The sequence below is a fragment of the Pantoea sp. AG1095 genome (genome assembly GCF_003208415.1).
GTDB classification, from domain to species: domain Bacteria; phylum Pseudomonadota; class Gammaproteobacteria; order Enterobacterales; family Enterobacteriaceae; genus Pantoea; species Pantoea leporis.
In genome coordinates this window covers 229,890-287,099 of the sequence record NZ_QKMJ01000003.1, presented here as the reverse complement: position 1 = coordinate 287,099, position 57,210 = coordinate 229,890, and the positions used below count along the sequence as shown (strand labels likewise).

The 57,210-nt window shown below is 52.9% G+C and carries 59 protein-coding genes (1 of these 59 cut by a window edge); 21 read left to right on the top strand and 38 right to left on the bottom strand.

The features are described from left to right. On the bottom strand, positions 1-1,080 hold the 5' portion of the coding sequence (locus DEU53_RS09980; RefSeq protein ID WP_110866912.1) for an ABC transporter ATP-binding protein. The gene continues 474 nt to the left of window position 1, outside the view; only the first 1,080 of its 1,554 coding nucleotides appear in the window; the start codon lies at positions 1,078-1,080; its stop codon lies off the left edge, out of view. Positions 1,081-1,085: 5 nt separating this feature from the next. Then, entirely contained in the window at positions 1,086-2,096 is a 1,011-nt protein-coding gene (locus tag DEU53_RS09975; RefSeq protein WP_110866911.1) for a BMP family protein, read from the bottom strand. A 105-nt stretch (positions 2,097-2,201) separates the two neighbouring features. Here DEU53_RS09975 and DEU53_RS09970 point away from each other — a divergent pair, with 105 nt between their 5' ends. After that, complete coding sequence (locus DEU53_RS09970) at positions 2,202-3,101, top strand: LysR family transcriptional regulator (RefSeq protein WP_101761485.1); 900 nt, start codon at positions 2,202-2,204, stop codon at positions 3,099-3,101. 47 nt (positions 3,102-3,148) lie between these two features. Here the strand turns inward: DEU53_RS09970 and DEU53_RS09965 are convergent, their stop codons facing one another. Both DEU53_RS09965 and DEU53_RS09960 read right to left on the bottom strand, forming a co-directional pair. Then, the gene (locus DEU53_RS09965; RefSeq protein WP_110866910.1) at positions 3,149-3,964 is read right to left on the bottom strand and encodes a creatininase family protein; all 816 of its coding nucleotides are present in this window, start codon (positions 3,962-3,964) and stop codon (positions 3,149-3,151) included. A 137-nt stretch (positions 3,965-4,101) separates the two neighbouring features. Continuing rightward, a complete protein-coding gene (locus tag DEU53_RS09960; RefSeq protein ID WP_110866909.1) occupies positions 4,102-5,025 on the bottom strand; it encodes a substrate-binding domain-containing protein in 924 nt (307 codons plus the stop codon). Between the two features lie 310 nt (positions 5,026-5,335). On the opposite strand from DEU53_RS09960, the gene DEU53_RS09955 reads away from it, so the two are divergent. After that, positions 5,336-6,340: a LacI family DNA-binding transcriptional regulator gene (locus DEU53_RS09955; protein ID WP_110866908.1), complete on the top strand. Its 1,005-nt coding sequence runs from the start codon at positions 5,336-5,338 to the stop codon at positions 6,338-6,340. 21 nt (positions 6,341-6,361) lie between these two features. On the opposite strand, the gene DEU53_RS09950 is transcribed toward DEU53_RS09955, so the two are convergent. Continuing rightward, complete coding sequence (locus DEU53_RS09950) at positions 6,362-7,354, bottom strand: sugar phosphate isomerase/epimerase (protein WP_110866907.1); 993 nt, start codon at positions 7,352-7,354, stop codon at positions 6,362-6,364. Positions 7,355-7,504: 150 nt separating this feature from the next. After that, positions 7,505-8,110, bottom strand: a complete 606-nt coding sequence (locus tag DEU53_RS09945) for a response regulator transcription factor (RefSeq protein ID WP_158527633.1) — start codon at positions 8,108-8,110, stop codon at positions 7,505-7,507. Positions 8,111-8,506: 396 nt separating this feature from the next. Here DEU53_RS09945 and DEU53_RS09935 point away from each other — a divergent pair, with 396 nt between their 5' ends. Continuing rightward, positions 8,507-9,010 carry a GNAT family N-acetyltransferase gene (locus tag DEU53_RS09935; RefSeq protein WP_110866905.1) on the top strand — a complete coding sequence of 168 codons (504 nt, stop codon included), beginning with the start codon at positions 8,507-8,509 and terminating at the stop codon, positions 9,008-9,010. 70 nt (positions 9,011-9,080) lie between these two features. After that, positions 9,081-9,524, top strand: coding sequence for a VOC family protein (locus DEU53_RS09930; protein ID WP_101761492.1), 444 nt, complete (start codon positions 9,081-9,083; stop codon positions 9,522-9,524). Positions 9,525-9,795: 271 nt separating this feature from the next. Here the strand turns inward: DEU53_RS09930 and DEU53_RS09925 are convergent, their stop codons facing one another. Genes DEU53_RS09925 through DEU53_RS09915 form a run of 3 tightly spaced genes read right to left on the bottom strand, consistent with a single transcriptional unit; the run spans position 9,796 to position 11,931 of the window. Next, positions 9,796-10,110, bottom strand: a complete 315-nt coding sequence (locus tag DEU53_RS09925; RefSeq protein ID WP_233501709.1) for a VOC family protein — start codon at positions 10,108-10,110, stop codon at positions 9,796-9,798. A 55-nt stretch (positions 10,111-10,165) separates the two neighbouring features. Next, on the bottom strand, positions 10,166-10,555 hold the full coding sequence (locus DEU53_RS09920; protein WP_110866903.1) for a DUF4440 domain-containing protein: 390 nt from the start codon (positions 10,553-10,555) through the stop codon (positions 10,166-10,168). Next, positions 10,552-11,931, bottom strand: coding sequence for an MFS transporter (locus DEU53_RS09915; RefSeq protein WP_110866902.1), 1,380 nt, complete (start codon positions 11,929-11,931; stop codon positions 10,552-10,554). The genes DEU53_RS09920 and DEU53_RS09915 overlap by 4 nt, the downstream gene beginning before the upstream one ends. Before the next feature lie 125 nt (positions 11,932-12,056). On the opposite strand from DEU53_RS09915, the gene DEU53_RS09910 reads away from it, so the two are divergent. After that, positions 12,057-12,962: a LysR family transcriptional regulator gene (locus tag DEU53_RS09910; RefSeq protein ID WP_110866901.1), complete on the top strand. Its 906-nt coding sequence runs from the start codon at positions 12,057-12,059 to the stop codon at positions 12,960-12,962. Between the two features lie 27 nt (positions 12,963-12,989). Here DEU53_RS09910 and DEU53_RS09905 read toward each other — a convergent pair whose 3' ends face one another. After that, entirely contained in the window at positions 12,990-13,253 is a 264-nt protein-coding gene (locus tag DEU53_RS09905) for a DUF2798 domain-containing protein (RefSeq protein WP_110866900.1), read from the bottom strand. Positions 13,254-13,381: 128 nt separating this feature from the next. Here DEU53_RS09905 and DEU53_RS09900 point away from each other — a divergent pair, with 128 nt between their 5' ends. The 6 genes from DEU53_RS09900 to DEU53_RS09875 all read left to right on the top strand — a co-directional run bounded on the left by DEU53_RS09900 (position 13,382) and on the right by DEU53_RS09875 (position 19,457). Continuing rightward, complete coding sequence (locus DEU53_RS09900) at positions 13,382-14,299, top strand: LysR family transcriptional regulator (RefSeq protein ID WP_110866899.1); 918 nt, start codon at positions 13,382-13,384, stop codon at positions 14,297-14,299. A 101-nt stretch (positions 14,300-14,400) separates the two neighbouring features. Continuing rightward, complete coding sequence (locus DEU53_RS09895; protein WP_199559693.1) at positions 14,401-14,622, top strand: hypothetical protein; 222 nt, start codon at positions 14,401-14,403, stop codon at positions 14,620-14,622. Between the two features lie 196 nt (positions 14,623-14,818). After that, positions 14,819-15,367, top strand: a complete 549-nt coding sequence (paoA, locus tag DEU53_RS09890; RefSeq protein WP_110866898.1) for an aldehyde dehydrogenase iron-sulfur subunit PaoA — start codon at positions 14,819-14,821, stop codon at positions 15,365-15,367. Next, the gene (locus DEU53_RS09885) at positions 15,364-16,314 is read left to right on the top strand and encodes a xanthine dehydrogenase family protein subunit M (RefSeq protein WP_110866897.1); all 951 of its coding nucleotides are present in this window, start codon (positions 15,364-15,366) and stop codon (positions 16,312-16,314) included. The genes paoA and DEU53_RS09885 overlap by 4 nt, the downstream gene beginning before the upstream one ends. 3 nt (positions 16,315-16,317) lie before the next feature. Beyond that, positions 16,318-18,516, top strand: coding sequence for an aldehyde oxidoreductase molybdenum-binding subunit PaoC (paoC, locus tag DEU53_RS09880; RefSeq protein ID WP_110866896.1), 2,199 nt, complete (start codon positions 16,318-16,320; stop codon positions 18,514-18,516). Positions 18,517-18,533: 17 nt separating this feature from the next. After that, the gene (locus tag DEU53_RS09875) at positions 18,534-19,457 is read left to right on the top strand and encodes an XdhC family protein (protein ID WP_110866895.1); all 924 of its coding nucleotides are present in this window, start codon (positions 18,534-18,536) and stop codon (positions 19,455-19,457) included. Here the strand turns inward: DEU53_RS09875 and DEU53_RS09870 are convergent. Beyond that, positions 19,444-20,019 (bottom strand): NTP transferase domain-containing protein, encoded by a 576-nt coding sequence (locus tag DEU53_RS09870; RefSeq protein ID WP_110866894.1) that lies wholly within the window; start codon positions 20,017-20,019, stop codon positions 19,444-19,446. The genes DEU53_RS09875 and DEU53_RS09870 overlap by 14 nt on opposite strands. A 183-nt stretch (positions 20,020-20,202) precedes the next feature. Here DEU53_RS09870 and DEU53_RS09865 point away from each other — a divergent pair, with 183 nt between their 5' ends. Next, the gene (locus DEU53_RS09865; RefSeq protein WP_101761502.1) at positions 20,203-20,685 is read left to right on the top strand and encodes a MarR family winged helix-turn-helix transcriptional regulator; all 483 of its coding nucleotides are present in this window, start codon (positions 20,203-20,205) and stop codon (positions 20,683-20,685) included. Between the two features lie 81 nt (positions 20,686-20,766). Beyond that, on the top strand, positions 20,767-20,973 hold the full coding sequence (locus DEU53_RS09860) for a hypothetical protein (RefSeq protein WP_101761503.1): 207 nt from the start codon (positions 20,767-20,769) through the stop codon (positions 20,971-20,973). Here the strand turns inward: DEU53_RS09860 and DEU53_RS09855 are convergent, their stop codons facing one another. Continuing rightward, positions 20,974-21,246 carry a hypothetical protein gene (locus DEU53_RS09855; protein ID WP_110866893.1) on the bottom strand — a complete coding sequence of 91 codons (273 nt, stop codon included), beginning with the start codon at positions 21,244-21,246 and terminating at the stop codon, positions 20,974-20,976. Positions 21,247-21,608: 362 nt separating this feature from the next. Between DEU53_RS09855 and DEU53_RS22995 the strand changes: the two genes are divergently transcribed. Together DEU53_RS22995 and DEU53_RS09845 are read left to right on the top strand one after the other, a co-directional pair. Continuing rightward, positions 21,609-21,821: a hypothetical protein gene (locus DEU53_RS22995; protein ID WP_101761505.1), complete on the top strand. Its 213-nt coding sequence runs from the start codon at positions 21,609-21,611 to the stop codon at positions 21,819-21,821. Between the two features lie 255 nt (positions 21,822-22,076). Next, positions 22,077-22,298 carry a hypothetical protein gene (locus DEU53_RS09845; RefSeq protein WP_110866892.1) on the top strand — a complete coding sequence of 74 codons (222 nt, stop codon included), beginning with the start codon at positions 22,077-22,079 and terminating at the stop codon, positions 22,296-22,298. A gap of 41 nt (positions 22,299-22,339) precedes the next feature. Here DEU53_RS09845 and DEU53_RS09840 read toward each other — a convergent pair whose 3' ends face one another. From DEU53_RS09840 to DEU53_RS09780, 13 genes are all read right to left on the bottom strand, one after another. Further along, the gene (locus tag DEU53_RS09840; RefSeq protein WP_110866891.1) at positions 22,340-23,407 is read right to left on the bottom strand and encodes an ABC transporter ATP-binding protein; all 1,068 of its coding nucleotides are present in this window, start codon (positions 23,405-23,407) and stop codon (positions 22,340-22,342) included. A 3-nt stretch (positions 23,408-23,410) separates the two neighbouring features. After that, entirely contained in the window at positions 23,411-24,235 is an 825-nt protein-coding gene (locus tag DEU53_RS09835) for a carbohydrate ABC transporter permease (RefSeq protein ID WP_110866890.1), read from the bottom strand. A 9-nt stretch (positions 24,236-24,244) separates the two neighbouring features. Beyond that, a complete protein-coding gene (locus DEU53_RS09830; RefSeq protein WP_110866889.1) occupies positions 24,245-25,165 on the bottom strand; it encodes a carbohydrate ABC transporter permease in 921 nt (306 codons plus the stop codon). Positions 25,166-25,189: 24 nt separating this feature from the next. After that, positions 25,190-26,461 (bottom strand): sugar ABC transporter substrate-binding protein, encoded by a 1,272-nt coding sequence (locus DEU53_RS09825; RefSeq protein ID WP_101761510.1) that lies wholly within the window; start codon positions 26,459-26,461, stop codon positions 25,190-25,192. A 20-nt stretch (positions 26,462-26,481) separates the two neighbouring features. After that, entirely contained in the window at positions 26,482-27,648 is a 1,167-nt protein-coding gene (locus tag DEU53_RS09820; RefSeq protein WP_110866888.1) for a PLP-dependent transferase, read from the bottom strand. After that, positions 27,635-28,345, bottom strand: coding sequence for a FadR/GntR family transcriptional regulator (locus DEU53_RS09815; protein ID WP_110866887.1), 711 nt, complete (start codon positions 28,343-28,345; stop codon positions 27,635-27,637). Before DEU53_RS09815 ends, DEU53_RS09820 begins: the two co-directional genes overlap by 14 nt. A gap of 214 nt (positions 28,346-28,559) precedes the next feature. Next, positions 28,560-29,024, bottom strand: coding sequence for a nucleoside deaminase (locus DEU53_RS09810; protein WP_110866886.1), 465 nt, complete (start codon positions 29,022-29,024; stop codon positions 28,560-28,562). Between the two features lie 209 nt (positions 29,025-29,233). Next, complete coding sequence (locus DEU53_RS09805) at positions 29,234-29,575, bottom strand: hypothetical protein (protein ID WP_101761514.1); 342 nt, start codon at positions 29,573-29,575, stop codon at positions 29,234-29,236. A gap of 158 nt (positions 29,576-29,733) precedes the next feature. Continuing rightward, positions 29,734-29,994, bottom strand: a complete 261-nt coding sequence (locus tag DEU53_RS09800) for a biofilm/acid-resistance regulator YmgB/AriR (RefSeq protein WP_101761515.1) — start codon at positions 29,992-29,994, stop codon at positions 29,734-29,736. A 442-nt stretch (positions 29,995-30,436) separates the two neighbouring features. Then, entirely contained in the window at positions 30,437-31,789 is a 1,353-nt protein-coding gene (gene celB / locus DEU53_RS09795; protein ID WP_110866885.1) for a PTS cellobiose transporter subunit IIC, read from the bottom strand. Positions 31,790-31,820: 31 nt separating this feature from the next. Continuing rightward, complete coding sequence (locus tag DEU53_RS09790) at positions 31,821-33,134, bottom strand: 6-phospho-beta-glucosidase (RefSeq protein WP_110866884.1); 1,314 nt, start codon at positions 33,132-33,134, stop codon at positions 31,821-31,823. Beyond that, the gene (locus tag DEU53_RS09785) at positions 33,127-33,468 is read right to left on the bottom strand and encodes a PTS lactose/cellobiose transporter subunit IIA (RefSeq protein WP_110866883.1); all 342 of its coding nucleotides are present in this window, start codon (positions 33,466-33,468) and stop codon (positions 33,127-33,129) included. Before DEU53_RS09785 ends, DEU53_RS09790 begins: the two co-directional genes overlap by 8 nt. Positions 33,469-33,527: 59 nt before the next feature. Beyond that, complete coding sequence (locus tag DEU53_RS09780) at positions 33,528-33,836, bottom strand: PTS sugar transporter subunit IIB (RefSeq protein WP_110866882.1); 309 nt, start codon at positions 33,834-33,836, stop codon at positions 33,528-33,530. A gap of 288 nt (positions 33,837-34,124) precedes the next feature. Between DEU53_RS09780 and DEU53_RS09775 the strand changes: the two genes are divergently transcribed. Next, the gene (locus DEU53_RS09775) at positions 34,125-35,063 is read left to right on the top strand and encodes a MurR/RpiR family transcriptional regulator (protein ID WP_110866881.1); all 939 of its coding nucleotides are present in this window, start codon (positions 34,125-34,127) and stop codon (positions 35,061-35,063) included. A gap of 9 nt (positions 35,064-35,072) precedes the next feature. Here DEU53_RS09775 and DEU53_RS09770 read toward each other — a convergent pair whose 3' ends face one another. Beyond that, positions 35,073-35,768 carry a response regulator transcription factor gene (locus tag DEU53_RS09770; RefSeq protein WP_110866880.1) on the bottom strand — a complete coding sequence of 232 codons (696 nt, stop codon included), beginning with the start codon at positions 35,766-35,768 and terminating at the stop codon, positions 35,073-35,075. Between the two features lie 268 nt (positions 35,769-36,036). On the opposite strand from DEU53_RS09770, the gene DEU53_RS09765 reads away from it, so the two are divergent. After that, a complete protein-coding gene (locus DEU53_RS09765) occupies positions 36,037-38,856 on the top strand; it encodes a transporter substrate-binding domain-containing protein (RefSeq protein WP_158527632.1) in 2,820 nt (939 codons plus the stop codon). A gap of 116 nt (positions 38,857-38,972) precedes the next feature. Here the strand turns inward: DEU53_RS09765 and DEU53_RS09760 are convergent, their stop codons facing one another. After that, a complete protein-coding gene (locus tag DEU53_RS09760) occupies positions 38,973-42,476 on the bottom strand; it encodes a transporter substrate-binding domain-containing protein (RefSeq protein ID WP_233501708.1) in 3,504 nt (1,167 codons plus the stop codon). Between the two features lie 122 nt (positions 42,477-42,598). Beyond that, the gene (locus tag DEU53_RS09755; protein ID WP_110866877.1) at positions 42,599-43,228 is read right to left on the bottom strand and encodes a response regulator transcription factor; all 630 of its coding nucleotides are present in this window, start codon (positions 43,226-43,228) and stop codon (positions 42,599-42,601) included. 499 nt (positions 43,229-43,727) lie between these two features. Here DEU53_RS09755 and DEU53_RS09750 point away from each other — a divergent pair, with 499 nt between their 5' ends. After that, a complete protein-coding gene (locus tag DEU53_RS09750; RefSeq protein WP_110866876.1) occupies positions 43,728-44,861 on the top strand; it encodes a fimbrial protein in 1,134 nt (377 codons plus the stop codon). Positions 44,862-45,004: 143 nt separating this feature from the next. On the opposite strand, the gene DEU53_RS22950 is transcribed toward DEU53_RS09750, so the two are convergent. From DEU53_RS22950 to DEU53_RS09725, 6 genes are all read right to left on the bottom strand, one after another. Continuing rightward, positions 45,005-45,298, bottom strand: coding sequence for a hypothetical protein (locus tag DEU53_RS22950; protein WP_146222852.1), 294 nt, complete (start codon positions 45,296-45,298; stop codon positions 45,005-45,007). A gap of 113 nt (positions 45,299-45,411) precedes the next feature. Beyond that, on the bottom strand, positions 45,412-47,955 hold the full coding sequence (locus tag DEU53_RS09745) for a fimbria/pilus outer membrane usher protein (RefSeq protein ID WP_110866875.1): 2,544 nt from the start codon (positions 47,953-47,955) through the stop codon (positions 45,412-45,414). A 62-nt stretch (positions 47,956-48,017) separates the two neighbouring features. Next, a complete protein-coding gene (locus DEU53_RS09740) occupies positions 48,018-48,722 on the bottom strand; it encodes a molecular chaperone (protein WP_110866874.1) in 705 nt (234 codons plus the stop codon). A gap of 48 nt (positions 48,723-48,770) precedes the next feature. Beyond that, positions 48,771-49,328 carry a fimbrial protein gene (locus tag DEU53_RS09735; protein WP_370445559.1) on the bottom strand — a complete coding sequence of 186 codons (558 nt, stop codon included), beginning with the start codon at positions 49,326-49,328 and terminating at the stop codon, positions 48,771-48,773. Between the two features lie 247 nt (positions 49,329-49,575). Beyond that, the gene (locus DEU53_RS09730) at positions 49,576-49,956 is read right to left on the bottom strand and encodes an Hpt domain-containing protein (protein ID WP_146222851.1); all 381 of its coding nucleotides are present in this window, start codon (positions 49,954-49,956) and stop codon (positions 49,576-49,578) included. 29 nt (positions 49,957-49,985) lie between these two features. Continuing rightward, positions 49,986-50,612: a response regulator gene (locus tag DEU53_RS09725; protein ID WP_110866872.1), complete on the bottom strand. Its 627-nt coding sequence runs from the start codon at positions 50,610-50,612 to the stop codon at positions 49,986-49,988. A 175-nt stretch (positions 50,613-50,787) separates the two neighbouring features. On the opposite strand from DEU53_RS09725, the gene DEU53_RS09720 reads away from it, so the two are divergent. Both DEU53_RS09720 and DEU53_RS09715 read left to right on the top strand, forming a co-directional pair. Further along, complete coding sequence (locus DEU53_RS09720; RefSeq protein ID WP_110866871.1) at positions 50,788-51,330, top strand: TetR/AcrR family transcriptional regulator; 543 nt, start codon at positions 50,788-50,790, stop codon at positions 51,328-51,330. Further along, positions 51,327-52,439, top strand: a complete 1,113-nt coding sequence (locus DEU53_RS09715) for an MFS transporter (RefSeq protein ID WP_110866870.1) — start codon at positions 51,327-51,329, stop codon at positions 52,437-52,439. Before DEU53_RS09720 ends, DEU53_RS09715 begins: the two co-directional genes overlap by 4 nt. Here DEU53_RS09715 and DEU53_RS23055 read toward each other — a convergent pair. Together DEU53_RS23055 and blaPSZ are read right to left on the bottom strand one after the other, a co-directional pair. Continuing rightward, entirely contained in the window at positions 52,426-52,566 is a 141-nt protein-coding gene (locus DEU53_RS23055) for a hypothetical protein (RefSeq protein WP_167391175.1), read from the bottom strand. The genes DEU53_RS09715 and DEU53_RS23055 overlap by 14 nt on opposite strands. Positions 52,567-52,631: 65 nt before the next feature. Next, positions 52,632-53,765, bottom strand: coding sequence for a PSZ family class C beta-lactamase (gene blaPSZ / locus DEU53_RS09710; RefSeq protein WP_110866985.1), 1,134 nt, complete (start codon positions 53,763-53,765; stop codon positions 52,632-52,634). 116 nt (positions 53,766-53,881) lie between these two features. Between blaPSZ and ampR the strand changes: the two genes are divergently transcribed. Further along, positions 53,882-54,766: a LysR family transcriptional regulator AmpR gene (ampR, locus tag DEU53_RS09705; RefSeq protein ID WP_110866869.1), complete on the top strand. Its 885-nt coding sequence runs from the start codon at positions 53,882-53,884 to the stop codon at positions 54,764-54,766. Between the two features lie 309 nt (positions 54,767-55,075). Here ampR and clcA read toward each other — a convergent pair whose 3' ends face one another. Continuing rightward, positions 55,076-56,458 (bottom strand): H(+)/Cl(-) exchange transporter ClcA, encoded by a 1,383-nt coding sequence (gene clcA / locus DEU53_RS09700; protein ID WP_110866868.1) that lies wholly within the window; start codon positions 56,456-56,458, stop codon positions 55,076-55,078. 166 nt (positions 56,459-56,624) lie between these two features. Next, a complete protein-coding gene (locus DEU53_RS09695; RefSeq protein WP_101761525.1) occupies positions 56,625-57,101 on the bottom strand; it encodes a ferritin-like domain-containing protein in 477 nt (158 codons plus the stop codon). Between the last annotated feature and the right edge of the window lie 109 nt (positions 57,102-57,210).

The window sequence follows — 57,210 nt, the reverse complement described above, 5'->3', positions numbered from 1 at the left end:
GGCGTTATCAGTAATCGATAAATCGGTCACCGAACCGACGCCACGCCGATCTGCCGGAATAAAACTGATGCCTTTATGGCGGCGCGTAGCGGGGGAATCGTCGCTGATGTCTTCGCCATTCAGCAGAATGCGACCGGCTTCCAGTTCACGCAGGTTAAGGAGCGCTTCCGCCAGCTCCGATTGACCGTTGCCTTCCACACCGGCAATGCCGAGGATTTCGCCAGCGGCGACGTTGAGCGACACGCGCCAGATTTTCTGCTGGCCGCTGGCATCACGCACCGCAATGCTATCCACCTGCAACACGGTTTTGCCCGGCTGGCACGGCGTTTTTTCGACGCGCAGCACCACATCGCGCCCAACCATGCGGCGTGCCAGATCGCGCTCCGAAGTGTCTTTAATATCCACTGAATCCATCATTTTGCCGCCGCGCATCACCGAAACGTGATGGGCAATCGCCATGATTTCATACAGTTTGTGAGTGACAATCACTACCGAACGGCCTTCTGCGCACAGTGATTTCAGGGTAGCGAACAGGCCGGCTTTCTCCTGCGGCGTCAGCACCGCCGTCGGTTCGTCGAGAATCAGCACCTGCGCATCACGGTACAACAGCTTGAGGATCTCCACACGTTGCTGCACGCCAATCGGCAAATGCTGCACTTTCGCCCAGGGATCGATCGCCAGCCCGTGTTTATCCGACAGCGCCTGCAAACGCGCCGCCGCCGCGCGCAGATCAAGTACGTCGCTAGCGCCTTCTTTCAATCCCAGCACCACGTTTTCCACCACGCTCATCGGCTGCACCAGCATGAATTCCTGATGCACCATGCCAATGCCGCAGGCGATAGCATCGCTGGGATCGCGAAAACGCTGCGCCTGGCCATCCACCTCAATGCTGCCTTCATCGGCCTGATACAGGCCGTAAAGGATTTGCATCAGCGTGCTTTTTCCCGCGCCGTTTTCCCCTAGCAGCGCGTGGATTTCGCCGGCTTTAATGCTGAGCGACACGTCATCATTGGCCACCACGCGCGCAAAGCGTTTGGTGATGTTTTTCAGCGCGACGCGGATATTTGCTGTTGCTGTCATGATGGTTAAACCACTGGCTTCAGCGCGCCGCTATCAAGCTGCTGCCAGATCTGCTGGAAGCTAGCCCATGCGCTGGCACTCACCAGTTTGGCGTTGTAGTGTTCGCTGCCATTGACCACCGACCAGGCTTTGCCAACGGTGGGGTGCCATTCGTCGCCGCCTTTAAAGGTTTTATTCGCCACCGACTCGCCAACCTGTTCCACCATCCAGTCGAGGTTCTGGCGGAAGCTGCAGGCAACATAATCTGGCGCGACATCACGCTGATCGACATAGCAGCCGATAGCTTTGACTTTCGCCGCTGCCGCGCCTTGCATCGCGCCGAGGCCGGTGACGTCTGCGGCATGCCAAATCACATCCGCGCCGTTGCCAATCATGGTGGTGGCAGCTTCACGGCCTTTGGCGGCGTTGTCGTAATCGCCGGTCACCACGCCCATGCCTTTGATGCCCGGACGGGTTTTCTCAGCGGCCTGAATAAAGGCGCGCATCATTGCCTGCTGCGTGGGATTATCGCCGCCGCCGACAAAGCCAACCGCTTTGCCTTTTTCGGAGATCAGCGCCGCCAGCGCACCGGCGGCATAGGCGCCTTGCAGATAGGCGAGGTTAACGTATTCCACGTTGTCCGGTGATTTTTCGACTGGCTTGAAGGTGGACGCGAAGAAGTAGGTGTCAGGATATTCCGGCGCGATTTCGGCAAACGCCGAGCCGTATTCAAAGCTGTGGCCAATGATCAGCGTGTAACCCTCATCGGCGTAGCCACGAATGGTTTGATCCATCTGCGCCTGCGACACGCTTTCGCTGTGCGCCACGCTGAAACCGGCTTTTTGCAGGCTCTGCAATCCGGCATACGCCAGCGAACTCCAGCCGCCATCGGCAACCGAGCCGGGCAACAGCAGGGCGATTTTTATGGTGTTATTCGCCGCCATCGCTTTGCGCGACAACATCGGTGCCAGCGCGGGTAATAACAGCGCGCCAGCCACTAACTGCGCAAACTTTCTGCGGGATACGTCTGCCATCATGTGTTCTCCTGGTGTGGTTTTGATGTATTAATCACCGGAAGAGCATTATCTTAAAAGCATCATTTTTAGTACTTACCGATGCCTAAAAGGCAACGCAGGGGGAATATGCTGCAACATCGTTTGTTTGTGTATATCGATCAGGTGGCGCGCAGCGGTTCGATTCGCAAAGCGGCTGAACGGCTACACATTTCGGCGTCGGCGATTAACCGCCAGCTGATTGCGCTGGAAGAGGAGCTGGGCACGCCGCTGTTTCAGCGGTTGCCGCGTAAAATGATTCTTACCGCCGCCGGTGAAGCGCTGATTCATCATGTGCGGCAGAGCTTTAAAGAGATTGAAATCGCGCAGATGAAAATCGAAGAGCTGAAAGGACTGCGGCGCGGCGAAGTGACGGTGGCGATGATGAGTGGATTAGCGGCGAACCTGATTCCGCGCGTGGCAGCGGAGTTTCGCCGCGCCAATCCGCGGGTGAAATTGCTGCTGCAACAACTCACCACCGGCGAGAACATCACTAACGCGGTGGCAAGTGGCGAGGCCGATTTGGGGATTGGATTTGATTTCGACCTGCAGCCGGTACATCGCAACATTGCCAGCGTGCCGGTGCGATTGGGCGCGGTGGTGGGCGCGGGGCACCCGCTGGCGGAGAAATCCAGTTTACGTTTGAGTGATTGCTTGCCGTATCCGGTGGTGATTGCCGACAAATCGATGGTGATTCGGCCTTACCTAAATGAAGTGTTCGCGCGTGCCTCGATCAATATGCAGCCAGTTATTGAAACCAATTCGATCGAGGTGATGCGCCAGTCGGCGATGATGGATCAAACCCTCACGTTTCTCACACCGATTGATATTGAATCTGACCAGCGCAGCGGCCGGTTGATCTATATTCCGGTGCGCGAACTGGCCCAGCACACGCAAACGCTGATGTTGATCGGCCACGATCGTGGTACCAGCGCGATTGGTAGCGTGTTCGCCGAAACCATTAAAGGAATGATGTCGGAATTGCGTTAATCGTAGGGTGCGCATTAATGCGCACTTGGTCACCTTACATGGCGACCCTACGAGAATGCGGTGCGATCGGTCAGGAAATGAATATCGAAATCGTTCACTTCGCGTGCCAGCTTCAGCAGCGCATGTGCAGCACGATCGGTGGCAATCGCACCGCGCTCAGCATCCGCCGCTGCGGCGTTGCCGGTAGCACCAGACAGATGCAGATCCTGCGCCATCCAGCCAAAACCAATGCCGCCTTCCGGCGTTAAAATACCGCCGGTCGCTTCAAGCGCCACCGAAGTGGAAACGAAATGAGCGGCGTGCTGCATCTGCACCAGTTCAGGGTGCAAATGCAGCATCATGCTGGTTTCTGATTCACCGCCGTGAATGCCGTGATTAAGTTCATGCGCGCTGTAGAGATCCGATGCATCAATGGTACGGAACCAGCTGGCGCTGACGGCAAACATGCCCAGTTCGATGCGCAGCTGGCGACAGACGATCTCCATCAGCTGCGGCTGTCCGCCGTGCGAGTTCCAGAAAATCAGCTTGCGAATTCCGGCGCGCCAGGCGCTTTTCGCGACTTCGAACCACACTTTGCCTAACACGTCATACGGCAGTGAAAGGGTGCCGGGATAGGCAAGATGTTCATCCGATTTACCCATCGGCAGCGCGGGCAGCACCAGCAAAGGAAGATCGTCGGGCAATAATTCCACCGCGCGTTGAATAATGCCGGCGTTGATCGCCGCATCCACACGCACCGGCAGATGCGGGCCATGTTGTTCAACTGCGCCAATCGGCAGCACGGCGACGATATTCGCCATATCAAGTTCACTGAATTCCCGGGTTGAGAGATCCCACCACCAGGGCGAAGACGGTTTGAACATGTTGACCTCCATTTTTAACCCCAACATAGCGAGTTAATAGTGCAATGGAAGCAACAAAATTCGCACTTTGCGTTGCTTTAAAGGCATTGGTCATAAGCAGGTCGCCATGAATGATCGGCGACCCAACAAGAGCGGCGTTACTTCTGATTTTTACTGGTGAATTCCTGATAATTTTCTTTGGTCACCGTCTGGTATGGCACCCAGTTGTAGGCTTCGGTCTTTTTACCGCTCAGCATGTCGTAAGCCACATCGACTGCACCGGTCGCCTGGCCTTTCGCATCCTGGAAGATCGTCACCGCCATTTTGCCGTTCTTAATAAACTGCAAACCATCCGGCGTGCCGTCGATGCCGGCGACTAACACATTGTTTTTCTTCAACTGATCGAGCGCCATAATCGCCCCGATCGCCATTTCATCGTTGTTAGCGATGATGGCGTTGATATCATTCCCATCCTGCAACCATGACAGGGTTTTATCGACCGCTTCGTTGCGCTGCCAGTTGGCGCTCTGTTTCTGGATCACTTTCAGGCCGGGATGATCCTTCACATAATCTTCAACCGCTTTGGTGCGCTGACGTGCTTCTTCGGTGGAGAGGGCGCCCATCAGAATGGCGATATTTCCTTTGTTATCCAGACGTTTGGCTAAGGCTTCGATCTCCATCTTGCCGCTTAACGCCGAATCTGAACCGACGTAAGCCATTTTGCCGGTCAGTTTCACTTCGGGTTTACGGTTCACGAAGATCAGCGGGATATTGGCTTTTTGCGCGGCGGCGATCACCGGCATTACGCCTTGCGTATCCACCGGGTTGATGATGATCGCGTCTGCGCCCTGATTGATGAAATCATCCACCTGCTGGATTTGCAGAGATACATCGCCTTTAGCATCGGCAAACTGGCTGTTAAGCCCTTTGTCTTTAAGCTGCTTTTCCATCTGGCTTCGTAAGATGGAAACAAAATTGAGATCGAGATTAGCCAGAGCGACGCCAACCATGTAGGTTTTCGCCTGGGCAGTGAACATACTGAGCAAACCGCAGATAAGCATTACTACTTTGAATAATTTCATTTTTTTATCTCTGTAGGGGAGGTTTCTATTATTTTGCATCCGGGTGCAAAATCAACGGGATGAGTTCCGCTGATTGACATCATGTTCAGACGGACAACGCGATGTGCTGCATTCACTCTCTGGCACGGTTGAAAAATAGTCAACGCAGCAAAAAGCGATTTCATCACCACGATCACAAAATCATCACGATTTGCACCCGAGTGCATTACAAAAATGCAATCGGGTGCAAAGTTTGCAAAAATCGCCTCTTGCTTACATGAGGAATCGCTCTATGCTCGCTTTTTGTCAGGTAATTTGCGGAAGGGAGCCGATGACCAGAACAGTAAAAAAAGCCACGGCCAGCGATGTAGCACTTCTTGCCGGCGTATCGAAATGGACGGTATCGCGCGCGTTTATGCCTGGCGCTTCAATCTCTGAGAAGGCGCGCGAGAAGGTGATGCGCATCGCTAAAGAGCTGGGATATCGGCCCAATTTGCTGGCGCGCAGTCTGGTAAAAAAGAAGACGCATATTATTGGCGTGGTGATCGACGAGCTGAAAAATCCGCATACGCTGATGATTCTCAATGAAGCTACGCAGCAGCTACAACGTCGCGGCTATATGGCGTTGATCCTCAACATCACCGACGGCGAGCCGTATCGATCGGTAATGACGCAGGCGGATCAATTGCAGATCGACGGCATTTTGTTTCTCGGTACGGTGTTATCGGCGCAGCTGATTACGCTGGTGGAGGATATGTACAACATTCCGCTGGTGCAGCTGTGCCGCAATACGCATGCGCAGGGCATCGATGTGGTGGCGATTGATGGTTATGCCGCCGGCAAGCAAATCGCCGAGCTGTTGCTGGCGCAGGGCGCGCAACGGTTTGGTTTTATGCAAGGTCCGGATACACCAACGTCACATCTGCTGCGCAAAGAGGGATTTGAAGCGACGCTGCAACAAGCGGGCTGTCAAATTGATGTGCTGCTTAAAGCCGGCAGCTACGATCGTGCACGCAGCTGGCAAGCGATGAGCGATTATCTGCATCAACCGGATGCGCCCGCAATTGATGCGCTGTTCTGTGAAAACGATGTGCTGGCGCTCGGCGCGATGGAAGCGATGCGCGCCGCCCCGACCAGGCCAAGGATTGCGGTGGTGGGATTCGATGATATTGAAGAAGCCAGCGCGCCAGGCTGCCAACTCACCACCTTTAGCCAACGTATTGATCTGCTGATCGCCGAAGCGTTAAACCGATTGATTGATGGTCGCGAGAGTGCGGATGAGCATTGGCGGCGGGGTGAAATGCGAGTACGGCGTTCGCATTTGAGGTCGCCATAAATGACGACCCACGACGTAAAATCACTGTTCTATGCTGGTCAGCAACGCATTTTGAATAATTCTTTGCGCTTTCAGCGGGTTTTGCTCACGCTGCGCTTCCTGCAACGCGGCGATATCCAGCTTATCCAGCGCGCGATAGATATGTTTGAGGAAGCGAATCGACAGATTGGCGGCTTCAACATGATCTTCACGGAACGGGAATTGATCAAGCTGCCACACGCCGTCCCAGTTATTGATCTTCAGAACATAGAAGAACTCAAAAATCTCGGTCATGTGCACGGTACCGACCACCAAATCGTCATCCCAGCCGCGCAGGTTGTCGTTGACGTCCATACCAAACAGACGACCACGATCGATAATCAGCTGGGCGGAATCCGCTGGGGATTCACCGGCAAACAGTGCATGACCAAAATCGAGCAGCACGCCTACGTTATCCAGTCCAATATCCTCAATGCCGAGCAGCGTACGCGCAGCTGAATCCCAGGTCATTTTCACGCGTGGTTCACGCGGTTTGTACTCGATAGCAAATTTGACGTCTGGATTGGCGCTCGCCAGTTCGCGCATACCCTCCACGGCCATCTTCCACAGATTTTTATGATCGACCTGGAACGGATAATCCCAGCCATCCTGACCCGGCCAGACTTTCACGTAGTTAGCCTCCAGCTCACGCACTACGGTGGCGGCTTCATGCATTAAATCAAACGCCTGTTGGCGAATGCCGGCATCGGGATTGGTGAAAGCACCGCGTGAAAAGCGGCGCAGATAAATTTCTGGCGTCACGCCAATGGCTTTCAATCCGGCATCGGCGAGCGCTTGTTTAACCTGCGCTACGGTTACGCCTTCGGTGAAGGGATAGGGCACATCAACATAGGAAAGGTCCTCGACGCTGCCAGCGAGTTTAATCTGATCGAGGGTGCTAAGCGCTGGCCCGTAACCATCTACGGCGTAGCGATCAATATAGTTGGCGAAGTGCCATAAGCCGGCACCGAATTTCGGATACGTGTAGGAACTCATTTGACCTTCTCCTCAGATGATTGCGTCATTGAATATATATTCATATATGGTTATATATTCCATTCTGCGCCTCGGCGTGCGCAGTTAACCAGCAATCATTGACGGAAATGCAACCGCAATCACACAATATTCGATGCCATGCCCCTTTGTTCAAACCGGTTTGCTGTGATATCCCATCCGGCTTAACCGGCAGAATAACTCTTTATTATTGGCGCAGTTGAGCTTGCGAATAATACTCTGCCGATGATGGCTGATGGTTTTACAACTGAGATGCAGTTTGTATCCAATATCGGTGAGATTGCTGGTTTGCCCCAGCATGCGCAATAAGCCGAACTCCCGCGCTGAAAGGGTTTGCTTGGTGCGGTGAACACCCACCTCAAATTCTGTAGCCAACGGTAAACCTAATACAGCATCAGAAAGCGCTTTCAGACTGCACTTTTTCGAAAGAAAAGTAACACCTGGCAGCAAACTGACCACATAGCTTATGACCGCTTTCTCATGCAAATCGGTTAGCACGATAATCCGCGTGTCTGGCGAAGTCCGTTGGACTTTTAGCAACAATTCGGTAAAGAATTGCACATCGCGGCCATAAGCGGTTAATTCACTGATGAGCAAATCCGTTCCTGCGATCTTACTCAGCGCTGAGTCAATATCGTCACTATCTATATTTTTTACATGAATAAATTTCCCGGAAAAATAACGCGAAATCCCTTCAGTAATCCATTTGTTATTGTCTATCAGCGTTAATGACAACATAGTTATCCCCATCTTTATTATGCTGGCATTAAAGCGCGATCCCGGTGCTATGAATATCGGACTGGGGAAGGGAGGTTTGTACGAAATTTCCCAAATTCGCGATTACAGATTTAAAGGCATGTCAGTGTTGTTGAGATATAACCGCTGGGTGAACGTATGGCCGCGCTGGGCGTTAGCCTTGCATCGGGCTTGCCACTGAAAAAAATGTGAACCAAAAATAAGAACATGCAGCGATGCACAGCCAGGAACGGCAGCGGGTGGTGTATCAGCCTGGCGCGTTTCATTTGCTGTTGGGTAAAATAGCCGACATAGTTAACTGGCTCAGCAGCTGGATATTTCTGAAGCGTCACCGTATGCGATGACGCTGGTGTAGGCTCTTCATAAAGTGGAGGAATGATGGAATTAGAAACAACCCGACTGCGGCTGGAACCCTTTGAGCTGGCGCATTTTGACGGACTGCGAGCAATGGAAAGCGATCCGGAAATTATGCGTTACATCAGCAATGGCGTAGTCAAAACGCCAGAAGAGACCCTGACGAGTATTGAACGCGTTCAATCGCGCTGGCAGCAATATGGTTTTTCCTGGTGGGCGATGCGGGAAAAAGAGTCTGGCGAAATCGTCGGTGCTTGCTGTCTGCAGCATTTAGCCAATCAGGATGGTGCGCCATTGGAAATTGGCTGGCGTCTCAATGCCAATTATCACGGCAAAGGTTTTGCCACCGAAGCCGCGCAGGCGATAGTTAAGTTTGCGGTAGAACAGGTTGGCGTTAAATATTTGGTTGCGGTGGCCGATCCTGAGAATGCCGCTTCGCAAAAGGTGATGCAGCGGCTTGGCATGACCTACAAAGCGATTGAGCAACACTACGATGTGCCTTGCGTGGTGTATGAGCTTCATCTTTAGGCATTCGTGAACAAGTGCCATCAACATTTTATGTCATATTCCAATTCTTCTTATTTTACAGGATTGGAATATGAAAGAGCACGATATTGGTTTTAGCCACATAGCGCTGCAAGTGAGAGATATAGAACGCAGCATCGATTTCTATCAACGTTACGCAGGGATGCAGGTGATCCATGAGCGGGCACCAGGCATTGCAGAAGCGCAAAAAGTCGCATGGCTTTCTGATTTAACGCGTCCATTTGCGTTGGTGTTGGTGCAATCTCAAACCACAGTGGATACGCCTCTGGGTCCGTTTGGTCATATAGGCGTTGCGTGTGACAGTAAAGAAGAGATTGATGCCAGGGTTGCTCAGGCTGAATGCGAAGGTGTGTTACGCCGCCCAGCGCAACAATCAGCCGCTCCCGTCGGTTATTGGGCATTCTTCGCCGATCCCGATGGCAACACGCTTGAACTTTCATATGGCCAACAGATTGGCCTTGAGATTATTACCAGCCGCCTTAACGCGGGTGTTTAACGTTAAACGTCACTTGAAAGGGTGACGGTTGATATCGGGTTTAGACGTGGCTAGAGTGCGCGATGAGACACCTCATTTAACATAATCATGATTATGCGCACTTGGATTGTGAGTGCTATTTAATAATGTCACTCAGATACGGCGCATTTGCCATCTTTTCTGGGAGATCTCCGCTGATGCTGGTGACCATGTCGAACAAAAAACTTCACCGCCTTCCCGTCATTCGGGCTGTTATTGAAAACGTATGCGTCGGCGTGATACGGCTTCACAATTACAACTTACCTGACATCAAATAGGACTGTATATTTTTACTGGCCTCAAGATATTCATAGGAAGTCATTTCTATTAGCGAAAGTGCTGCTTCGTTATTTTTTATTACTAATGGTCCGCCCTGAGTAAACCAGAAAAGCAATGACTCATCGCGTATGAACCCTAGTACATCTTTATACCAGCCTTCTGCTTCAGCGATATTATTTACATAGATATGTACATGAACGATTCTTAATACAGACATAGCAACCTTATTAGCATCATTACTAGCAAGAAGAATCGGATATGCCCTTATATATTGCAAATAACTAAACACTGCCAGGCACAATATTTAACATAAACTCAGAACGGAGTTGATGCCAGGATTCGCCTTAAGGCATTGATGTTTCATGCAAGTGTCGCCAGATCACCCTACCACCTTGATTTGCTTCAAACACGACTGTCGAAAAACGAAGTGTGGCAGCCTGAGCGCCAATTTTCTGGCGTTCTATATAGGTTACTGTTGCTCCACCTTCACTCTCAGCAACAATCTGCAAATCAGTAATTTCAATATCAAGGTTCGGTCGTGCACCACGCTGAGTGCGAAAGAAATTATTTAATTGGGTGAAGTTGAGTAATATACCTCCCGTAGTCATCATTGAATATGCCGGACTAAAACGAGCGAGTAGATTGTCACAAACTTCGTCATGCGCTTCTGCATTTCCCAACCAATTCTGTATCAACTCGTGCGCATCCATTACTTCCTTAAAATAACGATTCATTTTTGCTCCTGTTTTAAAGTGAAAATAACGTCGTGGTTAGCTATGCGAAAACAACATGCTATGGGTATAACAGCGCTGCATGCGACTAAGATAAAGCACAAGTGATAGGCTTGACCTAATGGCAGCGTGAAGTCGGTAATAATATTAAATAAAAGACTGACCAAGGTAATGCCGAGACAGAAACTGAGTTGACGATTGATATTCCAAAGTGCGCTGGCATCAGCAAGATCAGCATCTGCTATTTGAATGAAAGCTGTACTTTGTGCCGTGCTGCTGCATAAACTCCCCCCGAATCCCATCAGTGCGAAAGCCAATACACAAATCACCACATCAGCACCATGTCCTGTCAATGCCATCAGGCCCATGCCCGTTGCCTGAACGAGGCAGCCCGTGATAAATAGCGGACGTGGCCCAAGTATATTAAAGCTTTTGCCGGTCAACGTGATCGCCGCGAACGATGCCATTGACCATGGCAACATCATAGCTCCCACCAATGAGGCATTCATCCCAAGCTGGTTTTGCAGATAGAGCATGACGATCATACTCACTCCCATAAATAAACCCGGTATGAATTGGTAGATCAGCATTGCGGTAAGTAAGAGAGGATCCTTCATCAGACGCAGGTTAAGAAGTGGATTGGTTTTCTTCATGGCATTCCATACATAACCGCCCATGATAATTAAGCCTATTAACAGCATCAGCCCACCCTGGTGGAAGTGCTGAGATTCACCAAGATATGACAATCCAAGAAGTATCAAGGTCAATCCTGTGCAACCGCCTATCAAACCCACTGCGTCCAGACTCTCGTGATTTTCGCTCTGTTGGTCAGGTTTGAGCCAGCATGCTGCCAATATCAGGGTGATTACTGACAGCGGTACACTGGCCAAAAATACCCAACGCCAGCTGATGCTTTCAACCAGTATCCCGCCGATAGCCGGTGACAGCGCAGGTGCCAGTAACGCTACCAGCATCACAGCAGAAGATAATCTTGCGCGTTCATGACTTTTATACAACGCATAGGTCATGGTCTGGCCCAGTGGAATCAACAATCCGCCGCCGATCCCCTGCAGCCCTCGCCAGGTAATCAACTGCGATAGCGATGAAGACAATCCCACACCACAACTCCCAATAATGAAAATCATCAGGGAAGCCATAAACAGACGCTTGATGCCGATACGTTTAGACAGCCAACTGCTGAGCGGTATGACAAGCGTAAGAGCCAGAATGTAGCTGTTACTTATCCACGCCAGTTGATTCACCGGTGAGTCAAACTCACGACTAATTTCAGGGTAAGCAACATTGGCGATAAACATATTCACCAGGTCGATAAAAAATCCGAGCAAATACACACAACCCACACGCACACGATAAGTCATCTTTTTCTCATCAAAACAGCATAATGCGCGAATTATAGGAACATTATTTATCAGGATAAATGCGCATTCCGTTGTTATACTGTCAAAGATATTTTGACAGTCACATTCTCTAATCGGAGTAATTGATGATTAATCTGCAGCGTCTTGAGATGTTTGTTGCGGTAGTAGAAGCCGGTAGTTTTACCGGAGCAGCACAGACGCTGGGGCTGACTAAAGCGGTGATGAGCTTTAATATTAAACAACTTGAAGCGGAACTGGGTGTCTCTTTACTGACTCGTAGTACCCGGCGAGTGTCTGTCACGGATAGCGGAGAACGATTTTATCATCGTTGCCGGCAACTCCTGCAGGATGCTGAGCACCTCCTCGATGAAGTACGCGGCGATCATTCTGGGTTGGTAGGTTTATTGCGCATTACCACGACACCCGAGTATGGAGCGCGTGTGATAGTGCCAGCACTGGCGGAATTTTCATCCAGACATCCACAACTGCGCATCCAGCATGTTTCATCATCGAAGAATGACGACCTTATTTCCGGGCGTTTCGATGTGGCAATCCGGCTTGGTCAACTTGCCGATTCCAGTCACCATGCAAGGATTATCGATCGCTTCGATATCTTCCCCGTCGCTTCACCTGCCTATCTGCACACCATGGGAGAATGTCCCATCACCACTCTGGCTCAACTCGCTGATGCGAAATGGATTGCACATAGTCGCCTGTCAACGCCATTAAGTTGGCAAGTTTCAACACCCGAAGGTGAGAGCGTAGTTTTCAACGTACATAGTCCTGCCATGATCATGGCTGACAACGCTGCTTCGCTCTTGGCTTTTGCTCTTGGAGGGGCTGGCGTTGCCCTCTTACCTGCCTGGCTTGTGCAGGAAGAGTTGCGCCTGGGGAATTTGATCCAACTACTGCCAGATCATCATTTTCCCCGTCAAGGAATTTATGCGCTTTACCCCAACACGCGCCATGTACCTGAAAAAGTACGAGCGTTCATCGATTTTTTACAGAGCAGAGTTGGAAGCCCCCAATAAAACTGATGTGAGGGAGCATCAAACGACTCAATGACCATGCACCGTTAATCCCACCAACCGAACCACAATCGGGCGCACTACCAGTATGCAAACAAAAGCCGCGGGCATCGCAACTTGATATGCATTCATCACATTTTCCATATAATGCGGCCCGATGCCAAATTCGGCGAAGGTAATGACCAGGCTCATCAGAAACGCCATGATAGTCGCCATATACAGCGCGAAGATGTAAGGTGAAACGTGCTTTGGCAGGCGTAGACGAGTACTACTTTTCTCGGTTGCTGTTGTCATAGCGTGATCCTTTTCAGTAAGTTTAAGCAAAACAGCCGCTAACCTATCAAGTGAATCAGGATGCGAGTAGAACGCTTCTGCTTTAATCATTATTAAGTAAAAGTAACGAATCACGCATTGAGGGATCTATGGATTTACTGGGGTTGATCAACACTTTTATTCGCGTAGTTGAGAACGGCAGCATTGCCGCCGCCGCGCGGGCGAAAGGAATGAGTCCAGCGGCGGTAAGCCAAAGTGTTGCGCGTCTGGAGACGCATTTGGGTGTGCGGCTGCTTTCCCGCACTACCCGCAGCATGACGTTAACCGAAAGCGGTAAACGCTATTTCGAAAAAGTCCGACACATTCCTCATGATATTGACCTTGCCTCGCAGGCCGCAGCGATTGAAACCAAACCGCAGGGTTCGCTTTGCATCGCCACCACGGCGGCATTTGGCAGACACGTTCTCGCCCCACTGATGCCTGCCTTTAAACAAACTTACCCCGATATTGATATCGAACTGATCAGTACCGATCGCAATGTTGACCACCGCCTGGAAGGCGTTGACGTCAGTATTCGTATTGAGGCGCAACTGAACGATCAATTGATCGCCCGCAAAATTGCCTCATTACCCTTTATCTTCTGCGCGGCACCCGCTTATCTGGCGCGTGCGGGCATCCCTAAAACGCCTGAAGATCTGAGCCAGCACGCCTGTTTGGTTTTCCGCTATCCAACCGACGGACGCTTTCTTCCGTGGACGTTTATGGTCAATGGCCAGCCGGTGAATGCAAAGCTCAACCCAGAATTCATCAGCGATGATATTGATATCATCGCGAAAATTGCCGAAAACGGCGGTGGAATTGCCAGGCTGGCGAGTTTTATTGCTCAGCCGTTGCTCGAGAGTGGTCAATTAATACCTTTATTCCACTCAGATCAAGGTGAGAAAAGCGACGTAGTGGCTTCACCGATGAATATTTATGCCTGCGTCAACGAGCGTTCGGCGCTGAATGCAAAGGTAAGAGCGTTTATTGCCTTTCTGGAACAACAACTCGCCGAAAGCGTTGATTAACTCCATAATATTGGGTGTTAAAGTCATTTTTGGACGTTAGGCCACAATATGCTGGATTTAACTCTTGGCAAACCCGAAGAAATCGTCAAGCTGTTGAGCGGATGAAGCAGGCGGATGTCGCGGCCAGAGCGGGATTAGCGCTCGGGCAACAGGAAACTGAACTCACGCCAGCGCACGCAGGCGATATCATCGATAATTACTGCTCGGTTGCATCTGGCTTTGCCTGCAAAGCGGCCGATTTGTTCCCAGAGCAAATCACTGCGGAAACGCTGCGCTTTCTCCAGGCGCGCATTGACGAAAATATCAAAAACCTGGCGAAATAGTTAGCCGCTGCGGCCCTAGAGAAGCGCTTTTTTCTCGGGCTATTCACCGCCCTAACCTGCTTTTATTACTCCCGCTCATAAATCCATTTAGTGATTACGGATAATGCTTTCGCAGATGCCGACTATGCTTACCCTTCTAAAACCATACAAAAATAAGTTGTACCCCAACATTTAACCCTTTTACTGGAGGTTTGGCATGAGCAGCCAACACTTAACAACACCTGTGCCGTCAATGGTGCCGATCAGCTTCAAAGTCAACGGTATACAGCAGCAATTAAACGTTGATACCCGCACCACGCTGCTGGATGCATTGCGTGAGCACCTGCATTTGACCGGCACCAAAAAAGGCTGCGATCACGGCCAATGTGGTGCCTGTACGGTGATGGTCAACGGACGTCGCATTAACGCGTGCCTGACTTTAGCGGTAATGCAACAGGATGCGGAAATCACCACCATTGAAGGTTTGGGAAATCCGGATGAGCTGCATCCCTTGCAGGCGGCGTTCATCAAACATGATGGTTACCAGTGCGGCTACTGCACGCCTGGGCAAATATGTTCATCGATGGCGGTGCTGGAAGAGATCAAAGCGGGCATTCCCAGCCACGTCACCCACGATCTGGTTTCCGCGCCCAACGTGACTGCGGATGAAATTCGTGAGCGCATGAGTGGCAATATCTGCCGCTGCGGTGCCTATTCCAACATTCTTGCGGCGATTGAAGAGTACGCGGAGGGCCTGGAATCATGAAAGCCTTCACTTACCAGCGGGTCAAAACCCCGGCTGAAGCCGCTACCAGCGCCCAGCAACATACCAATGCCAAATTCATCGCCGGCGGCACCAATCTGCTCGATCTGATGAAGCTGGAGATTGAGACGCCCGCGCATCTTATTGATGTGAATGGGCTTGAGCTGGACAAAATCGAGGCCACAGCCGATGGCGGATTACGCATCGGCGCATTGGTGCGTAACACCGATCTGGCGGCCGATGCGCGTATTCGCCGCGATTATGGCGTGCTGTCGCGCGCGTTAGTGGCTGGCGCTTCCGGCCAGTTACGTAATCAGGCGACCACCGCAGGGAATCTGCTGCAGCGCACGCGTTGCCCCTATTTCTATGACACCAACCAACCGTGCAACAAACGTTTACCCGGCAGCGGCTGTGCGGCGCTGGATGGCTTCAGTCGCCAGCATGCGGTGGTCGGAACCAGCCAGGCTTGTATCGCCACCCATCCGAGCGATATGGCGGTGGCGATGCGTTTGCTGGATGCGGTTATCGAAACGGTCAGCCCGGATGGGCGAGAGCGCAAAATCCCGATTGCTGAATTCTATCGTGCGCCTGGCAATACGCCGCATCTGGAAACCGTGCTCACTCCTGGCGAGCTGATTGTGGCCGTTTCACTGCCGGCTCCGCTGGGCGGCACGCACATTTACCGCAAGGTGCGCGACCGCGCGTCTTACGCTTTTGCGCTGGTCTCTGTTGCCGCCATCATTCAGCCGGATAAATCCGGTCGCGTGGCGCTCGGTGGCGTGGCACATCAGCCGTGGCGGTTGGCAGAGGCGGATAATGCGGTGATTCAGGGCGCGCAGGCGGTGAGCGATCGACTGTTCGCCACGGCGCAACCTACCGCTGAAAACGAGTTCAAGATCATTCTGGCGCAGCGAACGCTCGCTTCCGTATTGGCAGAAGCGAGGGGATAACTGATGAAATTCGAAAAATCCGCAGGCAATAACCCAATTGATCAGCTGAAGGTAGTTGGTCAGCCACTCAATCGTATCGACGGACCGCTGAAAACCTCCGGCCTGGCGCATTACTCCTACGAATGGCATCACGAAGCGCCCGATGCGGCGTACGGCTATGTGGTCGGCGCGCCGATCGCCAAAGGAAAAATCACTGCCATTGATGTGCAGGCAGCGCAAAATGCGCCGGGCGTGTTAGCGGTGGTAACGGCTAACAACGCGGGAAAACTGGGCAAAGGCGATAAAAATACCGCTCGCCTGTTGGCCGGCGACACCATCGAACACTATCACCAGGCCGTCGCACTGGTCGTGGCGGAGACGTTTGAGCAGGCGTGTGCTGCGGCCAGTTTAGTGAAGGTGGATTATCAGCGTGAGCGCGGCGCTTATGATCTCGCGCAGCAAAAGCCGGGCGTTACCTCCGCGCCCGAAGATACGCCAGATAAGTCCGTGGGTGATTTCGCCGGTGCGTTTGCTGCCGCTGACGTCAAGCTGGATGCGCACTACACTACGCCTGACCAAAGCCACACCGCGATGGAACCGCACGCCTCGATGGCGACATGGCAAGGCGATAAACTCACCGTCTGGACCTCGAATCAGATGATCGACTGGTGCCGCACCGATCTGGCCGCCACGCTCAACATGCCGATGGAGAAGATCCGCATCGTGTCGCCTTATATTGGCGGCGGCTTTGGCGGCAAGCTGTTCCTGCGCAGCGATGCGGTATTAGCGGCGTTGGGTGCGCGCGCGGTAAAGCGTCCGGTCAAAGTGATGCTGCCGCGGCCATTAATCGCCAATAACACCACACATCGACCGGCCACCATTCAGCACATCCGCATCGGCACCGATAAAGCCGGCAAGATTCAGGCCATCGCGCATGAAAGCTGGTCGGGGAACCTGCCGGGAGGCACACCTGAAACCGCCGTGCAGCAAACGGAACTGCTGTACGCCGGTGCTAACCGCTTTACCGGATTACGACTGGCGACGCTGGATCTGCCCGAAGGTAACGCCATGCGCGCACCGGGTGAAGCGCCTGGACTCATGGCGCTTGAAATTGCCATTGATGAAATAGCGGAAAAAGTGGGCATTGATCCGATCGCCTTCCGCATCCTCAATGACACGCAGGTCGATCCGGCCAAACCCGAGCGCCCTTTTTCACGCCGCCAGCTGGTTGAGTGCCTGAATACCGGCGCCGAGCGCTTTGGCTGGTCACGACGCAACGCCAAACCGGCAATGGTCAAAGAGGGACGTTGGCTGGTCGGCATGGGTGTTGCGGCCGGTTTTCGTAACAACATGGTGGCGCCTTCCGGTGCGCGTGTGCATCTCGACAATAAAGGCATCATCACCGTTGAAACCGACATGACCGACATCGGCACCGGCAGCTACACCATCCTCGCGCAAACGGCGGCGGAGATGATGGGCGTGCCGATCGAGCGTGTGGCGGTTCATTTAGGCGATTCAGACTTCCCGGTTTCTGCCGGTTCCGGCGGCCAATGGGGCGCGAACACCTCAACATCCGGCGTTTACGCCGCCTGCGTGAAATTGCGTGAAGCGGTCGCCAGCAAACTGGGCTTTGATGCGCAACGCGCTACTTTCAGCGACGGTCAGGTGCATGACGGAAACCAGAGCGCGCCGCTCGCCCAGGCCGCCGCTGAAGCCACCATCACCGTGGAAGACACCATCGAGTTTGGCGATCTTGACGAGCAATATCAGCAATCCACTTTCGCCGGACACTTCGTTGAAGTCGGCGTGGACGTCGCTACCGGTGAAGTGCGCGTGCGGCGCATGCTGGCGGTTTGTGCCGCCGGGCGCATCCTCAATCCCAAAACGGCGCGCAGTCAGGTGATTGGTGCCATGACGATGGGACTTGGCGGCGCGTTGATGGAGGAGCTGTTCGTCGATGAACGCCTCGGTTATTTCGTCAACCACGATATGGCGGGCTATGAAGTGCCGGTTCACGCCGATATCCCGCAGCAGGAGGTGATTTTCCTTGATGACACCGATCCCATCTCCTCACCGATGAAAGCAAAGGGCGTGGGTGAACTGGGCTTGTGCGGCGTCAGCGCAGCAATCGTCAATGCCATTTACAACGCCACCGGCGTACGCGTGCGCGACTATCCGGTGACGCTGGATAAGTTACTTAAAGGCTTGCCTGCCCTTGTCTAAAGCTGAGGAGAAGCGCATTGCAGCAGCTACTGATTGATGACGATCTGCAACCGCAGATCAAGCCGCAGCAGGCTTTGCAGACCGATGACAGTGAAAGCATCCTGCGCTTCGCGCTTGAAGCAATGGAGGCAGATTCCGCTGCCGTGCTGGTCACGCTGGTTGAGATTCGCGGTGGCGCGGCGCGGGCATTGGGTGCGCAGATGGTGGTGCGGGAAGATGGCCGCTATTGCGGCTATGTTTCCGGCGGCTGCGTGGAAGCGGCGGCGGCTTATGAAGCGTTGCAAGTTATCGCCACTAGCAAAGATCGCTTTGTGAGATATGGCGAAGGATCGCCTTATCTGGATATTGTGCTGCCCTGTGGCGGCGGCATCACGCTGGCTTTCCATCAGCTACGTGACGCGCAACCGCTTAGAAACGTGCTGGATTTGCTGGCAAAGCGTCAACCCGCAGCGCTGCGCTATCTGCCGACGTTTCAGCGGCTGGCGAGCGCTGCTTGCACTGAGATGACCGGCTGGCAGGAGGATGCCTTTATCACCGGCTATCTGCCAAAAACACGCGTGGCGGTATATGGACGTTCAGTCGAAGCGTTGGCGACGGCGTCGATTGCGCAGGCCGCTGGTTACGAGGTGCTTTCTGGCGAGGATGTGCAGGCGCAGGCCGTTGATCCCTTCACGGCGGTGATTTTGCTGTATCACGATCTCGATCGCGAACTCCCGGTGCTTCTGGCAGCGCTGCGTTCTGCGCCCTTCTATATCGGAGCATTGGGAAGTCGGCGCACGCATGCAACGCGTATTAAGAAATTGCTGTCGCTAGGGTTTAGTGAGGAAGAGATTGCGCGTATCAAAGCGCCGATAGGCATCTTTGCCCAGGCGCGCGATGCGCGCACACTAGCGCTATCAATTGTCGCGGATGTCGCGGCGGCTCGGCTCAACGTGGTTTAGCCACCACATCGAGATCGCGCTGTACAGCAGCGTCCGCTTCAAGGGTGACCAGTAAGCGCGGGTCCAGCAGCGCTCTGGCACCTTCATCGCCCTGCAAATTGCGTAACGCCTCAGCGTAGCATCCAGCAAACCCGACCGGATGGCCGGGTTTGCCTTTATAGGTAAGACGCACCTGCGCCGCGCCCTTTTCTAACGCCTCTTTTACTTGCCGATAATGATCCACCGTTAGCCACGGCATATCTCCCAGCGTAATGATCCATCCGTTCCAGTGAGCGGTCATCGCCACGCCCGCCGCAATGGATTCGCCGCTGCCGCCACTTTCACACAGCACAAGCTGCACGCCTGCCTTTACTGCATGCTGACGAACCGCCAGATAGTCGGGACGCGTCACCAGCGCCACCGGCAAGCCACTCAGCTTTGCCTGTTCAATCACCGTTTCAATTACCGTCGGCGCATCGTCGTTTATGCTGGCCAGCAACTTATTGCCGCTGCCGCCGCTGGCGATATAACGCGAACCTTTACCTGCCGCGAGGATGAGAATGCCGGGCGTTGCTGAATCCATAGAAGTTTTAAACCTTGCGTTACCATCGATTGTTAATGAAATTATAGCTAATCATATGATTTATAATAGATATTAACAAAAAATAGCCAATCCAAATTAGATTGACTTCAATCTAATTTATGTCAATATATTCACGTTTTTCAGTCTCAATGACTGCAACTCTGCCTTAAAAATAGTGGTGATATGAAAGAGTTAAACGATGAAGTTTGCTGTGTAGGTCCTGAGAGTGAAGCGCCGGTGACTGTCGACCAGTTTCTCTGCTTCGCGCTCTATTCCGCGTCCCTTGCGATGACCAAACTTTATCAGTCGCGACTGAAACCACTGGGTTTGACCTATCCGCAGTATCTGGTGCTGCTGGCGCTATGGGAAAAAGACCATGTCACCGTTTCAGAATTGGGCGCGCGCGTGCAGCTGGATTCAGGCACGCTCAGCCAGCTTTTAAAGCGACTGGAGCAGGCTGGCATTATCAGTAGAAAACGCGATGTTGGTGGCGATGAGCGCAGAGTGTTGATCTCCGTCACTGAGCAGGGACAAGAATTAAAGATCGCGGCGGCCGGCGTTCCGGCTGACATGGTGTCAGTGATGGATACGCCTTATGAAGAACTGGCCGATCTCACTGCACGTGTTACCACGCTGCGCCAGAAACTGATCAATGCCCTGCCCTGAGGGCGCGAAACAATACATTCCTATGAATGCTTTGGAGCAAGCTGAAAAATGTTAATTAGCAAAGGAATTAAGGAGAAGGTGATGTCAGACGAGAAAGCGGAAAATATGGATGACATTCATGCTGTCATTGGTCACGCCGTGTCATGCCTGCTTAAATCCGATCAACCTTTGCAACTTGATCACATTACTGCGCTATTGAAGCAGCAAGAAGAAGCCGCGCCCGTTCAGCTCAAGCAGGATTATGTCAACGCGATGAGTAAGATTGCGGAAAAGTGTTTAGCATCGTAATCAGTGCTTTTTCTGATTCGGGATATTAGCATGCTTCTCACTACTGAAATCTTGTCCGTCGCGTTGCGTGCTGGTCCTGACGCTATGATTTCTGACATCCGCCAGTGCGCGTTGGCAGGCAACTCGCCTGTAGCTTTCCTCTTCTGTTTCCGCCATCTCTTCAAGTTTGGCTATCAGCGCCGCAGAGGATACTGCAACCTGGTCTTCTAAAAGAGCAAGCAGCGCCTCACCAATCATTCGGTCCTTCATCTGTTCATCGTAACTGCTGGTCATTTAATTCTCTGTGTAGTCATATTTACTCAAGCTTAAGAGTTATTAACCAATGGCGTTGTTATCTTGAGAAAATCAACGTGCGTCAGTCAGGTTAAGAGAAAACAATTGTTTTGTAAAATCCAATCTAATTCAGCAGCGCTATCAGCAAGTCCTGCCGCATAAAAAATGATCGCCTCGGCGCGATGACATTCCCCGATAAAAACAAGCTCATCCAACTTGATTAAAGATAAGAAAAGTCTTAGTGGCCTCGCGTACGTTTTCATGGCGAAAAATCACCACGGGAAATAATTAGTATGAAAGCCGCAAACCCTGCTTTTCTCACCTCACTTTGCTTTACTGTTATCGGTTAGGATGCAGCGAAATTGAAAATCTATCAGTTCAGAAAATTCACTTTTAATGTGAAGAATCATGAAGTCACCTGCGACGGCAAGATGATGGCGGAGATAGCCACCACCGACTCTGCGCGTGTTATGCAAGGCGATGGATTAACCGTTATTTTCTATCACTATTTTCCGGAAAAAGCTGCGGTGATGAAGGATGGCCAGTTTGTCGATTGGGCCAGACTGAAACGTTAACGATAATGCGGGCAGCAAGGAGGCTGCACTCTCTTCTACAGGCGTGATAAACACTCGCCAGCGCATTCCATTCGTCTGTGAATTTTATCAATGATTAATAACGTTAAATAAGCCGATTAAAAAGCGTTCACTAAACCGCATTAGGGTATTTCGCTAAAATATCTTTGTTTACAGTTTATAACGGTAGGATTTATTCCACTTACTACACTGGAAGCGTGTATTTGCACGCTATTAACTTTATAAGGAATAAATCCAGTGCGTAAATTTTCTCTGATTGTATTAACTGCAGGCGTGCTGCTGTCGGTCACTTCTCAGGTTGAAGCGAAAGGCTGCATTAAAGGTGCCGTTGTCGGCGGCGCGGCGGGCCACGTGGCGCATCACGGCGTTGCGGGTGCAGCAGCGGGTTGTGCGGTTGGTCACCATATGGCGAACAAAAAGCAGAAAGAAGCGGACAGCAAACAGCAGCAGTCTAAGTAATTCCCTGAGCTGCCTGTGCAAACAGGCAGCTGTAACACGCGTTATAAACGTTTTTGCGAATCCGCATCAAACAGCATCGCGCGATCCGCATCAATGGTCACAGGCAGAATATCCCCCGCCTGTGCGCCAGAACGTTGCGTGGTGAATAGCATGATGTCATGCCCCAACAGCGATCCATGAATCAGCTCGGATAATCCCGTCGGCTCCACCAGCGACACTTCTAACGGCAGCGCATTCATCGCGCCCGCTTCGGCAATCGCCACATTCTCTGGTCGGATACCGTAAATTACCGCTCGCCCAGCCTGATGCTGCGACCAATGCTGATTCAACGGCAGCTGTGCGCTATCGCCAATACGCACGCCCTGCGCGGTCATCATGCCATTGATGAAGTTCATTGATGGCGAGCCAATAAAGCTGGCGACAAACTTGTTCGCCGGTGTGTCATACAGCTCGAGCGGCGTACCGACCTGCTGAATCACACCGTTGTTCAGCACCACAATGCGATCCGCCAGCGTCATGGCTTCAACCTGATCGTGCGTCACGTACACAATGGTGTTGTTCATCTGCTGGTGCAGCTTCTTGATCTCGACGCGCATCTGACCGCGCAGCTGTGCATCCAGGTTCGACAGCGGTTCATCAAACAGAAACACCTGCGGCTGACGCACGATGGCGCGTCCCATGGCCACACGCTGGCGCTGACCGCCGGATAACTCTTTGGGTCGGCGATCAAGCAAATGCGTCAGGCTGAGAATTTCCGCCGCACGCCTCACCTTCTCTTCAATTTCCGCACGCGGACGCTTCTGGATTTCCAGGCTGAAGCCCATATTGCGCGCCACCGTTAGATGCGGATAGAGCGCGTAGCTTTGAAACACCATCGAGATATCGCGATCTTTGGGTGCCACATCGTTCATCAGCTGGTTGCCGATACGAATATCGCCGCCGGTCGCCAGCTCCAGTCCGGCGATGGTGCGCAGCAGCGTCGATTTGCCACAGCCGGAAGGTCCCACCAGTACCACGAATTCGCCGTCTTTGATGGTGAGGTTAATATCGCGCAGCACCTCAACGTTGCCATAGCGCTTGTCGATCTGTTTGAGCGTGATTTCAGCCATGATTTACCCCTTAACCGCACCGGCGGTGAGTCCCTGAACCAAATAGCGTTGAATAAAGGCGAAGAACAGACAGGCCGGGATCAGCGCCAGCACCACCGCCGCCATCATCTCGCCCCAGGAAACGGCAAACTTCGACACGAAGCTGAGCAGCCCAACCGGGAAGGTCATCACTTCGTTTTTGTTGATCAGCATCAGCGAGAACAGCAGCTCGCTCCACGCTGCGGTAAACACAAAGCCCAATGTGGCCGCCATGCCCGGCAAGGTCAGCGGCACCAGCACGCGATACAGCGCCTGAAAACGCGTGCAGCCTTCCAGCATCGCCGACTCCTCCAGATCTTTGGGAATCGCATCAAAGAAGGATTGCATCAGGAAGGTGGCAAACGGCACGTTAAACGCGGTGTAGATCAGAATCAGCCCCAGCAAGCTGTTGGTCAGGCCCAGCGGCGCCATCACCTTGTAAATCGGCGCGATGATCATCACCAGCGGAAACATCTGCGTGAACAGCAGCAGTCCGGCGATTAGCACTTTGCCGCGGAACTGGAAGCGCGAAAAGGCATAGCCGGCCGCAGCGGCAATCAGCGTGGTAAGAAACGCGGTGCTAAACGAGACAATCAGGCTGTTGGTAAAAAAGGTCGGGAAATCACTGTCGGTCAGCACTTTTTTGAAATGACCAAAGGTCACGCCGCTCGGCAGCAGCGTAACGCCCTGACTAAACAGCAGTTGGTCCGGCGTCAGCGAGATTTTGATGATCCAATACAGTGGAAACAGCGCGAACAGCAGATACGCCGCAATACTCAGGCGATGGCCAATCAGCGGTAAGAGTCGCATCGTCGCCTCCTATTTCAGCAGCTGATGACGGATGCGCAGCAACACCAGCGCATAACAGGTCATCAGCAGTAACAGAAACACCGCCATCGCTGAGGCATAGCCAAAGTCGAGCTTGCGATAGGCGGTAGTGAAGATGTAGCTGGAGAGAATCGAGGTCGATCCCGCCGGACCGCCATCGGTCATCACCACAATGAGATCGGCAAAATTGGCGATCCAGATGGTGCGCAGCATCACGGTGATAGCGATCATCGGTGCAAGAAACGGCAGCGTGACGCGACGAAACTGCTGCCAGCCGCTGGCACCGTCAATCGAGGCCGCTTCGTACAGATCTTTGGGAATCGACTGCAGCGCCGCCAGCAGCGTGATGGCAAAGAACGGAATGCCAAACCAGACGTTGGCGATCACCGGTCCCCACATAGCCAACTGCGGATCGGACAGAATGTTGTACGGCTCACTCAGCACGCCCAAATCGCTCAGCCACTGCGGCAGCGGCCCGACGACCGGATTGAACAACCATGACCAGGTCAAGCCAGAGAGAAATGCCGGAACCGCCCACGGCAAGAACACCAGCGCCTGCACCCAACGGCGAAAACGGAATTCACGATTGAGCAGCAGCGCCAGCGCCAAACCGAAAAAGAACTGCAGCAGCAGCGAGCTGAGCGTCCAGTTCAGCGTGTGGCCCAGCGCTTTGAAAAAGCGCCGGTCATCTAACATCTCGCTGAAGTTATCCCAGCCGACCCAACCGGTCTCCAGCGGATTCAGCAGGTTAATGCTCTGAAACGCATAGGAGATGCCGATCGCCATCGGCACAAAGATGAACAAAGCGATCAGCAACAGGCCAGGCGAGAGATACCACCACGGCTCAGCCAGCCGACTCCAGCGGAGGCGGCGGCGCGCCGGACTGTTGGGCAGAGAAGCATCAAGCATCATAATCACACTCCGCGTGGTTAAAGGTTACTGCGTAGCAAGCCAGGCTTTCTGCTCTTTGCTGAGATAGTTCGCCCAATCTTTCACCATGCTTTCGGTATCGTTCTCACCCAGCAAGGTTTCCTGGCTGCTCTCTTTCACAATCACCGAGTTGAAATAGCCCCAGCCTTTGAGATGGGTTGGCATGGTGAGTGGCACATAGTTAGGATCGTTCAGCTCTTTGAACCAGCCGGCGAACTGCGGCGTTTGGTAAAACGGGTCTTGCTCGGCACCTTTGTAAATCGGCAGCGTGCCGACGAATTTTGACCATGCGAGGTTGTTGGTTTTGTCACTGAGGAAGGTAATCAGCGGCCAGGCGAGATCCTTCTGTTTACCCTGCTTGAACATCGACCAGCCGGTATAGCCAATAGTCGGGAAGGCTTTGCCTGACGGGCCAACCGGCATCGGAGCCACAGCGAAATCATCGGCCGCCATGCTGTTTTTAATCGCGATCAGCGCGTCGGGATCCTGATCGAGCATTGCGCATTTACCTGAATAGAAGCCCGAAACGATCTCATTGAAGCCCCAGTTAACGCTGTCTTTCGAGGCGCCACCCTTTTGATACATATCCACCAGCAGCTGCGCGCCTTTCATCGCACCCGGCTCGGTCAGCGTGCTGTTACCTTGTTTATCGAAGAACTCCGGTGAACCGTTCATCGCCGCCATAAACATCATCCAGGCGTTGGTGCCGCCCACGCCACCACGCATGCAGTAGCCGCTGATGCCATTCCCCAATTTGCTGATGCGCTGGGCATCGCTGGCGAATTGCTCCATGGTTTTGGGCGGTTCGCTTAATCCTGCCTGCTGGAACAGCTTTTTATTCCAGAACAGCGCGCGCAGATAAAAGCCGTACGGCACCATGGTGGCTTTGCCGTTGGCGGCGCGCGCCATGGCCAGCGTTTTATCGGTGAGCTGCGGCGTGGCATCCCAGCTTTTCAGGCGCGGCTCGAGGTCTTCCAGCATATTGTTACTGGCATACAATCCTTGCCAGGTATCCGGCATCTCCACCACATCCGGCACCTGACCGCTCTGCAGCATGGTGCCGAGCTTTTCAAACGCCTGGCCCCACGGCAGAGAAATCAGTTCAATCTCCGTGCCGGGATGCTGGGTTTTATACTCATCGAGCATTTTTTGCAGCAGCGCGGTGCGCGGCGGGCTGGTAATCACTTCCACTACGGTAAGCTTGGCGGCGAGGCTGCTCATCGCTGCACTCAAACCCACGGCTAACACTAATGCTTTCACGGCAAAACGTTGCGTCATGACTTTTCTCCAGTGAGTGATTACGCGCGATTCGCGCTGGCAAGGGCTTGCTGCAAATCGGCCCACAAATCGTTGGTCTCTTCAAGGCCGACCGAGATGCGGATCAGGCGTGGCGAGACGCCGAAATCCACCGCCGAGTTAAATTCACTGGCCTGATTGATCACCGAAATCGCCGGCATCACCAGGCTCTCAAATCCGCCCCAGCTCACGCCCATGTGGAACAGCTCCAGCGCGTTGCACAGCTGTGGAATATCCACCTGCTCCGCCACTTCAAAGGCAAACAGACCGCTGTAGCCGCGCAAGGTGGACCACGACTGCGATTTCAGCCCCGGATGGCAGACGTCCGTTACCAGCGGATGCTCCGCCAGTTTCTCAGCAATAGTCAGCGCGCTTTGGTGATGGTGTTTCATGCGCAGCGGCAGCGTGCGCAGGCCGCGCATCAGCAGTGACGCTTCATGCGCCGAAAGTTTGCCGCCGAGGTAAGGACTGATGTGACGCGTAATGTTGTTGATGTGCTGCTGGCTGGCGATCACCAGACCAGCCACCACATCGCTGTGGCCGCTGATATATTTCGACGCCGAGTGCACCACGATATCGATGCCGCACAGCAGCGGCTGCTGGAAAATCGGTGAAGCCCAGCTGTTATCGATCATGCTGACCACGCCCGCTTCGCGCGCCATCGCGCCGAGCTTATTCAGATTCTGTTCACTCATCACCCAGCTTGAGGGACTTTCCAGATACAGCAGGCTGGCATCCGATAAGGCCGCACCAATTGCAGCTTCGTCATCGCCATCGACAAACTCGGTGACGATGCCAAAGCGCTGGCAGAAGCCACGCAGAAAGCGATAGGTATCGGGATAAACGTGATTAACGCACACCACTTTTTTACCCGGCGCCACCACGCTGAGAATCGCATTGCTGATCGCCGCCATGCCGCTGCCAAAAGCCAGACAGGCTTCGCCGCCCTCCAGCGCCGCCATCTTGTCCTGCAGCGCTTTTACCGTCGGGTTATCGACGCGCGAATAGAGCGGCTGATCGCTCTCGCCGCGAAAGCGCGCGATCATGCTGTCGTAATCACTGAAGGTAAACAGCGAAGACTGGTAAATCGGCGCAGTGACCGCGCCCATTTCATGGCGTTGATCGTGAGTGAGCAGCGTTTGTTGCGAAATCGACTTATCGTTTGGCATTCATTACATCCTTCATGTCGCGTTCGGTGATATCGAGAATTTGATGGCAGATGGCGCGCGCCGCCGTGCAATCGCGCTGGCGGATAGCGTTGAAGAGTTCACGGTGCAGCGGGAAAGAGTCTGAAAACAGCGCCTGTTCCGGCGGTGATTCGAAAAATGCATGAAATGAGTCGTAAATGCCGTTGAGCATTTGTAGCAGCAATGGATTTCCGGCAGCCCGATAGATACTGGCGTGAAATGCCCAGTCTTCCGCACCGGCAGAACCGATCGCCAGATGCACTTTTTCCATCTCATTAAGACGTTGTTCGATTTCGATCAGATCGGCAGCCGAGGCACGTTGAGCCGCCAACGCGCAGGATTCCGACTCGATAATGCGGCGCACTTCCAGCGCGTGCAGCATGTTGGCCGAATCGTTTTTAAAGCGCAACGATAAGAAGCTGTCGTTGACGCCCACTTCCGCCTGCAAAAAAGTACCGCTGCCCTTTTTACGCAAAATAATGCCAAGCGCTTCCCAGCGTTTGAGTGCTTCACGCACCGTATTGCGGCTGACGCCAAGCTTCTCCGCCAGCACGCGTTCCGGCGGCAAGCGGCTGCCGGGCTGCGCACCCGACTGCGCCATATAGCGCGTTAGCGCATCGAGAATCAGCGTATCGCTGCGCGGCGTGGAAATAGGATGAAGCTCAGCCGGTATCTGCATGGCAATGCCTTAATTGGTCCAACATCTCTACCAATCGAATAGCAACGCGCGTGCCAGAATATTAATATGCTGAATTGAATGAATTTTGTGCGGGGTTATAAGTGGACATTATGAGTTTTGCTGGTGCAAATCGAGGGGATTTGCACCAGTCGGGTACGTGGCAAGGGTGTTGATCATCTTGGGAGGGATTAAGCCGCGAGCAACTGACACGCTTTTATTTATTTAAAACCTGCCAGTGTTTATAGACGTCGAGCGCCTGCGGTCGAGGCTGATATTGCATCGGCAAGCGACGTTGTTCAATTGGCTTGCTGTATTCAGCGTAAAAGGTGTCCAGTTCAAAGTATTTACGATCGTCACGGTAATACGTCGAGTATTCTTCGCGTTTGGTGATGTATATCACCTGCTTTGGACTGCAATAATAGAGTGCACCCAGACACATTGGACAAGGGCTGGCAAGAATGTAAATGTCGCAGTCGGTGAGGTTTTCGCTGCTTGATTGACGGCAGGCTTCGCGGATGGCCAGTATTTCAGCGTGAGCCGTGGGATCATTCGTCTGTGCGACCTGGTTTGCGCTCTCAGCGATTACCTTGCCGTCGCGAACAATGACTGTTGCAAATGGGCGACCGCCCTCTTCAACGTTTTTCATTGCTAAATCGATCGTGCGTTGTACAAAATCCATTCGTTCCTCGCTTGTATACATAATTAACCATGACATTTTGAGCCTGGTTCAGTTTTGTATAATGCGAAAGCGATGAGCAGGCTAAACGTATACGATTTAACCGGTGAATAAGTAAAAGTTTATTTCTGATGGCGGTGATGGGCAGCACCGCCTTTAGAAGAGTAATAATCTTAATCGCAAGCTCGCATTTTAAGACTAATTACTGAGGACTACCATTGATGAGGGTTACGCAAAAATTCTGCCTGGCTCGGCAAAATTTCAAGATCCCGTTTTCTACAAAAAACCTGCGACGGCATATTTCCTGTTAACGGCGCAATGTCACGCAGTTTCATTTCACGGTTAACTTTAGGTAACCACTCTTCGAACTGTTTCGCGTAGGAATCTGCCAGATTTTTATCATGGGTGCGCCCGACAAAAAGCTTACTTTTAGCGAGACGGGAAATGTCCGTCGCATATATTTCGTAGAGATCGCCACACTGTACAATTTCAATTGCGGTGAAATGCATATTGGGCCAGAAACTCACTTTTGCTGAAAAATTGCTGTAATTCATAAAATATCACTTATTGTTGGATTTATCTGTGTGCCAGATTATTCTGGTCGGGCCAGTAATTATAACGCCATTTTCATGGCCTGATACTGTCAGATAAATCCTGAACTTTTAAAATTGAATCGCTTTAAAACCCACGTTCTTAATTGTGGGAGATTATCTTAACTGAAAAAGCCGTCATCATCCGGCGTCTTTCCTACCACGATTTGCAGCGTATTCCGCAGGCAATCCTGGAAAATCACATCATTGGTGCTCTCAAGCTCTGCCAGCAGATAGGCAATAATGCTCTTATTGGTAACAGTTTTTTTGTCTTTTATGATAGCGGTGATAATTGAGCCCAATATTTCGGCCTCAGATTTCAGCTTTACAGAACCACAATTGAAATAAGCGATAAAATCGGTACTGATATTCATTTTTTGCATGCGTTTCCCCTGGCGACGTTAGTGCCAGCACTTTATGGAGTAATAAAAAATTAATGGAATAGTCTGAAAAATGAGATCGCAAATGATCTCGTTAAGCTGATTGAATTTAATAAAAGGGGAATATTGTTAATTTTAGAGAAAATGTCTATCAAGAGAGCCTGCTGACGTTTACATTGAGTAGCGTGGGTTTCGGGGTGAAAGAAGTTATGTCACCACTTGATCACAAAAATATACAAACACGTAATAAGAGTACAGAAGTTTCTTTTAATAAAACCGCTGTTATTTTAAGCAATTGAAATAAAATCAGCGATAACAGTCAGTTGAGTGATAGTTAGAGTCCAAAGAGAATTGTAAATTAGTCCTGTTAGGTGATTAATGCGCATTGTTGTTTATCGGTTTACAGATCACAGAAGCGCACATTGATGCGCTTCTGCCCCGGTGTTCAAGGCGTTACCGCTTCGCCGCTCACAATTTTTGCTTGCTGCAGGCTGGCCTCTTCCTCGCGGAATTTCAGACGATCCCAGACCCGGAAGAACGGATAGTAAATCACCAGCGAAATCGTTAGATTCACCACCTGCAAAACGGTGCCGGAAATATGCCCGCCGGTGGCCAGATAGCCGCTGACGAAAATCGGTGTGGTAAACGGCAGCGCAATCCCCGCTGGCGGCGCCACCAAACCGGTGCTCATCGCCGCCCACGACACAATCACCAGCACCACCGGCGTCAGGATAAAGGGCAGGAACAGATACGGGTTCATCACCAGCGGAATACCGAACACTAATGGCTCACTGATGTTAAACAGCGCCGCCGGTGCGGCAATTTTACCAAGCTGTTTCATCTGGCGACTGCGCGAACGAATCAGCATGAAAATCACCAATCCCAGTAGCGCGCCGGTGCCGCCGGGTGCAATCCACAAATCATAAAACTGCTGGGTAAAGATGTGCGGGATCGGTTGGTTATGCTGAAACGCCTCGAGGTTTTCACTCATATTCGACAGCCAAACCGGTTGAATAAACACCAGCACAATCGCATCGCCGTGCAGTCCAAGCGTCCAGAGAATCCCAATCAGCAGCACCGAGAAAATCATGCCGGGCAAGGTGCCGCCCACGTGATGCATCGGCAAACCAATCACAGTGGCAATCAGGTTATTGATATCGCCGAACGGCGATGCTTCCACCGCCAGACGAATCACCAACACCACCGCCAGCACACAAAAACCGGGTACCAGCGCGAGGAAGGATTTCGCCACCGCAGGCGGCACGCCCTCCGGCATCTTGATCACCAGATTACGGTTGTGCACAAAGCGATAAATCTCGGTCGAGAGCAGCGCAACCACGATAGCTACAAACAAACCCTGGCTGCCAATCAGTGAAATCGGCAACACGCCGGTGACCAACTGCGTCGGCGCGCCTTCCACCGGAGCAAACAGCGTCTGCTGCGGAATGGTCATCACAAATGCCACTAACGCCATCGCGCCGCTGGTGAGCGGGTCGAGCGTGCGATACTTCTCCGCCAGGCGGTAAGCGATGCCGAAGCTGGAGATCAGCGCCATGATGTCGTAGGTCGCGCGCACCGGATAAAGCAGTTTGTTGCGCCACGTCTCGCCAAACAGATCCGCCATTAAATGGCCCCACGCCGGAATCGGCAGATAGGCAAAGATCAGGAAGAAGCTGCCAATCAGCATAAACGGCATGTTGAGAATGATGCCGTCGCGCACGGAGAGCACATGCTTCTGACCGGCGATTTTCAGTGCGACGGGCAAGACATAACGGTCTATAAAAGTACGGTTAGACATAGGTGTTCCTCTGGCTCAGTGGCGCAACGGATTATGGCGTGGCGAACTGCGGCAGCCACGGCTTGTTTAAGGTCAGCACTTCGTCAAGCAAGGCTTCGGCGGTCGCGACATCACCGACTAACGGATTGCCGAGCAGCGCCAGCAGCGCTTGCTCACGATCGCCATGCACCGCGGCTTCGATAGTCAGGCGTTCAAACGCTTTGATCTGCTGCGTCAGGCCATTCATCAGCGGCGGCAACTCACCAAACGCCAACGGATGCGCGCCTTGCGCATCAACCAGACAGTTCACCTCCACCACCGCGTCATCTGGCAGGCCATGAATCGCGCCATTGTTGCGACAGTTCACCACCAGATTTTTGCCGCTGTTATTGTGAATCGCACTGATCAGCTCAACCGCCACTTCGGAGTAATACGCCCCGCCGCGGAAACTCAGCTGCTCGGGTTTGTGCGCCAGATGCGTGTCGGCATACAGCGCGAACAGTTCCGCTTCCACTTTCATCACCTGCTCCGCGCGCGTGCCTTCATGACCGTTTTGCGCTTTCTCCTGCTCTTCGGCCAGCATCTGCGGCGTTTGCCAGTAATAACGGTGATACGGGCACGGAATCGCTTTGAGCGCGCGCAGGAACTGCGGCGACCACGGCATGTCTTTGATGTTGTTCATGGTGAGCGATTGGCCATCGCACAGTTGCTCGATCACCTGCGCGGTCACATCCTCACCGCGACAGGTCACCTGATGCACCCACACCAGATGATTGAGCCCGGCGAAGCGCAGCTGCACGTCATCCCAGGGCGCGTCGAGCATGCCAGCAATCATGTGATGCATATTCACCGGCACATTGCACAGCCCGATGATTTTCGCCTTGCTATAGCGCGACACCGCCTCCGTCACAATTCCCGCCGGATTAGTGAAGTTGATGATGAAGGCGTCCGGCGCCAGCTCCTCGACTTTGCGCGCTACTTTGAGCATCACCGGAATGGTGCGCAATGCTTTGGCAAAGCCGCCAACGCCAGTGGTTTCCTGGCCGAGCCGACCATATTTCAGCCCGAGGCGCTCATCCGCCGCGCGCGCGGCCAACAATCCCACACGCAGCTGCGTCAGAACAAAACGAGCACCGCGAATCGCGTCATCCAGCTCAAAATGGACGCTGACTTTTACCTGCTCCAGCCCGTTTTGCTGCAGCATGCGACGAGTAAGATCGGCGATGACATTAACCTTTTCGCGCCCTTGCTCAATATCCACCAGCGCCAGTTCCGTCACCGGCAGCTGCGCATAGCGATTGATGATCCCTTCCACCAGCTCCGGTGAATAGCTGCTGCCACCACCAATAATTGCGATCTTAAGCATCTATGCCTCCTGCCGCTGTGCGGCGGTAGAGTTCAATGATTTCGCCAGCCAAATCCTGAATCAGCATGGCGTTCATAAGATGATCCTGGGCGTGCACCAGAATCAGCGTGACCGGCAACTTACCGCTGCCTTCATCCAGACCAATCAGCGCGGTCTGCTGCTGGTGCGCAGCGCTGATGCTTTCGCCTGCCGCCGCCAGCTGTTGCTGCGCCTCGCTGAAGCGCCCTTCTCGTGCCAGTCGTAGCGCGCTGATGGCCGCGCTGCGGGCTGCGCCGGCCTGCACCAGCAACAGCATAATTTCCTCTTCAAACTCGATAGCCACGATTTCAGACATGCAGAATCCCCCACAGCACAACGCCGTGTAATGTCAGTTGGATGGGTTAAAAAGGACGTTTAAGAAGCGTGTAAGGCCAGCGCTTTATCGAGCACCTGTTCGCCACGCATCATGCCGTAATCCATCATGTCGATGACGGCGACAGATTTGCCTTGCGGCGCGGCAATGGCGCTAAGTCGGGCTGCTTCGAACTGCACCTGCGGGCCAAGCAGAACCACATCGGCATCTGGCAGAATGCGTTCGAAGTCCGCCACCGGCACGGCTTTAATGTCAATCTCCATACCGCGACCTGCAGCGGCATGCTGCATTTTGCTCACCAGCATGCTGGTTGACATGCCTGCAGCACAGCAAAGTACGATGCGCATAATTTCTTCTCCTGTGATTTGTCCCGGTCATTTAAGACCTGTCTCAGAGACGCTGTAAAGTGGTTGCGGGCAGAGGATTTTCTGATGGATAGATAATTTATTGATACAAGTCAGATGGATACGATTAAAATCGTCATGAAAATATTTTTCATGAGTGTGATCTTAACCGTAATTTAACAGTGAAAAGCCCGCCAAACGGCGCTAAGACCCCGCAATAAGCTGAAAAAAAACTCAACATGAAAAATAATTTCATGCATGATGGACCTTCGCAACTGAGGATGTGATGAGCTGATGGATATTGTGTGGCAATTACGGCAGCAGTCGGAGCGCGCGGATGCGCAGGAATCGAGGCTGGCGCGTTTTATTCTGGCGAACCTGCACGCCAATGTACACGTCACCATGGAGAGTCTGGCTACACAGGCTGGCGTGAGTCAGGATGTGCTAAGACGCTTTGCCACCTCGGCGGGCTGTCAGGATCTTGATGATTTTCTCCATCAGGTGCGGAAAGCCGGTCAGCAGCAGGATGTTGAATTTATCGATGTCATCCGCCAGCGGCAATCGTCGCTGAGTCAGCAGGAGAAACGCGTTGCCGAAGCGATTCTCAGCGACACTGCTTTTGCCGCTTCCGCCACCATCGAGCAACTTGCCGGCCGCGCAGAAGTCAGCGCCGCCACCATCACCCGCTTTGCGCGTTCGCTGGGTTGCGAAGATATCCGTGATTTGCGTATGCGACTGGCGCGCGCGCCACAGAGACAACCCCCTCACGCGATTGCGCCGATTGAGGCTATTACTCAAGCGTTAACCCAGCAATATGGTCAAGCGGAAGCGGCGACCTGGCAACGTGCCGCAGAGATGTTGCGTAAAGCCCGAAGCGTACTGCTGATTGGCGCATCGGGGCTGCAAACTACGCTGGTGGCGGACGTCCATCAGCGCCTGCAAAACGCCGGACTGGCCAGCGCGTGGATTCAGGATGATAACCTGCTGAGCATGACGCTGAGCCGTTTGCAACCGGACGATCTGTTGCTGATTCTCGCGCCTGATACGGTTAACAGCCACGTGCTCAGCGCGGTACACCATGCGCACATTCAAAAAACGCCGGTGATTGCGCTTTGTGCGCAGACATTAGATCTCGTCAATCAGGCAGATATCTGGCTGCCGCTGCCGGAAGCGCAACACGCGCGCCGTTACGGCATTTTGTTTGCGCTGGATCGGCTGGAAGCGGCGCTTTAAGCACAGCGGTTACTGAAACAGATCGCCACGATATTTAAACAGCTCCAAATCCGACGCGATGCCGAGTTTTTTCATGCCGGTCTGCTTATGAGCGCTGATGGTTTTGCGGCTGCGATTGAGTTTTGCAGCGATTTCGAACACTTGCATGCCATCAATAAAACAGCGAATCACTTCCGCTTCACGCGCCGTGAGCAATTTACTCAGCTGTGAAACACGCGAAACCTCGTTCGAATCTTCCTGCAAAATAGGACGATCCCGCTTACGGCCTGGCAATTGGCTTAGCTGGCTGGCGATGTCATCCGGCAGCGAGCGCTTGCCAGCAGCAATATTACGGATTGCCGCAAAGTAAGCCGGGGTCTCTTCACGTTTAGTGATATAGCCTTTAATGCCCAGATGCAGAGCTGCACGAATTACCGCAACACTTTCCATCGACGTTGAGAGCAAAATTTTCAACTGCGGATGATGCATCCGGATGTGTTTAATTAGCGATAAGCCATCTAACTGGTCGTTACCCAGAATGTAATCCAGCACCAATACGTCGGCACTGTTCTGCCCAAGCCAGGCCAACAGCGCTTTGCTGGTGCCAAATGTCGCCAGCATGTTGATATCGGGTTCACGTGTGGCAGCAACTTCGAATGAGAAGCGCATCATGGGATGATCATCCAGCATCACCACCTTAATTTTGTTCGCGTGAAACACGGCCATCTGCCACCTCGGTAACCTGAAACTCATATTGATACGGTTTGGCCCAGCATAGGCATTACCGGGACTTTTCTGAAGCGCTGAATGCTTAGGCGCGCGTAGGAAAATACTTATATTATTTTTCATACACTTACTACTAAAAACCAAGACCTGGCCTGGCTGATTCCAGGCAGTATTACGTCAAAATCAAGTTAGAAAAATTACCGATTATTTGACGATGAAAAACGGACTGCTTTTTTACCTCTTGCTTGCTCTCCTGACGCTGGTTTTCATGCCAGGGCTGCCACATGCGCAAGGAAACGTGCTGACGCTGGCCCCGCGCATTGAAGTCAATCCGCCGCCGGTGACCTTTGCCGCGAATGTTCGCGCGTGGCTGCTAACGCATCCCGTGGTGCGCGTCGGCGTCTGGGGCGCGTCACAACCGCCGGTTAGCTTGGGCATGGAGCGTGGACAGTTGGCGGGCATTGACGCAGATTACCTGGCGCTGCTCGAATCGACGCTACAGGTACATTTTGAGCTGACTCACTATCGCAGCCGTGAAGAGGCGATTCGCGCGATGAATCATAAAAAAGTCGACATGCTGGCGATCTGGACACCCGATCTCTCGCCGCACATGTCGGTGCATGCTTCATTGCCATGGCTAAACGACCGAGCGGTGATCGTCACGCGCGCCGGACAGCAAGCGCCGCGCGGTAAGCTGCCGTTACTCATGCTGGATAGTCAAACGCTGCCAGATATCAGTCCTTCGCCGGAAGCGTTTGAAGATTACTATCAGGCGATCAATTCCATCGCCTTTGGTCAATCCGCTGCCGCCGGTTTTAGCCATGCTACCGCCAGCTATCTTCAGCGTAATAATCAACTCGACAATCTGTGGCTGCTGCCGCATCCTTCACTCGGCGAGTTCCGGCTCACTTTTGGCGTGCCGGCTGCCGAACCGCAATTGCTAAGCGCCATCAATAATGTGCTCACTCATCTGCCGCTGGTAAGCCGTTTGCGCATTGCACAAGGCTGGGGCATGGATCGTGAAGCGGTGATCGGTCATCCCGCGTTATCACTCTCGCCGGAAGAGCTGACATGGAGCCAGCAAAATCCGGCCATCACTGTATTGCTGGATGGTCGTCGCGAACCTATAAGTTATATCAGCCAGCAAGGTGAACCCTCTGGACTGGCGGTCGATGTGCTGCGGCACATCAGCGAGCGCTTCGGCTTACAGTTCAACTATCAAATGGCTGAAGACGATGCACAGCTGACCGCGCTGTGGGTGAAATATCCGCAGGCGGTGCTGGCCAGCAGCCTAACGATACCGGGAGAACCGGAAGCCGCCGATCTTTCGATGACGCAAAGTGAGCCCTGGCTGGTGACGCCAGCAGTGCTGGTGATGCAACGCAACACCATTCAGCCTGCTTCACTGCACGAGCTGGAGGGCGAGAGAATTGCGATCCAGCAGAATAATCCGCTGATTCCGTGGCTGGAAACCTGGTATCCCACGTTGCAACTGATCGTCACCGACACGCTGCAGCAGGCGCTGGTGCTGGTCAACAACGGCGAGGCGCACGGCGCGATTGGATCGCAATTCTCGGTACAGTATCAGCTGAAGCGCAACCCATTCCACCGTCTACACCAGTCGCTTTCGCTGCCGGTAAAACCTTACAGTGTGGGCTTTGCCGCCCAACGCGCAGACTCACCTGCTCTCAGTATTCTCAACAAAGCGCTACAACAAACGCCTCCCGATAGGCTGATGAGTATGGCCAGTTCCTGGCGTGACACACTCCTGGCGCCGGATCAGAAATCAGCACCCGCGTTTTCCCCCACCTTAATCGCGATCACCCTGTTGCTGGGGTTGCTGCTGTTCCTGTTGGTAGGCTGGTGGATTGGTCGATTGTGCCAGTCGCTAAAGGCCCTGCGTAAACGTCTCAACAGTAATCAGACTTTGATTCGTCAACTGCAGGAAGCCAAAGCAGAGAATGATCGGGTGCTCGCGGCACGTAACGCGTTTATGAAGAGCATGGGCCACGAAATTCGCACCCCGCTCAACGCTATTACCGGCCTGCTGGAGTTAGAGCTGGAGCGATTACATAGCCAGCATCAGCACAATGAAAATTTGCAAACGGTGTATGAATCCGCCTGCTCGCTGCTCTCCATCACCGGCGATGTGTTTGATATTTTCCGTGCCGAAGCGCGTGATGAACAGAGCCGCATCCGCGTGGTGAACCTGCCTTCATTACTGAGCAGTACGGTGGCGCTATTTCAGCAGCAAGCTGAGGAGAAAGGTTTGCGCCTGCATGTCACACTCGATCCCCATGCGCCGCGCGTGGAGTTCGATCCGCTGCTGATCATTCGGATCACCTCCAGCCTGTTACGTAATGCCATTCAACACACTCAGCAAGGCGATATCACGGTGACGCTGTGCTGTGAAACGCAGGAACCTAATGGCTATTTACCGCTGGTGATCGCGGTTAGCAATCAGAGCGACGGCTTGCTGGCCGAGCGCTGGGAAAGCTTGCAAGGCGCTGACGATACGCGCGCCTGGGCGGAAACCGGCTTTAGCCTGGCCGCCTGCCAGCGTATGGCGCAGGACGCCGGTGCGCAGCTCAAAGTCACCAGCGTTGCCGGGGAAAGCAACAGCGTGAGCTTGCACTTCTCTGCGGCACCGGTAAACGCATCGCCAGCTGCACCGCGCGCTACGGCACAGCCCACCCTTAAAGTGCTAATTGTTGACGATTATCCCCCCGCTCGCCTGTTACTGAGCCAGCAGTTGCAAAAGGCGGGCTGCGAGGTACTGAGCGCGTTAGATGGCCAGCAAGGTCTGACGCTTTGGCAGCAACATCAGCATGAAATTGGATTAGTCATTACCGACTGCACCATGCCGCAGATGGACGGTTTTGCCATGAGCCTTGCGATTCGGCAACAGGAGAAAAACCAGCAGCTGGCAGCAACACCCATCTACGCTTTAACGGCGATGAGCAGTTTTGATGCCGCTGAAGATTGCCGCAACGCAGGCATTGATGGCTGCCTGACCAAGCCGATTACGCCAACAGAGTTACGTGGAATTCTGGCGAGTTGTCTGCGCAAAAAGGAAAGCGCATGTTGAATCGCGTCATTATTTTTGATCGCCATCCAATAATGTGGGCACCTGTAAGCGCAGCATCATGCAGAAAATGGACGCCTTGAACGTGAGCGATGTACAGCGCGCCGGCTTTTAACCCTTTACTCCTCTTCGGCGATATCACTCAGAACCGCTGCACTCTCCAGCTGCGCCTGGTAAGCTGCCAACCGCGTGACCAGCTCACTCAAGCGTGGCTGCAATGCGTCGCTTTGCTGTTGTGGATCGCGGCAGGCGATCTCCAGCTGCAGACAGGCATCAGCCAACCGATGCTGGCGGGCGATACGCACGCTGCCCGCGATGCGATGTACCAGATCGGCAATTTCAGCACGATGATGGTCGAGGTTGAGCTCGTCTAGCTGCGTCAAATCTTCCGCCAGCGTGGCAACCATCAAATCGCGCATGGCCGCTTCCATCTGGCGATCGACGTCGCTACTTTCTGGCGCTGCAGGCACGGTGACGTCCGCTGGAGATTTTTCTGCGCCAATCGCGCGCAGTGCGGCCGCCAGGCTGCTGATCGAGCAGGGTTTAAACAGACAGCTGTTCATGCCGGCTTCCAGGCAGCGTTTGATTACCACATGCATGGCATTCGCGGTAAAGCCCATAATCCAACTCGGCGCACGCCCTAAATCTTCTTCCGATTCACGAATAATCTCGGTCAGTTGATAACCATTTAAACCCGGCATATTGCAGTCGGTGATCACCACATCGTAATTGCCACGCTGCCACATCTGTAATGCTTCATGACCATCAGCGGCCAAATCCGCCTGTTGCCCCAACCAACTCAACTGCTTCGCCAGCAGCATACGGTTAGCTGCGTTATCATCCACCACCAGCACCGAACGGAGCGGCAGTTTTTCACCCTCTTCCGCTTTCTCTTCCAGCTCGAGGCTCTGGCTTTCCGCCATCGGCAGCATCAACGTGGCGCGGGCGCAGGTTCCCACACCTTTTTCACTGCTCAGCGTTAAGGTTCCGCCCATCTTTTCACAAATGGTACGGCTGATATAAAGACCAAGCCCGGTTCCGGCGCGGCGGTTATCGGCCTGGCTGAAGGGTTTAAACAGCGCGGCCTGCTGTTTTTCATCAATACCAATGCCGCTGTCCTGCACTTCAATCACCAGATACACGTGGTCGGCAGCGACATCTTTCTGTTGGGTGAGCGTCAGCGAGACGCCGCCCTGATCGGTGAATTTGATCGCGTTGCTTAACAGATTGGACAGCACCTGCTTGATGCGCAACGGATCGGCGAGCACCTGCTCCAACCCATCTTCGGGAATGTGCCTGGTCAGCGTGATATTTTTGTCAATCGCTAGCCCCTGAAACACCTTCATCAGGTTATCGATCAGCTTGCCGGGATGCACCGCTTCCGGATGATATTCCAGCTGGCCGCCTTCAATGCGCGAGATGTCGAGGATATCGCCAATCAGCCCCACCAGACTTTCCGCCGAATCGTATGCCACTTCTAATGCCTGCAAATCCTGCTCGCCGCTGCGCCCTTTTTTCAGCGCCATATCCAGCATGCCGATAATCGCATTCATAGGTGTACGGATTTCATGGCTCATGGTCGAGAGAAATACTGATTTAGCGCGGCTGGAATCTTCTGCCCGCTCTTTGGCCTCGCGCAGTTCGGCAAACAGCGCTTCACGCTCGGAGATGTCCATCCAACCGGCGATAACACCGACCACGTTGCCATCGCTGTCGTTAAACGGCTGGATCCACTGATAAACGGTGACGCCAATCGAAGAATCCGGGTTGTCCCACAGGTCATAACGGCGATCTTCAACGATCGGAACGCCAGTTTTTACCACATCAATCAGCTGATTGTGATAAAACGCCGCCTGCTCTGGCGTGCGTAAGCCGGGATGTTCGGGCATGGTTTTGCCCAACGCCTCTTCATAAATCACACCGGTTTCCACTAAATAGCGCTGGTTACAGTAGGTTAAACGACCATCTTTGTCGCGCAGTGAAACCGGGAACGGCATGCTGGTCACCAACGCTTGTAACTGTGCCAGCTGCACATTCAGTTCACGCCGCAGCTCGGCTTTCCGGCGGATAATTTGTCGCTGATACAGCGCCCAGCCGATCACCATCAACATGAGCAATACAAAGAAGATGATGCTGGCGATCAGCACCGCCTGATAGCGCTGCCAGAAGCTGTCGTAAACAATCAGGTCGCTGGGCCGCCAGCGGTTAGCCAGCTCCTCAATCTCCACCGGCGGAATGCTCAGCAGCACTTTATCGAGAATGCTGCGCAGTTCGGGATCGGCGCGTCCAACGCCAAACGAAACCCACGCGGGCGAACTGCCAATCGCGCTGACCATCTTTAACTTATTCTGGAAGTGAGTTTTGATCTGATAATCCACCATCACCAGAATATCGACGCCCGCATCGGCCTGGCCTTTTTCCACCTTCGCCATCATTTCTGTGATGTTCTGTACCGGCACAATCTCAATTTCCGGATAACGCGCATGCACCATATTTTCGACGCTGGTGTTGGCGACCATCGCCAGCCGCTTGCCGCGCAGATCGGGCAGCGAATGAATATTGTTGTTACCCACGCGCGTGGTCAGGGCAAAGGTGCTGCGCAGATAAGGTCGGGTAAACAGAATTTGCTGCTCGCGCTGAGCGCTGGGAGTCAGCGAGGCGAACATATCAAAATCGGCGCTGTTGACGCGGTTTACCAACTCTTGGGAGGTATCCACGGTTTCAAAACTGAAGCGCAAGCCGGTTTTTAATGTCACCAGCGTAATGAGGTCGCTCACCATGCCACGCAGCGCGCCACTCTGATCGATAATGGTCATGGGCGCGGCTTTGTCCTGGCTAAACATCACCATTTTTATCACCGGATGCGCCATCATCCATTTACGTTCCTCAGCGGTGAAAGGTGGGGTATTCAGCGACTGGTTCATCCCCACCATGTCGGGCTGCCAAATACGCAACAGTTCGTTTTTCTCTTCCTGCGGCACGTTACTGATTGCACGATTCACCAGCGTTTGAAGTTCTGTCGCCTGCTCGGAAAACGCAAAACTGATCATCTTCTGCGGCAGCTGGCTAAAGCGGACCATGCGCAAATTATTTAAAAAGTTACGGCTGAGGGAAAAACTGTTGCCCAGATAGACACGCGCGGTTCCAAAGGAGACGGCGCTCAGCGCATCCTGATAATTTTCATACATGCGGAAATTAGCGTGCGGATAAGCCTGACGCAGCAGGCTTAAAGGCAGATAGGTCTTCACCACGGCAACATCAATATTGTGGAGATCGCCGGGCAAAGGGTCGTTATCGTTGGCGCGCATGCCGAGAACCGGTTGTTCGCTGGCATAAGGATCAGAAAAAAGCAGCGGGCTCTCATCCTGCCGCGCAGTGAGCGACGGCACCAAATCGATCTTGCCACTTTTCAACGCATTGAGTGCTTGCTCCAGCGACGCATATTGCTCAATGTGCAGCGTTAAGCCGAGCTGTTTAGCTACCAGTCCAGCATAGTCGGCGCTCAATCCTTCATATTCGTCCCGCATGTTAGTCATGCCATAAGGCGGTGACTCGCTGGGAAAAATGCCCATTACTAACTGCTTTTTATCCTGCAGCAGATGACGGTCTTCCGTCGAAAGCACTAGCGGTTTGAGCCCCTCAAATGAGGCGCGAGTCAGTAAATGAAACTCTTTCGCCTGCACAGGAACCCGCGCGGCACAGAGCAATATCAGGAAAATGCAGCAAAGCGTACGCATAGCACCGGCTATTTGATCAGGTTGTTACGACGGGCAAAATCGATTAGATCGATCAGCGACTGCGCATTGAGCTTCTGCTTTAGACGATGTTTATAAGTGCTGATCGTTTTTTCACTCAGCAGCAATTGTTCGCCAATCTGTTTATTACCCATGCCCTTACCGATGCTAACTAACACGCTCAATTCACGATCGGAAAGTTGCTCTAACAAGCCGTCGTCATCATGATAGCTGTCAGTTTGCTCATACGATTGATAGGTTGATTGCGGAAAAAAACTGTACCCGCGCATCACCATTTTGATGGCATCTAATAATTCGCTCATATCATCAGATTTGGTGACGAAGCCATCTGCACCGGCTTGTTTACAGCGCTGGGCAAAATGGCTGCTGGACTGCGATGTCAGCACTAAGATCTTTAGCGACAAATTCAGGGTGCGCAGCCGCTCCAGCACCTGGAAACCATCAATTTTTGGCAGCCCAATATCCAGCAGCACTAAATCTGGCAAACATTCCCGTGTTTTCTGAATAGCGTCGACACCGTTATTGGTTTCGGCCACCACTTCCATCTCATTGCGTTCCAGCAACATTTTTACGGCAAATCGGATAACCGGATGGTCATCAACAATGATTACTTTTTTCATAGAAATGAGATCCTGATGACTACGCTGAGCGGGTTATCAATGAGTTCCCAGGGCGGATTACACTATCCGGTTTTAACAGAATGGTCTGTAGGAAATTACTTATGCTTCCTATTCCTGACCCTGAGCTTTTCAGCAGTTTTGCGCCAATCCGATCCTACTCGTCCTGCTGTAACAATATAACTTAACAACACATTTTACCAAATTGTAGGACTCAGAGAATTTTTACCCAGCGGGAAGATGGATGTGAGTCGTGGCATAGCTTTTTTCTGATACGCTCGTTGCAGAACGGTGCATAAGGATGAGAGGCGTGACCTGTGAATAAGCAGAACACTATTTTTTCAAAGTAGATAAAAATCTCGCTAACGCTGTTTGTACGAAATGCCTTACATAATTGCGATTCCACTCTGATGGAGTGCCGGTAAAACAATTATTAAAATGACGTCCAATCCCTAACTTTGCCTTTAGCACATTCCACTAAACGCGTGAATTCGAGTTTGTCATGAAGAAAATTATCGTCGCTATATTATTGTTACTGATTAATACCACAAGCCTATTGGCTTGGGCAGATCGCTGTGATTATGATCCCGGTTCTGGCCCGGTAAATTTAACTGTTCCGCTTTCAGTTGCGAATATTTCCGTTGGCGCTGACGTTCCGGTTGGCTCGACAGTGCATACCCTTAAGGTGATAGGCAGTACAGGTAAACAACCTTGGTTAGTTTGTCGTCCTGAAGGAACATCAAATGGGTTCAGTATTGACCAGTATCTTAGCCTGACCAATGCACCGGCATTAGTTCCGGGCTGGACTGGAAATTATGCGGGCGCAGTATTTCAAACAGGTGTTCCCGGTCTTGGTGTCGCCATTGTCAATAATGACGGTACTACCGCCAATCAAGCCATTACCACTTCAGCGGTAAAAAAGTGGACGACGCCTGTGGGAAATACAGCCTATCATTTTTATTATGGTAACTCATTTACTCTTCATTTTATTAAGACCGGCCCAATGAGTGCAGGTACAGTTAATGGTGCACAGTTGCCAACCGTTTTATTGACCACCGGATCTGTTACGCCTGTAGTAAATATTCCTGATACGCCCTATCGACTTAACTTCTCCGGCAGTCTGAATGTGATCGCCGCCAGTTGCACCACACCCGATGTCAACGTCAACATGGGCAAATGGGAAATCAATAGCTGGTTTGGTACAGGCAAAGCCAATGCCACCTCATGGGTGCCATTTGATATTCGATTGACTAACTGCCCAGCATTTCAGGGTAATTATTCTAATCCCAGCGCACCGCCTACGTATCATACTGGCAGTGGATTTGCCGCAGGAACCTGGGTGACGAACAGTATCAAGATTAGATTCACACCGAGTAATGGGGTCATTGACGCCGCTCAGGGCATTATGAGCCTAGACAACAGTGCTGATTCCGCACAAGGGATAGGTATTCAAATTGCCGACGGAAAGGTTTCACCTGCACCGGTAAATCTCAACCAGACGCTCGATAAAAATATGGCCAGTAACGCGGTGGGGACGGTTTTACTGCCTTTCTCCGCGCGCTATATCAAAACAGGCGGCAACGTTTCACCTGGTGTTGCAAATGGTAAAGTGATTTTCAATATAAGCTATTACTGATTAAGCATTGTTAAATGAGCGGGAATAAGGTTGTATACCTCATTCCCTTTTTTATATCTGAATCCCATCATGTTAGTACGAAACGTGCAAACCAACCGTTTTGGTTAGGTCGCAGTCAATCGCGTTCCATTCACCTGCAATACTCAACGATAGGTCGTCGTAATAATTCCTTTCTGCTTTGTATTATCAATCCACACTAACTTCATACTGCCTTGATGACTAGGCAAAGCCTTGAATCGAACATCAGAGCGAATTGCGGAAATATGCGGTTGAGTGGTTCTGGGACAATGGATCTTAACATTATTTTGCTGCAAGGTTATCTCGCACGTCTCTTCTTTTAAATAACCCTGAAAATGAAGCGTGCTGCCCGATGCTGACACATTGGCTGAATATAAGCTGGAGAGAAAGGCAAACAGGATGGCGTTGCGGAAAGTCATGTTGTGGCCTCTTATCAAGAATGACACCTTAATAATCGGCCAGATTGGGCAAAACTAAAATTTTTAGCGATGTTTAACTGCCCGGCGGAGTTGCTCCATCAGGCACTTGACATTTAGCGACCACAAACCGCATTAAAGGATTGCAGTGCAGGTTTGCTGTTTTTTACTTCAGGCATGCGTTTATAGGGTAACTGACACGATTGATTTGCATCATTACCCCAACGCACCGTCAATGTGCCCTGCTCTTGTTCCACCAACGCGTATGCCTGTCCCGCCTGACCTACAGAACCCACCTGCTTGCCTTTGCTGTCCAGCACATCGGCGCCAAACGGTAAAGGTTTGCCTTGCCAGGTCGCGGAAATCAGTATTGGCAGACCACGGTGCGCCTTGTATTTCACTTTCACCACCGCACCTGAATAAGGTGCGACGCGTGAAGAGGTGTTCTCAAGCTCCACGCCCGCTGACGTGCCTTTGGGATCCACCACGATCTCATTCATCTGATAGGGATTGAGATAAGGTACCAGCGCATATCCGCTGTTATCGACAAACACGCCCGGATAGGACGACACGCTCGCGCCCTGCGCACCTTTGGCTTCCACCAGTGCATAGGTATCGCCGGTGTACGGGCTCAAGGTTACACCACCGCTGTGTGCCACGATCGTACCGTTAAGTCCCACAGAACCGCTCTGGTAACCTTTACCCGTACTCAATGAACCGCTGAGGTTAGTAGCACTGGCGCGATATTGCCCATTGAGCGAGCCGCTGCTGCCATCACCTGCCGCAGCATGACGCGCCGTTGCGCCATAGCTGAACTGGTTATCATCTCCCGCCGTACCGGCGATCGAGGCGAGTTGCCCCCAACGCCCATCATTGTCATGTGAAAGTTCAGTGCGGAATAGCGGCGTATGGCGTTGATTATCACTACCCAGCGGCATACTGAAACTCAGCAAGTAACTGTTTTGTGAACTGCCATAGCTGCTGTAGCTACGGTTGACGGAAATGCCCCATGACACGGAACCAGTGCGATTGTTATAGCCAAGCTGGAACTGTTTTTCGTTACCTTCACGATTCCAGTAATCCTGCACCGAGCCACTGAGGTAGACATTTCCCCATACATCCGGCAGCGTTTGTCCGGCGGTGACCGAGAAACGATTTTTGGCACGATATACGGAATCCAGGCTAGCGCCACGCTGTAGCACATCACGGCTTTGCATCGCTGTCATAAAATCCATATAGCCGGACGTTGAGAAGCGGTAAGCAGCGATTGACAGATTACTGCCGCTTTCCGGCACCGCTTTGCTGTAGCTAATACGGTAACTTTGCCCGGTCATGCTGGCATCTTGCTGCTCATCAACATTGCGCAGATGGGTGCGCGCCTGCGTAATATCAAAAGCAAAAGCACCCAGCGGTGTACCTAACGCCGTTCCGCCTTGCAGCGCATAATAATTCTGGCTCGCCTGCAATCCTGCGTAACCGGTAACATTGTTAGTTAAGCCATATTGCCAGGTGCCCTGATAGAGCGCGACGTCATCACGAATGTAGTCGGCACGCAATTTACCCGCCGTCACGTCATAGCGGGATGTTCCTGGGCGCAGCAATTGCGCTACCGCTGCATAAGGCACGCGGAAACTGCTTTTGCTGCCATCCGCTTCAATCACCGTTACCTCAAGATCGCCGCCGTAGCCGGTAGGATAAAGATCGTTGATTAGGAACTCGCCCGGCGACACGGTGGTTTCATAAATCACCTGACCTTGCTGGCTAACCGTTACGCGTGCGTTGGTGCGCGCGATACCGCGAATTTCCGGTGCATAGCCGCGCTGAGATTCCGGCAACATGCGCTCGTCGCTGGCCAGTTGAACGCCACTGAACGGCAGCGTATCGAAAATCACACCGCTGGTATTTGATTGCCCGACGACAACGCGTCCACGCAATGGCACTACATCATGCTGCACATAGGTATTAAGCGACTGATAACCGCTGCCGCCTTGTTGCTGCCAGTTGTAGTTGCCGTTGTGACGCAGGTACCAACCGCCGATGTTCAACCCTGCGTTCACGCCGCCAAAGAAGGATTTATACACCTGTCCCGCCGAGCGGCTGGTGTAGGCATTGGTCGAGTATCCCAACATGAAGGCCGGGATCCCTTCATCCCATAACGCTGGATCAACGTAATCCTGTGGCACCTTATTCAGATAGATTTGCGGAATGGAGATGTCGAGACGCAACTGGTTGCTGTCGTAGCTCACGCTGGCGTCCGGCAATACAGACGTTAAATCGCTACAATCCTTTTCACTCGTGAGCAGATCCGCAGCCGACGCGGGCAGCGCCGAGGCATTAAACGGGATCTTTTTCAGCAATGATGAAGGTATGCAGGCGCGAACTTGCTTATCTGCCATCTCGCGGAAGTTGATATCCTGATTGGCAATCAAGTGTTCATTAACGTACACCAACGTGCGATAGGTGCCCGGTGTAGCCGATGCGCCCTGGTTAAAGCGCGCCAGATCGATGGCTCCCCCTTTGCTGACCTGTAAAAAACTGGCGTCAAACTCCGCCTCTTCAGCGGCAAAGGCTTGATTTGCGCCACTTAATAACGCGGTAAACACCGCGCTCGCTAATAAGGTGTAACGCAGTGGCATTGAAGATTCTCTGGTAAAAGTCATAAGCGTGCCTTCCGGCACGTCCTGACATGCCGGCTATAGGAGATAGAGATTCAAGAGAGAAGTTATTTAATGGCAGCGGTAAAAGGCTGAACGGCCCCGAAATCGTTAACGTAGTCGCCGCTTACGTTGTCACCTGCGCTGGCGCTGATTTTGAAAGTCAACGAGGAGAGTGGCGGCACCATTTCACCGTCAATCGTGCGTCCATTCACCGTAACCGTCACTAGCGAGACGTTGTAAGGCGTTGGATTGCTGGCTTTCAGCTGGCCATTACTCACAGACCAATTCAGCGATTTCACCGCTTCATTCGCATCGCCCTTCAGTCCTGCTGGACGATAAAACAGTTTGATACGGGTGCGGAACGCCATCTGTAAGGTATTAAGTTCCGCCTTGTCTTTGGTTTTAGCCGGAATCTCCAGCACGTTTAGCCATGACACTGATTCACGATCGTGGGCAAACGCGCCAGAATTGCTTAAAGACAAACGTAAAGTCTGCCCTTTCCCTGCATCAACACGGTTCACCGGTGGCGTGATGATGTAAGGCGTTTGAATGTTCTCAGGTGTCGCATTGGCATCTCCGTTATCAACCCAGCTTTGGATCAACACGGGTGAAGCTCCCACGTTTTTCAGTTGCACGGAGACTTCTTTGTCATCCTGATGATAGATAACGCGCGTACCGGTAATGACGATGCTGGCTAATGCCTGGCCACTCATTAAGGTTGCCCAAAGCAAAGCAAAAAAAGGCAGGGTTTTGTTACGGGAGATGTTCATGTTGAAATCCTGAGAAAGAAAGGTGGGATTTCTCCCACCTGACGATGACTACTTATACATAATTGAGTAAACGACGTTGCTTGATACCAAACCCGGGGTGGTGGCATTTTCGGCGTAATACTGCACGGCATAGCTCAGCGTTCCACTTCCGGAGGCTACGTCGACGAAGGAATTGTTTGTGATTTGATTCTGGTTGCCCGCCTGAATCACGTTCGAGTTGTCCCCATCCAGCAACTGCAGGCTAACGTTGGTTGCACCACCGTTGGGGGCCGTGACCGTATTTTTCAGACGACCGGTTACGGTGTCCACTGTTGCACCCGCTTCGAAGAAGGCTGATGCCGTTTTCAACGTGCCGCTACAGTTATTCAGCGCCATGTTGAAGCCGGTACGACCCGCAACCTTAGACGCGGCTTTCAGGTCGGCAGTTGATACTATTGGCAGCTGGATAGTGGCATCTGCCCCTTGGCCGTCAACGATAACGTCACAGGTACTGGCCGTCAGTTCACCATTAAAGGTGATGGTACCGTCTGATGCCTGAGACGACGCGCTCATCACCAGCAGAGCCAAAGCGGAAGCAGCGAAAATAGATTGAGTAGTTTTGCTCACGAGAATGATTCCCTGTTTGTCGTTTTTACGTGGAGGCTAATCGCTCCGGTCCTCAGACTGAGTACCCTTAAGAAGACCTGGTGTTGCTTAAGGGAAGGTGTCCGTCTGATGGCGTAAAGATTACGGTTTACAGGGGATGTCAGGTATCAGAGCGGAGGCCTACATTTGTCAAGATAGGCTGTAATTCTTGTAGTCCATTTTGTAGGCCGCTGTAGTCCAATGTAAGCATTGATGCGGGCGTCAGGATTTATTGAGCAGAATGCTGCTCGAGGTAATCAGCAATACTGGCATTGATCTCTTCAACTGCTGGAGAGACTTCCGACCACAGATTGGCTAAGAAGATGTTGTCAGGGGGAGATTGCAGGCAGGCTGTTTCTAGCTGGCGACAGGCATGTTCAGCGCGACGAGCGCCGGTGATCTGCGCGGCTCCGGCAATACGGTGCATGCTTTTGGCGAGTTCACCCCAATCCGCGCGGGCATAAAGCGCTGCAGCTGCGTTTAAATCCGTGGAATTACTTTTTAGTGTCATGGCAAGCATGGCGCAAAGCAGGGATTCATCGTGGCCAGTTAACGTGCGCAGGCGCTCCAGGCTAAGTAGTGAATCTAAGGGTTTTGCAGATTTAGCCAAGAGAGCCTCTTTCTGTGCAACGCAGCACACTAATCGAGATGATGACGACGCGCGAAATCGATTAATTCGAGTGTAGAACTCAGCGCCAGTTTGGTCAGGATGCGGGTTTTGTAAGTACTGACAGTTTTGTTGCTGATGTGCATGATCTCAGAGATATCGATCACTTTCATACCGCGCGCCAGATGCTGCAGAACCTGAAATTCGCGGCTTGAGAGATTTTTAATCGCATCCACTTCCGCTTCGGGCATTTTATTGGTGCCCTTATTATCGCGGCGCTTCAGCGGGAAGTAGCCGTAACCGCGCATCACGGCGCGCACCGCATCACCCAGCTCTTCCAGATTATTACGCTTACCGACAAAACCATCGGCCCCGGTGCTCATACAGCGACTCAAATAGTGGTCATCATCGCGAGCGGTTAACACCAGAATGCCACCGCGATATTCCGCTGCGCGCAATTTCACGATCAGCTCAATGCCGCTTAGTCCAGGAATATCGAGGTCAAGCACGATGAGATCGGGATGATGTTCGTTGATCATTTTCAACGCCTGGTGGCCCTCTTCCGCTTCGGCTACCACCGTATGCCCATCTTTTTCCAGTAAAAAACGAACCGCAAGACGTGCGACTGGATGATCATCAATTATCAAAATACTCGCCATCTTCACCTCTTCTACGACGACAGGAGTTGTTCCATGTAGTTTAAAATAACTTACCAATAAAACAATCAGATAAGCGGTGCGATATTCCCAATTCCGGGGAAATGTCCTACAAAATGGGCGAAATGGATGACAAGCCAAATTTGCAAAAGTAAAACGATCGGTTTACTTTTTAAGGATGAAAAAGAAACTCGATATCATCAATGCCGCTGAGCGGCTGTTCTATCTCAACGGCTTTCACGCCATCAGCACCGATCGCATTTGCAGCGAGGCGAATGTCTCGACGCGCACCTTGTATCGCTATTTCCCCTCGCGTGAAGCGCTAACGGCCGCGGTGCTGGAGGCGCGACAAGCTCGTTTCTTCGCCGCGTTGCAATCGCCGGACCATCCGCAAGCGGTCAGCCATATGTTCGATGCGATGGCCGACTGGATGCAGCAATACGGCAACAATGGCTGTTTGTTTCTCAAGGCATGGGGCGAATACGCCGGAGAAGATGCCGCGTTAGCCGAACAGGCGCTGGCTTACCGCCACAAGATGCGCGATTACATTGCACGCGCCATTCAGCAGGCGCTCGGCAAGCAGCATGTCGCGCTGGCAAATGCGGTTTGGTTGCTGTTTGAAGGTGTGCTGACTTCGGCATTGATCATCGGCGCGGCGCAGGCGTGCGAAGCCGGTAAAAACGCCGCGCTGCAGCTTATCGCGTTCAGTGAACAGACATGAAGGGTACGGCGCTCGGCATCACCGGATTTGCACTTATCGCGGTGACCTACGGTATGGCGCGTTTCGCCTGGGGCTTGATGATGCCCGAGGTGATGCACGACATCCCCTTTACCCGGCGCGTTTCTGGCGTGCTTTCGGCCTGTAGCTTTGCCGCTTACTGTGTGGCGGTGTTGATCGCGCCGATGATGACCGCCCGCGCCGGGCCGCGATTTCCTGCTGCGGTTGCCGCGCTGTGTGCCGCGTTGGGTTTGTTGATCATCGCGAGCGCGGTATCGCCGTGGATGCTCGGCGTGGGATTGTTTATCGCCGGTATGAGCGCCGGTCTCGCCTCGCCTGCGTTAGCGAGCGCTGTCAGCCAGCGTATTGAGGCTGAGCAACAGCCGCCGATGAACACGGTTATCAATGCCGGAACCAGCATGGGCATTATGTTGTCAGTGCCAATTTTGTACTGGCTGCCCGGCGGCTGGCGCATCGCCTGTGCGGTTTTTGCCGCGCTGGCGATGATCTGCCTGGTGCCGATTTGGCGCCAGCTACCCAATCACAATGAAAACGCTCAACGTGAATCCTGGTTAAGCCACCTGCGGCAGCGTTCGCTGCAGCGCCTTATCTTCATTGCACTGTTCAGCGGCGTCGCCAGCGCGGCTTGGTGGAGCTTCGGCCCGGATCTGCTGCATCACATTCACGTCAGCGATTGCATGGTTAGCCTGTTGTGGCTCATCGCTGGCGCAGCAGGCATTATCGGCGCGCTCACCGGCCCGATGGCGAAATGGATGGGGATGAAGCGGGTTTATTGGCTGTCGCAATGCTGCCTTGCCGTGCCCTTATTGCTACTGGCGTTCAGCCATCACTATTCAGCCTGGCTGTTTCCCGCCGTGGCGCTGGGTGGCGCGGCGTATGTTACGCTCTCGGGCGTGTTGCTGGTGTGGGGCGCAGAAGCAACCAACAATGCCCCCGCCGTTGGCGTAGGCATCTTGTTCTATATGTTGGCTGCGGGTCAGGTGATGGGATCGCTGCTGTTTGGACAACTCTTTATGCTGGCAGGCGCGCCAACCGCATTAACGCTGTTTGCCGCGCTGCCGTTGCTAATGATGTTTGTTATTCGTCGTTAAACGGATCTTTTTTGTCGTCTTCACTGTCATCGCGCGTTCTGGGGATCTCACCGTGTTCGCTGGGATTGTCCTTGGCGGGATGCTTTTCATCATTCACGTCGCGTTTATCTTTAGGGTGATTGCTCATCTGAAGCTCCTTTGTTGATCACCCATTAAGTGTAGTTGATGGGGCGAGGAGTTCGCCCCATACGCTTACTGCAACGCTTTCAGGATCTGCATCGCGGCTTTAACCCGCTCGGTATTGGGATAATTTTTGTTCGCCAATATCACAATGCCAACCTGTTTCTCCGGGATGAAGGCGACATAAGCACCGAATCCACCCGTTGCGCCGGTCTTATGCACCCACGACGCGCTGACACGCGGATGTGATTCGGCATCCCGCACCGGCTGCGGCCCAAGCGCCACTTTGTTATCCGCGCCCTTCACCGCCATCTCCGCCTGAGCGGGCCAATCCAGCATCTCCCAGCCCAAACCTTGATAGAGCGCATCGGTGCGATAGAAACGCGTTTGCGCGAAATCCAGCGCCTGCTGCAGCGGCTTATCGTTAACCTGCTGCGGATCCATATTGGCCTGCATCCAGCGCGCCATATCTTTAATCGACGACTTCACGCCATAGGCTTCAGCATCCAGCATGCCCGGCGACACGCGCACCGGTTTGCCTTCGCGGTAGCCCCATGCGTAAGCATTTTTCGCGGCGTCAGGCACGGTGATAAAGGTGTGCTTGAGCTGCAATGGCGTGAATACGCGCTGCTGCATTGCCTGTTCAAAAGTCAGCCCGCTGGGTTTCGTCGCCAGCCAGCCAAATAAGCCGATGCTGCTGTTGGCATATTGACGGGTGTTGCCCGGCGCCCACTGCGGTTGCCACTGTTGATAGAAGTTCGCCAGCGCCTTTTCTTCGGTCACGGCATCGGGCAACTGCAGCGGCAAGCCGCCAGCGGTGTAAGTCGCCAGCTGCAGCAGCGTGATGTCGCGCCACTGCGGCGTGTTCAGTGCCGGCCAATATTTGCTGGCAGCATCGCTCAGCGCGATCTCGCCTTTATTCACCGCAACGCCACTCAGCACGCCGGTGAAGGTTTTACTCACCGAACCCAGCTCAAACAGCGTGTCTTGGGTGACCGGGCGCTGCTGTTTGACATCCGCCATGCCCCAGGTGAAATAGTGAGGCTGGCCTTTAACCACCACCGCCACCGCCATGCCGGGAATCGATTGCTGCTGCATTAGCGGTTTGATCGCCCGATCAACGGTTGCTTGCACATCTGCCGTGGTGGCGAACGCCATGGAGCACGCCGAGGTCAGCGCTGTTGCTATCAATGTTTGAGAAATCAATTTCACTGTAGTTAACCTTCCGGGTTGTTGTTCCGCAGGCAGTTTGACCACTTTGACAGGGTGCAACAAACTGTTAATTTTAGCGTCAGACAATAGAAAATCTTACAGGTAGACGCATGACACGCCCCTATATTCCCCTCAACGCGCTCAGAGCCTTTGAAGCCGCTGCACGCCATCTAAGTTTTACTAATGCGGCGATTGAGCTGCACGTAACCCATGCAGCCGTGAGCCAGCAGGTAAAATCGCTGGAGCAGCAGCTCGGTTGCCAGCTGTTTGTGCGGGTGTCGCGCGGATTGATGCTAACCACAGAAGGCGAAAGCCTGTTGCCCGTGCTGAACGACTCTTTCGATCGGATTGCCGATACGCTGGATCTTTTCTCATCCGGTCAAATGCGCGAAAAATTGAAAGTTGGTGTGGTGGGAAGCTTTGCCACCGGCTTGCTGTTGCCGCGCTTAGAGGATTTTAACCGCCGTTATCCGCACATTGAGCTGCAACTCTCCACCCACAACAATCGCGTCGATCCGGCTGCCGAAGGCCACGATTACACCATTCGCTTTGGTAGCGGCGCCTGGCACGGCACCGAGGCGCAGTGTATTTGTCCTGCGCCGTTATCACCGCTGTGTAATCCGGCCATTGCCCGGCAGTTGCAACAGCCTGCAGACGTGCACAAATTTACCCTGCTGCGCTCGTTCCGCCGTGATGAGTGGAGCCAATGGCTGCAAAGCATGAACGAACATGCGCCATCGCCTGCGCATCCGGTGATGATTTTTGACTCGTCGCTGACGATGATTGAAGCGGCGTTGTTAGGTGCGGGGATTGCGCTGGCACCGGTGAGGATTTTCAATCACCTGCTGCAAAGTGAGAAGCTGGTGCGCCCTTTCGCCGCTGAAATCGATCTCGGCGGCTATTGGTTAACGCGTTTGCAATCGCGGCCCGAAAGCACCGCGATGACCGCGTTTTCTGGCTGGTTGATGGATACCTTTTTGCCCGGTGCGCACTAATTAAACGAACACGTGATTTGTAGCGCGAATGCGCAGGCCGGAGTCACTTTTGGTCCGGCGGTCCTCGCGCCGCTTGCGCGGTACCTTCACTTCACTCGTCGGCCTGACGGACCGGCTGAGACGGGACATCCTTGTCCCGGCTCCGCCTTTCGCCCGCGTCCTGCGGGCTCTCCTGGCCTCCTCGCTTCGCTCAGCGCTGCGGATTGCCGGACCAAAAGCGCCCCCGGCCTGCTAATAAGCTTAGGTGCGTGTTGTTGAAAAGGGCTCATTTGTCAGAGCCCGCACGGGCGCTTTGCTGACCAACAAGCATTACGCAGTTTGTTTCGCCTTCGCCAGCGTGCGCGCAAGAAGCGCGGAGTACAGCGGCTTGCCGCCGAAGAACTGCGCGGCCAGCGTTGCGCCGAGACAGGTAATGATCATCGGCAAAATTAGCTGATAATTGTTGGTCATCTCCAGCACCAGCACAATGCCGGTCAGCGGCGCGCGCACCGACGCCGCAAACAGCGCGCCCATTCCGGCCACGGCAAAGGTTGCCGGCTCCAAATGTAAACCCGGCAGCCACTGCATGCAGAGCTGGCCGAAGCAGGTGCCGAGCAGCGTGCCCAGCGTCAGCATCGGGGCGAAAATACCGCCTGGCGCGCCGGAAGAGAAACAGCAGATAGTGATGAGCGTGCGCAGTGCGAAGAGCAGAAATAAGGCCAGCGCGCTATAGCTACCGCTGGAGAAATCGGGGATCAGGGCAATCCCGCCGTTGATGGCTTGTGGCAGCACCAGGCCAATCACGCCGCACGCGCCAGCCAGTAAGCTTCCCCACATCACCCAAGGTGCCACGCGACCTTGGTGCAAACGCTGAAACTGATCCTGCGCGAGGAAAATGAAGCGATTAAATGCCACGCCGCAGCCACCGAATAACACGCCTAATACCAGATAAAGCCACAGCGTATTGGTTGGCGCATCCTGCAACTGACCAATATTGATGATCGCCTCATTACCATTACACACGCGGAAAACAATGCTGGAGACGATAACGCCGACAAACACCGCTTTGATGGAAATCAGGCTGTAACGAAACTGCGGACGCATCTCTTCAATAATAAACAGGATGCCCGCCAGCGGCGCATTGAAGGCAGCCGATAAACCGGCGGCAGCGCCGGTTGCCAGCAACGTGTGGCGAGATTCAGAAGATTTAACGCGGAACAGATCGACACACATGCCGCCGATATTGCCACCCAGTTGCACGGTTGGCCCTTCGCGACCCAACACCATGCCTGAACCTAACGCGCCCATGCCACCAATGAATTTCACTGGTAGTACGCGCCACCAGCGCACCGGTCGGAGCTCTTCCAGCGCGCCTTCGATTTCAGGAATACCCGATCCGCCCGCTTCTGGCGCGTAACGTCGCACCAGGAAATAGCCAATAGCGCCTAGTAATGCCGAAAGGAAAAACGCACCGATTATTTTCACCAGCAGATTGTCACCGGCATCCGCGAGCCAGCTCAATCGCGTCTGCACCACAAAATTCACCGCTTTATCAAAGGCTACGCCAACCAAACCGGTTAGCACACCGACCAGCGCAGCCAGCAGTAATAGTGCAACGGGCGTTTTGTCGCGGCGTAATAGTTTCTGCATCAATAAGAAGCGCCCAGCACGTAAAATCGTTTTGGGCTCTGCGGAGTGATGATGAGCAGACATGCAAATCCCTCTGTATTCAGAACAGTGTTCAAACGTTAGTTTGAAAAAATAGGGATTAGCATACTGAGAATGAAGTGATTTTTAACCCAGGAATTCGCAAGCGGATTTTTCAGGATGGAAGAGGTTGGGCATTTTTAGCCGATGCATCAACCTCCTCTACGAGGAATTAATCCTGCTCTTCAGCAATCAGCGTCAGTTTTTCATCAGTGGCTTTTTCTTCTTCCAGCGTTTCACCCAGTAACCTGGCGGCATCCTGATAATCCAGCTTCAGGGCTAAGGCGCGCAAGGTGCCGTAGGTGGCGATCTCATAGTGCTCAACTTTCTGTGCGGCACCGATCAGTCCAGCATCGCAAACCGGCCCTTTTTCTACTTCATCGATAATTTCCTGCGCCTCTTCGGCCAGACCTTCCAGCGCATGGCATTTCATTCGTTTGATCTGCACGCCATCCGTGAGCTCAACCAGTTGATCAATACGTTCAATTTGCCCGCGCGTTTCTTCGAGGTGCTGTTTAAAAGCCGCAACCAGATTAGGATCAGAGGCGGCGCGAATCATTTTTGGTAACGCTTTGGTGATCTGTTTTTCTGCGCTGTAAATATCAGAGAGATCATGCACAAACAGATCTTGCAGTGTTTTAATCGTCATAATAAGGCCTTTTTGTAGAATAGAATATCAGATAGGTAAAAACGTGGGCGAGAGTGAATAAGGAATTACGCCGGCACATAAGCCTGACTTAATCCTGGCGGACAATAGA

Coding starts and splice junctions, on each gene's coding strand:
- DEU53_RS09975 (WP_110866911.1), bottom strand. CDS start 2,096: ATGATGGCAGACGTATCCCGCAGAAAGTTTGCGCAGTTAGTGGCTGGC.
- DEU53_RS09970 (WP_101761485.1), top strand. CDS start 2,202: ATGCTGCAACATCGTTTGTTTGTGTATATCGATCAGGTGGCGCGCAGC.
- DEU53_RS09965 (WP_110866910.1), bottom strand. CDS start 3,964: ATGTTCAAACCGTCTTCGCCCTGGTGGTGGGATCTCTCAACCCGGGAA.
- DEU53_RS09960 (WP_110866909.1), bottom strand. CDS start 5,025: ATGAAATTATTCAAAGTAGTAATGCTTATCTGCGGTTTGCTCAGTATG.
- DEU53_RS09955 (WP_110866908.1), top strand. CDS start 5,336: ATGACCAGAACAGTAAAAAAAGCCACGGCCAGCGATGTAGCACTTCTT.
- DEU53_RS09950 (WP_110866907.1), bottom strand. CDS start 7,354: ATGAGTTCCTACACGTATCCGAAATTCGGTGCCGGCTTATGGCACTTC.
- DEU53_RS09945 (WP_158527633.1), bottom strand. CDS start 8,110: ATGTTGTCATTAACGCTGATAGACAATAACAAATGGATTACTGAAGGG.
- DEU53_RS09935 (WP_110866905.1), top strand. CDS start 8,507: ATGGAATTAGAAACAACCCGACTGCGGCTGGAACCCTTTGAGCTGGCG.
- DEU53_RS09930 (WP_101761492.1), top strand. CDS start 9,081: ATGAAAGAGCACGATATTGGTTTTAGCCACATAGCGCTGCAAGTGAGA.
- DEU53_RS09920 (WP_110866903.1), bottom strand. CDS start 10,555: ATGAATCGTTATTTTAAGGAAGTAATGGATGCGCACGAGTTGATACAG.
- DEU53_RS09915 (WP_110866902.1), bottom strand. CDS start 11,931: ATGACTTATCGTGTGCGTGTGGGTTGTGTGTATTTGCTCGGATTTTTT.
- DEU53_RS09910 (WP_110866901.1), top strand. CDS start 12,057: ATGATTAATCTGCAGCGTCTTGAGATGTTTGTTGCGGTAGTAGAAGCC.
- DEU53_RS09905 (WP_110866900.1), bottom strand. CDS start 13,253: ATGACAACAGCAACCGAGAAAAGTAGTACTCGTCTACGCCTGCCAAAG.
- DEU53_RS09900 (WP_110866899.1), top strand. CDS start 13,382: ATGGATTTACTGGGGTTGATCAACACTTTTATTCGCGTAGTTGAGAAC.
- DEU53_RS09895 (WP_199559693.1), top strand. CDS start 14,401: ATGAAGCAGGCGGATGTCGCGGCCAGAGCGGGATTAGCGCTCGGGCAA.
- paoA (WP_110866898.1), top strand. CDS start 14,819: ATGAGCAGCCAACACTTAACAACACCTGTGCCGTCAATGGTGCCGATC.
- DEU53_RS09885 (WP_110866897.1), top strand. CDS start 15,364: ATGAAAGCCTTCACTTACCAGCGGGTCAAAACCCCGGCTGAAGCCGCT.
- paoC (WP_110866896.1), top strand. CDS start 16,318: ATGAAATTCGAAAAATCCGCAGGCAATAACCCAATTGATCAGCTGAAG.
- DEU53_RS09870 (WP_110866894.1), bottom strand. CDS start 20,019: ATGGATTCAGCAACGCCCGGCATTCTCATCCTCGCGGCAGGTAAAGGT.
- DEU53_RS09865 (WP_101761502.1), top strand. CDS start 20,203: ATGAAAGAGTTAAACGATGAAGTTTGCTGTGTAGGTCCTGAGAGTGAA.
- DEU53_RS09860 (WP_101761503.1), top strand. CDS start 20,767: ATGTCAGACGAGAAAGCGGAAAATATGGATGACATTCATGCTGTCATT.
- DEU53_RS09855 (WP_110866893.1), bottom strand. CDS start 21,246: ATGACCAGCAGTTACGATGAACAGATGAAGGACCGAATGATTGGTGAG.
- DEU53_RS09840 (WP_110866891.1), bottom strand. CDS start 23,407: ATGGCTGAAATCACGCTCAAACAGATCGACAAGCGCTATGGCAACGTT.
- DEU53_RS09835 (WP_110866890.1), bottom strand. CDS start 24,235: ATGCGACTCTTACCGCTGATTGGCCATCGCCTGAGTATTGCGGCGTAT.
- DEU53_RS09830 (WP_110866889.1), bottom strand. CDS start 25,165: ATGATGCTTGATGCTTCTCTGCCCAACAGTCCGGCGCGCCGCCGCCTC.
- DEU53_RS09825 (WP_101761510.1), bottom strand. CDS start 26,461: ATGACGCAACGTTTTGCCGTGAAAGCATTAGTGTTAGCCGTGGGTTTG.
- DEU53_RS09820 (WP_110866888.1), bottom strand. CDS start 27,648: ATGCCAAACGATAAGTCGATTTCGCAACAAACGCTGCTCACTCACGAT.
- DEU53_RS09815 (WP_110866887.1), bottom strand. CDS start 28,345: ATGCAGATACCGGCTGAGCTTCATCCTATTTCCACGCCGCGCAGCGAT.
- DEU53_RS09810 (WP_110866886.1), bottom strand. CDS start 29,024: ATGGATTTTGTACAACGCACGATCGATTTAGCAATGAAAAACGTTGAA.
- DEU53_RS09805 (WP_101761514.1), bottom strand. CDS start 29,575: ATGAATTACAGCAATTTTTCAGCAAAAGTGAGTTTCTGGCCCAATATG.
- DEU53_RS09800 (WP_101761515.1), bottom strand. CDS start 29,994: ATGCAAAAAATGAATATCAGTACCGATTTTATCGCTTATTTCAATTGT.
- celB (WP_110866885.1), bottom strand. CDS start 31,789: ATGTCTAACCGTACTTTTATAGACCGTTATGTCTTGCCCGTCGCACTG.
- DEU53_RS09790 (WP_110866884.1), bottom strand. CDS start 33,134: ATGCTTAAGATCGCAATTATTGGTGGTGGCAGCAGCTATTCACCGGAG.
- DEU53_RS09785 (WP_110866883.1), bottom strand. CDS start 33,468: ATGTCTGAAATCGTGGCTATCGAGTTTGAAGAGGAAATTATGCTGTTG.
- DEU53_RS09775 (WP_110866881.1), top strand. CDS start 34,125: ATGGATATTGTGTGGCAATTACGGCAGCAGTCGGAGCGCGCGGATGCG.
- DEU53_RS09770 (WP_110866880.1), bottom strand. CDS start 35,768: ATGGCCGTGTTTCACGCGAACAAAATTAAGGTGGTGATGCTGGATGAT.
- DEU53_RS09765 (WP_158527632.1), top strand. CDS start 36,037: ATGCCAGGGCTGCCACATGCGCAAGGAAACGTGCTGACGCTGGCCCCG.
- DEU53_RS09755 (WP_110866877.1), bottom strand. CDS start 43,228: ATGAAAAAAGTAATCATTGTTGATGACCATCCGGTTATCCGATTTGCC.
- DEU53_RS09750 (WP_110866876.1), top strand. CDS start 43,728: ATGAAGAAAATTATCGTCGCTATATTATTGTTACTGATTAATACCACA.
- DEU53_RS22950 (WP_146222852.1), bottom strand. CDS start 45,298: ATGACTTTCCGCAACGCCATCCTGTTTGCCTTTCTCTCCAGCTTATAT.
- DEU53_RS09745 (WP_110866875.1), bottom strand. CDS start 47,955: ATGACTTTTACCAGAGAATCTTCAATGCCACTGCGTTACACCTTATTA.
- DEU53_RS09740 (WP_110866874.1), bottom strand. CDS start 48,722: ATGAACATCTCCCGTAACAAAACCCTGCCTTTTTTTGCTTTGCTTTGG.
- DEU53_RS09725 (WP_110866872.1), bottom strand. CDS start 50,612: ATGGCGAGTATTTTGATAATTGATGATCATCCAGTCGCACGTCTTGCG.
- DEU53_RS09720 (WP_110866871.1), top strand. CDS start 50,788: ATGAAAAAGAAACTCGATATCATCAATGCCGCTGAGCGGCTGTTCTAT.
- DEU53_RS09715 (WP_110866870.1), top strand. CDS start 51,327: ATGAAGGGTACGGCGCTCGGCATCACCGGATTTGCACTTATCGCGGTG.
- DEU53_RS23055 (WP_167391175.1), bottom strand. CDS start 52,566: ATGAGCAATCACCCTAAAGATAAACGCGACGTGAATGATGAAAAGCAT.
- ampR (WP_110866869.1), top strand. CDS start 53,882: ATGACACGCCCCTATATTCCCCTCAACGCGCTCAGAGCCTTTGAAGCC.
- clcA (WP_110866868.1), bottom strand. CDS start 56,458: ATGTCTGCTCATCATCACTCCGCAGAGCCCAAAACGATTTTACGTGCT.
- DEU53_RS09695 (WP_101761525.1), bottom strand. CDS start 57,101: ATGACGATTAAAACACTGCAAGATCTGTTTGTGCATGATCTCTCTGAT.